Source organism: Rahnella rivi (assembly GCF_019049655.1).
GTDB classification, from domain to species: Bacteria; Pseudomonadota; Gammaproteobacteria; order Enterobacterales; family Enterobacteriaceae; genus Rahnella; species Rahnella rivi.
Map to the genome: position 1 here is coordinate 1 of NZ_JAFMOX010000045.1, position 57,671 is coordinate 57,671.

General features: G+C 52.8%; 50 protein-coding genes and 4 tRNA genes (1 of these 54 running past the window's edge). 34 read left to right on the forward strand and 20 right to left on the reverse strand.

Annotation, left to right across the window (positions count from 1 at the left end):
* Positions 1-118: 118 nt before the first annotated feature.
* From actP to acs, 3 genes are read right to left on the reverse strand one after another with little or no spacing between them, the layout of a single operon-like run.
* Positions 119-1,783: a cation/acetate symporter ActP gene (gene actP, locus J1779_RS03100; RefSeq protein ID WP_217202861.1), complete on the reverse strand. Its 1,665-nt coding sequence runs from the start codon at positions 1,781-1,783 to the stop codon at positions 119-121.
* A complete protein-coding gene (locus tag J1779_RS03105) occupies positions 1,780-2,091 on the reverse strand; it encodes a DUF485 domain-containing protein (protein ID WP_056782518.1) in 312 nt (103 codons plus the stop codon). The genes actP and J1779_RS03105 overlap by 4 nt, the downstream gene beginning before the upstream one ends.
* A 54-nt stretch (positions 2,092-2,145) precedes the next feature.
* The gene (gene acs, locus J1779_RS03110) at positions 2,146-4,107 is read right to left on the reverse strand and encodes an acetate--CoA ligase (RefSeq protein ID WP_136377142.1); all 1,962 of its coding nucleotides are present in this window, start codon (positions 4,105-4,107) and stop codon (positions 2,146-2,148) included.
* 690 nt (positions 4,108-4,797) lie between these two features.
* Between acs and J1779_RS03115 the strand changes: the two genes are divergently transcribed.
* The 5 genes from J1779_RS03115 to J1779_RS03135 all read left to right on the forward strand — a co-directional run bounded on the left by J1779_RS03115 (position 4,798) and on the right by J1779_RS03135 (position 10,101).
* Positions 4,798-5,382 carry a fimbrial protein gene (locus J1779_RS03115; RefSeq protein WP_056782516.1) on the forward strand — a complete coding sequence of 195 codons (585 nt, stop codon included), beginning with the start codon at positions 4,798-4,800 and terminating at the stop codon, positions 5,380-5,382.
* Positions 5,383-5,476: 94 nt separating this feature from the next.
* Positions 5,477-7,990 carry a fimbria/pilus outer membrane usher protein gene (locus tag J1779_RS03120; RefSeq protein ID WP_217202862.1) on the forward strand — a complete coding sequence of 838 codons (2,514 nt, stop codon included), beginning with the start codon at positions 5,477-5,479 and terminating at the stop codon, positions 7,988-7,990.
* Positions 7,991-8,038: 48 nt separating this feature from the next.
* A complete protein-coding gene (locus J1779_RS03125; RefSeq protein WP_217202863.1) occupies positions 8,039-8,776 on the forward strand; it encodes a fimbrial biogenesis chaperone in 738 nt (245 codons plus the stop codon).
* A 55-nt stretch (positions 8,777-8,831) separates the two neighbouring features.
* Positions 8,832-9,803 (forward strand): fimbrial protein, encoded by a 972-nt coding sequence (locus J1779_RS03130; protein ID WP_217202864.1) that lies wholly within the window; start codon positions 8,832-8,834, stop codon positions 9,801-9,803.
* A gap of 25 nt (positions 9,804-9,828) precedes the next feature.
* Complete coding sequence (locus tag J1779_RS03135; protein ID WP_056782512.1) at positions 9,829-10,101, forward strand: helix-turn-helix domain-containing protein; 273 nt, start codon at positions 9,829-9,831, stop codon at positions 10,099-10,101.
* 1 nt (position 10,102) lies between these two features.
* Here J1779_RS03135 and J1779_RS03140 read toward each other — a convergent pair whose 3' ends face one another.
* From J1779_RS03140 to aspA, 7 genes are all read right to left on the reverse strand, one after another.
* On the reverse strand, positions 10,103-10,660 hold the full coding sequence (locus J1779_RS03140; protein WP_217202865.1) for a FidL-like protein: 558 nt from the start codon (positions 10,658-10,660) through the stop codon (positions 10,103-10,105).
* Positions 10,647-11,519, reverse strand: coding sequence for a winged helix-turn-helix domain-containing protein (locus J1779_RS03145; RefSeq protein ID WP_238485046.1), 873 nt, complete (start codon positions 11,517-11,519; stop codon positions 10,647-10,649). Before J1779_RS03145 ends, J1779_RS03140 begins: the two co-directional genes overlap by 14 nt.
* 535 nt (positions 11,520-12,054) lie before the next feature.
* A tRNA-Phe gene (locus tag J1779_RS03150) sits at positions 12,055-12,130 on the reverse strand.
* Positions 12,131-12,259: 129 nt separating this feature from the next.
* The gene (gene dicD, locus J1779_RS03155; RefSeq protein WP_056782509.1) at positions 12,260-12,835 is read right to left on the reverse strand and encodes a division control transcriptional repressor DicD; all 576 of its coding nucleotides are present in this window, start codon (positions 12,833-12,835) and stop codon (positions 12,260-12,262) included.
* A gap of 43 nt (positions 12,836-12,878) precedes the next feature.
* A complete protein-coding gene (locus J1779_RS03160; protein ID WP_217202867.1) occupies positions 12,879-14,609 on the reverse strand; it encodes a protein-disulfide reductase DsbD in 1,731 nt (576 codons plus the stop codon).
* 198 nt (positions 14,610-14,807) lie between these two features.
* Complete coding sequence (locus J1779_RS03165) at positions 14,808-16,109, reverse strand: anaerobic C4-dicarboxylate transporter (RefSeq protein WP_183849990.1); 1,302 nt, start codon at positions 16,107-16,109, stop codon at positions 14,808-14,810.
* Positions 16,110-16,244: 135 nt separating this feature from the next.
* Positions 16,245-17,681 carry an aspartate ammonia-lyase gene (gene aspA, locus J1779_RS03170; protein WP_056782506.1) on the reverse strand — a complete coding sequence of 479 codons (1,437 nt, stop codon included), beginning with the start codon at positions 17,679-17,681 and terminating at the stop codon, positions 16,245-16,247.
* 374 nt (positions 17,682-18,055) lie between these two features.
* Between aspA and J1779_RS03175 the strand changes: the two genes are divergently transcribed.
* The 4 genes from J1779_RS03175 to J1779_RS03190 all read left to right on the forward strand — a co-directional run bounded on the left by J1779_RS03175 (position 18,056) and on the right by J1779_RS03190 (position 21,414).
* A complete protein-coding gene (locus tag J1779_RS03175; protein ID WP_056782505.1) occupies positions 18,056-18,547 on the forward strand; it encodes an FxsA family protein in 492 nt (163 codons plus the stop codon).
* A gap of 233 nt (positions 18,548-18,780) precedes the next feature.
* Entirely contained in the window at positions 18,781-19,074 is a 294-nt protein-coding gene (locus tag J1779_RS03180) for a co-chaperone GroES (protein WP_009636718.1), read from the forward strand.
* 49 nt (positions 19,075-19,123) lie between these two features.
* The gene (gene groL, locus J1779_RS03185; RefSeq protein WP_056782504.1) at positions 19,124-20,770 is read left to right on the forward strand and encodes a chaperonin GroEL; all 1,647 of its coding nucleotides are present in this window, start codon (positions 19,124-19,126) and stop codon (positions 20,768-20,770) included.
* A gap of 299 nt (positions 20,771-21,069) precedes the next feature.
* Positions 21,070-21,414, forward strand: coding sequence for a DUF4156 domain-containing protein (locus tag J1779_RS03190; RefSeq protein ID WP_122096303.1), 345 nt, complete (start codon positions 21,070-21,072; stop codon positions 21,412-21,414).
* Positions 21,415-21,494: 80 nt separating this feature from the next.
* Here the strand turns inward: J1779_RS03190 and epmB are convergent, their stop codons facing one another.
* Positions 21,495-22,523, reverse strand: coding sequence for an EF-P beta-lysylation protein EpmB (epmB, locus tag J1779_RS03195; protein ID WP_217202868.1), 1,029 nt, complete (start codon positions 22,521-22,523; stop codon positions 21,495-21,497).
* Between the two features lie 37 nt (positions 22,524-22,560).
* On the opposite strand from epmB, the gene efp reads away from it, so the two are divergent.
* The 3 genes from efp (at position 22,561) to J1779_RS03210 (ending at position 23,619) form a co-directional block, all read left to right on the forward strand.
* The gene (efp, locus tag J1779_RS03200; protein ID WP_056782502.1) at positions 22,561-23,127 is read left to right on the forward strand and encodes an elongation factor P; all 567 of its coding nucleotides are present in this window, start codon (positions 22,561-22,563) and stop codon (positions 23,125-23,127) included.
* 94 nt (positions 23,128-23,221) lie between these two features.
* Complete coding sequence (locus tag J1779_RS03205; protein ID WP_056782525.1) at positions 23,222-23,350, forward strand: entericidin A/B family lipoprotein; 129 nt, start codon at positions 23,222-23,224, stop codon at positions 23,348-23,350.
* A 134-nt stretch (positions 23,351-23,484) separates the two neighbouring features.
* Positions 23,485-23,619, forward strand: coding sequence for an entericidin A/B family lipoprotein (locus J1779_RS03210; RefSeq protein ID WP_014333643.1), 135 nt, complete (start codon positions 23,485-23,487; stop codon positions 23,617-23,619).
* A 77-nt stretch (positions 23,620-23,696) separates the two neighbouring features.
* Here J1779_RS03210 and blc read toward each other — a convergent pair whose 3' ends face one another.
* From blc to frdA, 5 genes are all read right to left on the reverse strand, one after another.
* Positions 23,697-24,221, reverse strand: coding sequence for an outer membrane lipoprotein Blc (gene blc / locus J1779_RS03215; protein WP_056782501.1), 525 nt, complete (start codon positions 24,219-24,221; stop codon positions 23,697-23,699).
* Between the two features lie 120 nt (positions 24,222-24,341).
* Positions 24,342-24,701: a fumarate reductase subunit FrdD gene (frdD, locus tag J1779_RS03220; RefSeq protein ID WP_056782500.1), complete on the reverse strand. Its 360-nt coding sequence runs from the start codon at positions 24,699-24,701 to the stop codon at positions 24,342-24,344.
* A 9-nt stretch (positions 24,702-24,710) separates the two neighbouring features.
* Positions 24,711-25,121 (reverse strand): fumarate reductase subunit FrdC, encoded by a 411-nt coding sequence (gene frdC, locus J1779_RS03225; RefSeq protein WP_056782499.1) that lies wholly within the window; start codon positions 25,119-25,121, stop codon positions 24,711-24,713.
* 11 nt (positions 25,122-25,132) lie between these two features.
* Entirely contained in the window at positions 25,133-25,867 is a 735-nt protein-coding gene (locus J1779_RS03230) for a succinate dehydrogenase/fumarate reductase iron-sulfur subunit (protein ID WP_056782498.1), read from the reverse strand.
* Positions 25,860-27,659, reverse strand: coding sequence for a fumarate reductase (quinol) flavoprotein subunit (gene frdA / locus J1779_RS03235; protein ID WP_183849998.1), 1,800 nt, complete (start codon positions 27,657-27,659; stop codon positions 25,860-25,862). The genes J1779_RS03230 and frdA overlap by 8 nt, the downstream gene beginning before the upstream one ends.
* A gap of 281 nt (positions 27,660-27,940) precedes the next feature.
* Here frdA and epmA point away from each other — a divergent pair, with 281 nt between their 5' ends.
* The 3 genes from epmA (at position 27,941) to J1779_RS03250 (ending at position 32,003) form a co-directional block, all read left to right on the forward strand.
* Positions 27,941-28,918, forward strand: coding sequence for an elongation factor P--(R)-beta-lysine ligase (gene epmA / locus J1779_RS03240; RefSeq protein WP_217202869.1), 978 nt, complete (start codon positions 27,941-27,943; stop codon positions 28,916-28,918).
* A gap of 267 nt (positions 28,919-29,185) precedes the next feature.
* Positions 29,186-30,550, forward strand: coding sequence for a nucleobase:cation symporter-2 family protein (locus J1779_RS03245; RefSeq protein ID WP_183850000.1), 1,365 nt, complete (start codon positions 29,186-29,188; stop codon positions 30,548-30,550).
* 94 nt (positions 30,551-30,644) lie between these two features.
* A complete protein-coding gene (locus J1779_RS03250) occupies positions 30,645-32,003 on the forward strand; it encodes an 8-oxoguanine deaminase (protein WP_217202870.1) in 1,359 nt (452 codons plus the stop codon).
* Positions 32,004-32,046: 43 nt separating this feature from the next.
* On the opposite strand, the gene mscM is transcribed toward J1779_RS03250, so the two are convergent.
* From mscM to rsgA, 3 genes are all read right to left on the reverse strand, one after another.
* Entirely contained in the window at positions 32,047-35,415 is a 3,369-nt protein-coding gene (gene mscM / locus J1779_RS03255) for a miniconductance mechanosensitive channel MscM (protein ID WP_217202871.1), read from the reverse strand.
* 46 nt (positions 35,416-35,461) lie between these two features.
* The gene (gene asd / locus J1779_RS03260; RefSeq protein ID WP_217202872.1) at positions 35,462-36,442 is read right to left on the reverse strand and encodes an archaetidylserine decarboxylase; all 981 of its coding nucleotides are present in this window, start codon (positions 36,440-36,442) and stop codon (positions 35,462-35,464) included.
* A 201-nt stretch (positions 36,443-36,643) separates the two neighbouring features.
* On the reverse strand, positions 36,644-37,681 hold the full coding sequence (gene rsgA / locus J1779_RS03265) for a small ribosomal subunit biogenesis GTPase RsgA (protein WP_056782492.1): 1,038 nt from the start codon (positions 37,679-37,681) through the stop codon (positions 36,644-36,646).
* 124 nt (positions 37,682-37,805) lie between these two features.
* Between rsgA and orn the strand changes: the two genes are divergently transcribed.
* From orn to J1779_RS03285, 4 genes are all read left to right on the forward strand, one after another.
* Positions 37,806-38,351 (forward strand): oligoribonuclease, encoded by a 546-nt coding sequence (orn, locus tag J1779_RS03270; protein WP_056782491.1) that lies wholly within the window; start codon positions 37,806-37,808, stop codon positions 38,349-38,351.
* Between the two features lie 194 nt (positions 38,352-38,545).
* Positions 38,546-38,621: transfer RNA gene (locus tag J1779_RS03275), tRNA-Gly, on the forward strand.
* 59 nt (positions 38,622-38,680) lie between these two features.
* Positions 38,681-38,756: transfer RNA gene (locus J1779_RS03280), tRNA-Gly, on the forward strand.
* A gap of 50 nt (positions 38,757-38,806) precedes the next feature.
* Positions 38,807-38,882 (forward strand) — tRNA-Gly (locus J1779_RS03285).
* Positions 38,883-39,195: 313 nt separating this feature from the next.
* On the opposite strand, the gene queG is transcribed toward J1779_RS03285, so the two are convergent.
* The gene (gene queG, locus J1779_RS03290; RefSeq protein WP_217202873.1) at positions 39,196-40,353 is read right to left on the reverse strand and encodes a tRNA epoxyqueuosine(34) reductase QueG; all 1,158 of its coding nucleotides are present in this window, start codon (positions 40,351-40,353) and stop codon (positions 39,196-39,198) included.
* On the opposite strand from queG, the gene nnr reads away from it, so the two are divergent.
* From nnr to J1779_RS03365, 15 genes are all read left to right on the forward strand, one after another.
* A complete protein-coding gene (gene nnr, locus J1779_RS03295) occupies positions 40,352-41,866 on the forward strand; it encodes a bifunctional ADP-dependent NAD(P)H-hydrate dehydratase/NAD(P)H-hydrate epimerase (protein ID WP_217202874.1) in 1,515 nt (504 codons plus the stop codon). The two genes, queG and nnr, sit on opposite strands and share 2 nt — an antisense overlap.
* A gap of 10 nt (positions 41,867-41,876) precedes the next feature.
* Positions 41,877-42,344 (forward strand): tRNA (adenosine(37)-N6)-threonylcarbamoyltransferase complex ATPase subunit type 1 TsaE, encoded by a 468-nt coding sequence (gene tsaE / locus J1779_RS03300; RefSeq protein WP_056782488.1) that lies wholly within the window; start codon positions 41,877-41,879, stop codon positions 42,342-42,344.
* A gap of 7 nt (positions 42,345-42,351) precedes the next feature.
* Positions 42,352-44,112, forward strand: a complete 1,761-nt coding sequence (amiB, locus tag J1779_RS03305; protein WP_122096293.1) for an N-acetylmuramoyl-L-alanine amidase AmiB — start codon at positions 42,352-42,354, stop codon at positions 44,110-44,112.
* A 36-nt stretch (positions 44,113-44,148) separates the two neighbouring features.
* On the forward strand, positions 44,149-46,068 hold the full coding sequence (gene mutL, locus J1779_RS03310; RefSeq protein ID WP_217202875.1) for a DNA mismatch repair endonuclease MutL: 1,920 nt from the start codon (positions 44,149-44,151) through the stop codon (positions 46,066-46,068).
* Positions 46,061-47,002, forward strand: a complete 942-nt coding sequence (gene miaA, locus J1779_RS03315; protein ID WP_122096291.1) for a tRNA (adenosine(37)-N6)-dimethylallyltransferase MiaA — start codon at positions 46,061-46,063, stop codon at positions 47,000-47,002. Before mutL ends, miaA begins: the two co-directional genes overlap by 8 nt.
* Positions 47,003-47,116: 114 nt before the next feature.
* A complete protein-coding gene (hfq, locus tag J1779_RS03320) occupies positions 47,117-47,428 on the forward strand; it encodes an RNA chaperone Hfq (protein WP_056782484.1) in 312 nt (103 codons plus the stop codon).
* 98 nt (positions 47,429-47,526) lie between these two features.
* Positions 47,527-48,831 carry a ribosome rescue GTPase HflX gene (gene hflX, locus J1779_RS03325; protein WP_056782483.1) on the forward strand — a complete coding sequence of 435 codons (1,305 nt, stop codon included), beginning with the start codon at positions 47,527-47,529 and terminating at the stop codon, positions 48,829-48,831.
* Between the two features lie 33 nt (positions 48,832-48,864).
* Positions 48,865-50,154: an FtsH protease activity modulator HflK gene (hflK, locus tag J1779_RS03330; protein WP_217202876.1), complete on the forward strand. Its 1,290-nt coding sequence runs from the start codon at positions 48,865-48,867 to the stop codon at positions 50,152-50,154.
* A gap of 2 nt (positions 50,155-50,156) precedes the next feature.
* Positions 50,157-51,155: a protease modulator HflC gene (gene hflC / locus J1779_RS03335; RefSeq protein WP_056782481.1), complete on the forward strand. Its 999-nt coding sequence runs from the start codon at positions 50,157-50,159 to the stop codon at positions 51,153-51,155.
* A 95-nt stretch (positions 51,156-51,250) separates the two neighbouring features.
* Positions 51,251-51,451, forward strand: coding sequence for a DUF2065 domain-containing protein (locus tag J1779_RS03340; RefSeq protein WP_056782480.1), 201 nt, complete (start codon positions 51,251-51,253; stop codon positions 51,449-51,451).
* A 144-nt stretch (positions 51,452-51,595) separates the two neighbouring features.
* Positions 51,596-52,894 (forward strand): adenylosuccinate synthase, encoded by a 1,299-nt coding sequence (locus tag J1779_RS03345; protein ID WP_056782479.1) that lies wholly within the window; start codon positions 51,596-51,598, stop codon positions 52,892-52,894.
* Between the two features lie 228 nt (positions 52,895-53,122).
* A complete protein-coding gene (gene nsrR / locus J1779_RS03350; protein WP_056782478.1) occupies positions 53,123-53,548 on the forward strand; it encodes a nitric oxide-sensing transcriptional repressor NsrR in 426 nt (141 codons plus the stop codon).
* A gap of 41 nt (positions 53,549-53,589) precedes the next feature.
* Positions 53,590-56,088 carry a ribonuclease R gene (gene rnr, locus J1779_RS03355; protein ID WP_056782477.1) on the forward strand — a complete coding sequence of 833 codons (2,499 nt, stop codon included), beginning with the start codon at positions 53,590-53,592 and terminating at the stop codon, positions 56,086-56,088.
* 131 nt (positions 56,089-56,219) lie between these two features.
* A complete protein-coding gene (gene rlmB, locus J1779_RS03360; protein ID WP_056782476.1) occupies positions 56,220-56,963 on the forward strand; it encodes a 23S rRNA (guanosine(2251)-2'-O)-methyltransferase RlmB in 744 nt (247 codons plus the stop codon).
* A gap of 134 nt (positions 56,964-57,097) precedes the next feature.
* Positions 57,098-57,671, forward strand: the 5' portion of a protein-coding gene (locus J1779_RS03365) for an isovaleryl-CoA dehydrogenase (protein WP_122096287.1). The gene runs 1,058 nt beyond the window's last position; only the first 574 of its 1,632 coding nucleotides appear in the window; the start codon lies at positions 57,098-57,100; the stop codon falls past the right edge of the window.

The following is a 57,671-nucleotide window of genomic DNA, read 5'->3' on the forward strand; positions in this document are numbered from 1 at the left end:
ATGAGAAAGCTCTGCCATGACTTGCAGTTTTTAGTGTGTGGAAGTTGAAGATATATCTGTAAATAAAAGGCCACCTTGTCGGTGGCCTTTTGTATTTTTACCGCTTATTAAGCATAAATCAGTGATTAGAGCTTTGTGATATGCCGATCCCGGTCTGTGAACGAACAAATTGAGGATAAAAACGCTCCCTTTCTTTCTGTCCTTCCAGAGAATTATCGGTGATCGAGAAGAACCAGGTGCCGACAAATGCAACGATCATGGAGAACAATGCCGGATACTCATAAGGATAAATTGGTTTCGCATGTCCCAAAATCTGTACCCAAATCGTAGGTCCAAGAATCATCAGGATCACTGCCGTCAGTAATCCGAGCCATCCCCCAACCATTGCTCCACGCGTTGTCAGTTTCGCCCAATACATCGAGAGTATGATGATCGGGAAGTTGCAACTTGCTGCAATCGAGAATGCTAATCCCACCATGAAGGCAATATTTTGTTTTTCAAACAAAATACCCAATCCGATAGCGACAATACCCAGAATAATCACGGTTACTTTCGACACACGTAATTCATCTTTCTCCGTTGCTTTACCGTCTTTGATTACGCTCGCATAGAGGTCATGAGATACCGCTGAAGCACCTGCCAGCGTTAAGCCGGCGACTACCGCCAGGATCGTGGCGAATGCGACAGCAGAGATAAAGCCGAGGAAGAAGCTACCACCGACGGCATCTGCCAGATGCACAGCGGCCATGTTGTTCCCGCCAAGCAAGATGCCGCTTGCATCTTTGAAAGCCGGATTAGACCCCACCAGCACTATCGCACCAAAGCCAATAATGAAGGTCAGAATGTAAAAATACCCAATAAATCCAGTGGCATAGAACACGCTTTTACGGGCTTCTTTGGCGTCGTTAACGGTGAAGAAACGCATTAAAATGTGTGGCAGACCTGCGGTCCCGAACATCAGCGCAAGACCCAGCGACAATGCCGATATGGGATCAGAGACTAGCCCTCCAGGGCTCATGATCGCGATACCTTTCGGATGGGCTGCGACCGCCTGGGTGAAGAGCGTATTGAAGTTAAAGTTGACGGACTTCATGACCATGACGGCCATAAATGTGGCACCGGCTAACAGCAGGATCGCTTTGATGATCTGAACCCATGTGGTTGCCAGCATGCCGCCGAAGAGGACGTAGAGCACCATCAGGATCCCAACCAGCACGACAGCCACGTGATAGTTCAGGCCGAACAGGAGTTGAATTAACTTACCGGCACCCACCATCTGAGCAATCAAATACAGAGCGACGACAACCAGTGAACCGCAGGCAGAAAGTACGCGGATAGGCTTCTGTTTAAGGCGGTAAGATGCCACATCTGCGAAGGTATATTTGCCCAAATTACGCAGACGTTCGGCGATCAGGAACAAAATGATCGGCCAGCCAATCAGGAAACCGATGGAGTAAATTAATCCGTCGTAACCTGAGGTATACACCAGCGCGGAGATCCCGAGGAAAGAAGCCGCAGACATAAAGTCCCCGGCAATTGCCATACCGTTCTGCAACCCGGTGATCTTACCGCCTGCAGTGTAATAATCCTGACGAGAACGGGTTCGTTTGGAGGCCCAATAGGTGATGTACAGCGTGGCGCCAACGAAGAGCAGGAACATCACAATCGCTTCAATATTGAGAGGCTGAGCCTTCACTTCGCCGGAAATACCTTCTGCAGCGAATACGCTAAAAGGAAAGGTCAGAGATAACAACAGAAGCAGGGAACCACGGCGAGCACTCATGGCTGCACCTCGCGGACGATGTCTGCTGTCAGCCGGTCAAATTCACCATTTGCGCGAATAACATAAATACCGGTGAGTATGAAAGAAATCACAATCAATCCGACGCCGACAGGAATGCCCCGCGTAATGGTGGCCCCTTCATACAAGGGCGTTCCCAGCCATTGCGGGTCGAATGCGATCAATAAAATAAAGGCGACGTACATGACCAGGGTAATACCTGAAAGCAGCCAGGCAAAACGGCTGCGCTTTTGCACCAGCTCCCTGAAACGCGGATTACTTACAACTCTCTGATAAATGAGATCATTCATCTCAGTGACTCCTTTGAGGCATTGATAGAGTTCACCGCGCCAGGGCGGTGAAAATTACGACGGCACTTTCATTGATTGTTTTTCTTCCAACAGTTTCTCGACAACGCCCGGATCCGCCAGCGTTGAGGTATCTCCCAGATTGCTTGTGTCACCGGCTGCAATTTTGCGCAGAATACGTCGCATAATTTTGCCGGAACGGGTTTTTGGTAAAGAATCCGTCCAGTGAAGAATGTCCGGGGTGGCAATCGAACCAATCTCCTTTCGCACCCAGTTTCTGACTTCCGTATACAGCTCAGGGGAAGGTTCTTCGCCATGATTCAGCGTGATGTAAGCGTAAATTGCCTGACCTTTAATGCTGTGCGGGATGCCAACAACTGCGGCTTCTGCAATTTTAGGATGAGAAACAAGCGCAGATTCAATCTCTGCCGTGCCCAAACGGTGGCCAGAAATGTTCAGAACATCATCCACGCGGCCGGTTATCCAGTAGTAACCGTCTTCATCACGGCGGGCACCATCTCCGCTGAAATACATGTTTTTGAAAGTGGAAAAGTAGGTTTGCTCGAAGCGTTCATGGTCACCAAACAGAGTGCGTGCCTGACCAGGCCATGAATCGGTGATCACCAGATTGCCTTCGCAAGCGCCTTCCTGAGGCACGCCCTCGTTATCCACCAGCGCAGGTTGTACGCCGAAGAAAGGACGCGTGGCGGAACCGGCTTTCAGTTCAGTCGCACCAGGCAACGGCGTGATCATGAATCCGCCGGTTTCGGTTTGCCACCAGGTATCGACAATCGGGCACTTACTGTTCCCGATAGTTTTGTAATACCACTCCCAGGCCTCCGGATTGATCGGTTCCCCGACGGAGCCCATGATCCTCAGCGATTCGCGGCTGGTGCCTTCAATAGCTTTATCCCCTTCAGCCATCAGTGCACGAATTGCCGTGGGTGCGGTATAAAGAATATTCACTTTATGTTTATCAATAACCTGCGCCATGCGCGCCGGTGTCGGATAATTTGGCACTCCTTCGAACATCAGGCTTATCGCCCCACAGGCCAGCGGGCCATAGAGTAAATAGCTGTGGCCGGTTACCCAGCCGACATCAGCGGTACACCAGTAAATGTCGCCGTCATGGTAGTCAAAGGTGTACCTGAAGGTCAGTGCGGCATAAACAAGGTAACCGCCGGTGGTATGCAGTACGCCTTTCGGTTTGCCGGTGGAACCTGAGGTATAGAGGATGAAGAGCGGGTCTTCGGCATTCATTTCTTCGGCCGGGCAGTCTGCCGGGACGCCTGAGATCGCGTCATGCCACCAGATATCACGTCCTTCCTTCCATTCACCCTGTTTGCCGGTGCGTTTGAAAATAACGGAGTGAGTCACCGTCGTGACGGAAGGATTTTTCAGAGCGTCATCTACGTTTTGTTTCAGCGGAATGGTTCTGCCTGCACGCAGACCTTCATCCGCAGTGATCACGACTTTAGCGCTTGAATCTACAATGCGTCCCGCCACGGCTTCCGGTGAGAAGCCCGCAAAAATCACAGAATGCACGGCACCAATACGGGCACAAGCCAGCATTGCCACCGCCGCTTCCGGCACCATAGGCATATAGATAGCCACGACGTCGCCTTTCTTAACGCCCAGATTTTTCAGCACATTCGCGAACTGACAGACGTCATGATGCAGTTGTTTGTAGGTGACGTGCTTATTTTCAGCGTTGGGGTCATCGCCTTCCCAGATTAATGCGGTCTGATCGCCTTTCTCTGCCAGATGACGATCCAGACAGTTGGCGGCGAGATTCAGAGTACCGTCCTCAAACCAGCGAATATCGATATTTCCCGGCGCGAAAGAGGTGTTCTTCACTTTTGTGAAAGGTTTAATCCAGTCGAGAACTTTCGCCTGTTCTCCCCAGAATGCCTGCGGATCTTCTACAGACTGTTGATAAAACTGCTGATATTTCTCAGGTGTGATCAGGGTACGTTCTGCAACAGAGGCAGGAATAGGATGCTTGTAAACATGGCTCATGGTTTTTCTCCTTTGATTTGTTAATGATATGTCAATCAAAGGTTAAGTGTAGTTTGCGTCAGGCCTTTGTTTGCTTTTTGGGTGTCAGATCACGCAAGTCGCGCTAAACCGGCAAGACATTGGCAAGGCCGCTGCGGTACATGCCACATAAATAGACAATATAAGCGTGATCTTTTAATGGCCTGCGGCAGTAAAAACCGCTGAAAAATATCCTTACTCATGAAGTCGCATTAATAATGAAATAAGAAAGAAGCCGAATATGATCTCTGCCGAAATAGGGAATATTCCTGACAAGAAAGTTTTTTGACCTGCATGAAGGTTTTTCCGACATCTGACCCCAAAAATGTATCAATGCCGGTTAGAAAGTGAAAATGATTTAGATTAAAAGTAAATATTTGGTTAAATAAAGCTTAATCTGACACATTAACCGAAGTGATTTGCCTTCATGGCGTAACATTTAATGTTAATAATTTTTACCTATAAGTTAATTTCCCTTCATAAAGATGAGATTTAAATATTAATGTAAGACTAAAGTTCTTAATATTTGCATTATGCAAATTATTATAACGTTAAAAAGCAAATATCAGTATATTGATCTGGCAAGAGAGGGGTGCTCTCTTCGGTACAGCGAAAAATATCGCTTAATAGCTTATGGCTTAATAACTACCGTTAAAATCTCAAGGACAAATTATGTTTAACGCCAAGAACAAGACACTGATTATTGCTTTATCTGCCTTTATTTCTGCTTCAGCTTTTGCAGAAGATGCGACCGGAACGCCTCCTGTGGGTGCCGACCAGGGCTCAGGCCGTATTCATTTCACCGGAACCGTGATTAATGCGCCATGCTCAATTGCTGCAGGCGATGAAGACATTAATGTCAATATGGGCCAGGTCGCGAATAAAGTATTAGAAAGCGGTAATAAATATTCTCAGAACGTTAACTACACCATCCATCTGCAAGATTGTAACCTGACCGCGCAAACCGCGGGTTCAGTTGAGTATCCGGCTATGTCTAAAGTGGCGGTTTCCTTTGCCGGTACGCCAGACAGCAGTGCCACTGAATTGCTGGCAAACACTGGCAGCGCGAAAGGCGCGGGCATCCGTTTAATTGATGCCAACGGTGACTTGCTGAAAGTGGGTGATACCTCCAAAGACATCAATCTGGTCACCGGTAACAACGAGCTGGTCTTTGCTGCGCGTGTGGAAGCGAATACTCAGCCGGTTTCAACCGGTACGATCGTTTCTCAGGCTACTTACGCGCTGAATTATAAGTAATCGTCTTTTTTATTAAGGGGAGTTTTCTCCCCTTTATTTTCAGGTGCATCGGGGTTCCGTGCTGGATCTATAAAAATAAAAAAGTGGCGTAATTATGTTGTTTGCCTTGGACAGAGCGTCAGCAGTAAAGAGGATCACTTCAGGGTGTATTTTCCTCTTCTCAGGATGCCTTATTTCAATCAAAAGCTTCGCGGTAGAGTTTAACGTTAACTTTATTGATTCTGCTGATCGTAATAATGTCGATCTCTCACGCTTTCAGACTGCAAATTACATCGCCCCCGGAGAATACCTGTTAGATGTGGTATTGAACGGCCGTACCCTGGGCGATCAAAGCCTCATAAAATATATTCCGACAGACGATAGTTCTGTTAACAACCAGAACAGCCGTTTGTGCATACCGCCATCACTGGTCGATAAATTCGATCTGACCCCGGCTGCGCGGGAAAAACTTACACTCTGGCATCAGGGCCAGTGCACTTCTCTGGATCAGCAGAAGGAAGTGACTGCGCGTTACGATCAGGAAAAACAAACGCTGAATATCAGCATTCCGCAGGCCTGGTTAACCTTTCATGATGAAAACTGGGTGCCACCCTCGCAATGGGATGAGGGCGTGAATGGCGCGTTACTCGATTACAACCTGCTGGGCAGTAAATATATGCCACAGCAAGGAGACAGCTCGACCAGCGTCAGCAGTTACGGGACCACCGGTTTCAATCTGGGGCCGTGGCGGGCACGCGCGGATTATCAATATTCAGCCTCACGCACCTCTGGCAGCCCGGCTAACGATAAATTTACCTGGACGCAGACCTACCTGTTTCGCGCGCTGCCTTCCATTGGTGCGCGTCTCACCGCCGGCCAGACTTATTTCAATTCCGATATCTTTGATTCATTTCGTTTTATCGGGGCTTCTGTGAACAGCGATCAGCGAATGCTGCCGCCATCCCTGCGCGGTTATGCACCGCAGGTCACGGGTATTGCAAAAACCAACGCCAAAGTGAGTATCAGTCAGAATGGCCGTGTGATTTATCAGACGAACGTTTCTCCGGGGCCGTTCGTGGTTCAGGATCTGACAGAAGCTGTGCAGGGCGCGCTGGACGTAAAGATTGAAGAGGAAAATGGCAGCGTCACAACCTATCAGGTGACGACCGCGACCATTCCGTTCCTGACCCGTAAGGGCCAGGTGCGCTTCAAGACCGCGATGGGCAAACCGACAACCGGCAACAATAACCGCGTTTTACAGCCAGGCTTTTACAGCGGTGAAATGTCGTGGGGCGCGTTGAATGATTTCTCGTTGTACGGCGGGCTGATTTCGACCACCGGTAATTATCAGGCGCAGGCACTGGGCGTCGGGCAAAATCTGCAAAAACTGGGCGCAGTGTCTTTCGACGTGACGCGTTCATCGGCAACGGTTCCGGTGGCGGGCAGGCAGACGGGTTTCAGTTATCGCGCTAACTATTCGAAGCGTTTTGATTCCACTGGCAGCCAGATCACCTTTGCCGGCTATCGTTTTACTGAAAAAACCTTCATGTCGTTCAGTCAGTATCTCGACAAAGTGAATGGCGACGGCCATTCCCGCGACGATAAACAAACCTACACCGTGACTGCCAACCAGTATCTGCCGTGGCCGGCGATCACCCTGTATCTGTCAGCCACGCACAAGGTTTACTGGAACGAAAATCCAAGCAACAACTACAGCGTGTCGGTGAGCAAAATTTTTGATATCGGACGCTTCACCGGTATTTCAGCCACCTTCTCGGCCAGTAAGCTGAAATACCGGGATACCGATGAAAACCAGATGTTCCTGTCATTCAGCCTGCCGCTCTCTTCCGGGCAACAGGTCAGCTACGACGCACAACAAGATTCGCAGGGCGGTTTCTCGCAAACCGCGTCGTATTACAACAGTCAGGATCCAAATAACACCTGGCGCGTCGGCGCAGGGGGTAGCAGCCCTGATCTGCAAAAAGGCGATGGTGTCTTCCGCGCCAACTATCAGCACATGTCGCCTTACGGCCAGTTTGGTGTGAACGGCAGCGTCAAAAATAACGATTACCGGTCGGTGAACGCCAACTGGTATGGCTCGATGACGGCGACGGCGGCTGGCGCGGCGTTGCACCAGAGCAGCGCGGGCAGTGAACCGCGAATGATGGTGTCCACCGGCGTAAAAGGTATTCCAATCAGCGACGGTGCGTCGGTCACCAATGATTACGGCATCGCCGTGGTGAACGGCGTATCCAGCTATCAGACCTCCGATATCCGCGTCGATGTGAACCATTTACCGGATGACGTAGAGGTGTACAGCTCGGTGGTCAGTAAGACACTGACAGAAGGGGCGATTGGTTTTCGCAAAATTCGTGCGATCAAAGGTGAACGTCTGATGGCGGTGATCCGTCTGGCCGACGGCAGCCACCCGCCCCTGGGGGCTTCTGTCACCGACAACAGTTCCGGGTTTGAAGCGGGGCTTATTGGCGATGGCGGGCTGGCCTACCTGGCCGGGGTTTCCGGGGAGAAATCGCTGACCGTACGCTGGGGAGATGAAAACCAGTGCCGCATTCAGGTGCCATCAGACACCGCAACGCAAAGCGGCCAGGTGTTATTACCGTGCACCTGAGCGCGCAAACAACCATGAAACAGAGCTAATCAGCAAAGGAATGACCGGATGAAGAACCTGATATTACGATTCAGTGGCGCACTACTCATGCTAACCGGAGTGCTCCAGCCGGTGCTGGCCGCCGTGAATCTCGACCGGACACGCATCATTTATAACGCCAGCGATAAGTCTGTCAGCGTAATGCTTGAAAACCAGAGCAAGGATTTACCTTATCTGGCGCAGGTCTGGCTGGAGAATGCACAGGGCGAAAAAATCACGTCGCCCCTGGTGGCGCTGCCGCCGATGCAACGCATTGATGCCGGTCAGAAGAGTCAGATCCGTATCTTGCAGTTACCCGAGGCGGCCGCACTCCCTAAAGACCGTGAGTCGTTGTTTTATTTTAACGTGCGAGAAGTGCCGCCAAAGAGCGAGATGGCCAACGTCATGCAGGTGGCGATTCAAAGCCGGGTGAAATTGTTCTTCCGCCCTGCTGAATTACGCAAGCTGATAAAGGGCAACTGGCAGGAGCAGCTTCAGATAAGCCGTCTCAATGACGGGCTGAAACTGACGAACCCCACGCCGTTCTATATCACCGTCGGGTATTTGGGCAAAGACAACAAAGGCAACGTGCCGGGTTTTGACAGCGTCATGCTGGCGCCGTTTGCCACAGAATCACTCACCGGCAGTCAGTATGTCAGTGCCGCTTACAGCATCGGTTATATGGACGACTACGGCGGCCTGCAGATAAATCAGTACACGTGTACCGCCATGCAATGTCAGCGCATCAGCAAGGATGCCAAAAAATAACCCCAGTGCGAACTCTGTGTGAATGAGCCGGTTTATCTGAAAGGTAGGGAGAGTTATGCCTGAAATTTATGAATTAGTCCGGGTGCGGGTGACGCTATTCCTCCTGCTGTGCCTGTTTTCCGGCAGTGCGCTGGCACTCGATTGCGTGGAAAAAGGCACCGGCATAGTGGATAAACCGGCCATTCCGGTCGGCCAGCTGGCGATCCCCGCTAACGTACCTGTCGGCACTAAAATTTGGGAATCGAACGACATTAATGTGACGGCCTATTGCGACAATGTGCTCGGCTCGATCATTGACGTCGTCCATTTCTACTTCAACCCAAAATCCCAGTCGATTGGTGAAGGGTTGCTGCTGGGTGTGAGTTATAACGGGCAGGATTTGGAGCAAAACGAGCAGCGCCTGAGCACCAACAGCGCGCCCATCAAAAGAGGGCAGAACGTCACGGTGAATGTCACGTTCCGCTTGTACATCAAAGTCAGCGGTAATGCGCCTTCCAGCGGGCATTATCAGGGAGCCGATCAGTTCACGGTATTCCAGCTCGACGGCAGCAGAGGCATCAACAAATCACCGGGGGCTAAAAACCTCAAATACAACCTCTCGGGATTACAGGGGATCCGTTTTCTGGCCTGCGGTTCAGATTTGAAGGTTTACCCGGAATCGCAGATCGTTGATTTTGGCGCGATTCAAAGCACCACGCTTTCGCGTTCCTCCGGGATTTCTCTGCCCTTTGCTATCAAGGCGGTGAAGCAGGGATGTCTGGATAACTTCTCACTTCAGGCCGAATTCTCAACGGCCAGTCCTTTACTTGATAACACCGCCATTGACCTGTCGAACGGCGCGAAGCTGATGCTTTATAACGAGAAAGAACAGGCGATTACCTTCAATCGCTACGACAACTTTGCTGAACTGAACAACGTCAATGAAGTCACCAAAAACTTCACAGCAAAACTCAGCGCGATACCCGGGAAAACACTTTCACTTGGGCAGTTTGACGCGTCAGTGATCGTCAAGATCAACTATTACTGACCTATTTCAGTACAGGGAGAACGACATGTTTAGAACCGCCAAGCTGCGCGCGCAAGCGCTGGAAGAACCGGTTTACTCAGCACAGGCACCGGAACTCATAGCCGAAACTCAGATTCACGCGATGCTGCAAACCCTGCGGGAAGATGCGGGGTTGAGTAAAACCGAGCTCGCCAGGCGTCTCGGCGTGACGCCTCCGGCGATCACGCGCCTTGAAAAGCGTCCGGCGCAGGCCAGCTTTAACACCCTGACACGTTATGCGCAGGCCTGCGGCTTCCATCTTTACCTGTATTACAAATAACTCAGAGATCGTTTTTAAACACGCACATGGTCAGCGGTGACTGGTTGCTCTCGATCAACATGGTGTTGTCATCGTATTTCTTGAGCACCAGCGTGTCAGTCTGGCCCGCCATAAAAAAACTGTTCATCAATAAAAGTGAGGACATCTTCCAGTCCATATTATCAACGCTGTCGGTATTTATTTGGGTACTGGTAAGTGAGTAGGTGTTAGTGTATTTACTCTCATGCACATAACGATAATAAATATTCCTAAGGATCGTTTTTCGCTCAATCACCTTACCGCTGCGATCATACAAATACCCCGTGCCGCTGAGAGAGATCAAGATTTTATTATTGTCGAGAAAACTAAAGTAGAAGGATGTCGTCATCCGTGCCCGTTGATCATCATAAAGGGCGTCAACAATCATATTTCCCCGGCAGGAGGTGTTGACAGGAAAGGCGGCTTTATCATTCTTCAATAAATTGCCGTATATAACTATGCCAGGCAATAACCCAACCAGTAATAATGTAAGCAGAATGTTCTGCAGACCGGGCGATGGCCATTTTTTAAAACTGATCATGCGTTGTCCTGTCATTTGCATAATAGCTGATGCAAATGTTGATGTTATGCGATTCATTAGTGCTGCACTGCGCCATAAAGTCACGAACTGATCCTGTATCAACAGGCGTAATGAATTGCTCACTTTGAAATATGAAAATATTTCCGGGAGAGCAGAGGATTTTTTGTTTCATCATAAAGGTTTGTGCCAGTTGGAGGAACTCCGCCTTTCTGGCGCCGGAAACTGGCGCAGTAGAGTAGAGTTCACAGGCACCGATGTTAGCTACCAAAAGCTTCGCTTTAGGATCAATCATCACGCTGTGTAAAATATACAGCCCCCAGGTTGTCAGAATAATCAACGTAAAAATACTGATAATTAAGTATATTTTACGATGTTCTTTATGCATGGCCGCGAATTTTGGCTCCTGAACTTCTGATGTTTCAGGTACTGAAGGTGCCGTTTCATGCAGGGTGACAGGGGGTTCAGGCGCACTGAACGCTTCCTCCGGCAGTAAAGTGTCTTTTTCCTGTGGCAGCTCCAGCCCCGACTGCAGCGTAATAGTCGTTTCTTTTTTGATGATAAAACCGACCTTAGGCACAGTGACGATGAATTCATCGACATAACCCAGTGTGGAAATCACTTTACGTAATTTGCTGATGCAATGATTGAGGTTATTATTACTGGCTGTCAAACCATAGTCATCCCATACTTTTTTAAAGAATGTTTCACGCTGTACAACGGTACCCTGTTGCTCAATTAACAGGGATAATATTCTCCGCGCAGGATTGGATACCGTGATGTTACTTTCAGCGTCGCTCAGTAATGAAAGTGAGTTATCCTCCGGATTAAAGACTATTTGATTTTCAATCAGATAAATCATATGCATCCCTTTCTCCCTGTCTTGAATATCCTGAATTTTCACTGCATCAGGTAATTAAGTGCCATTATGCTGTTGTCATTTGCCTTTATATACCGTGAGTACGGCCAGCCAGTATAAACCCGTTCTATTAATGAAATAGAATTGCGTCCGAATAGTTTACACGTGACCTGAGATAAGTCTTAACGACATAACATATTTTTTTGGCGGGACGATATTGTGATAAAAGCTATAAATCACGTACGGAATTTTAGTAGTGCGTGATTTATCAGGACCAGGGAGAGGGCATGACGGGGGGATATGGTGTTGTTACGCAGAGCAAATGCCATAAACCTCAGAAAGCAAAAAACCCGCCATAGGCGGGTTTCTTTAAACAGGGTGCCCGGACCCGGACAAAGGCGCGCAGCGTCTTTGAGCAGCGCTTGCGCTGACCCCGCAGGGGTGAGTCTCAGTATGAGACGAATAATCGAACGCAGTTCGATGGAGAGTCCGTATCTCAGAAAGCAAAAAACCCGCCATAGGCGGGTTTCTTTAAATATGGTGCCCGGACTCGGAATCGAACCAAGGACACAGGGATTTTCAATCCCTTGCTCTACCGACTGAGCTATCCGGGCAACGGGGCGCATTAAACCGTATTGGGCATGTGCCGTCAACGGCTTTGTCATCTAAAACACATAAAACGCGTTTGTTTGCTGGCTTTTCATTCAAAAACTATCAAATTCCCTGTTTTGCCGATCAGAAAATCAGGAAAGTGCGCCATGTTCGCGACAACGTGCAATATTCAAAACGTCTTCTGCCAGCCTGCGGGCGACTTCCACGTCGTTAAGCTGACGTTTGACCAGCAGTTTGCTCAGGCAACCTTCGAGGATCAGCTCCATCTGCTGGGCCACCATCTCGGCATCATCGGAGCCCATCTCTTGCAGCAGCGACAGCGTGTACTCATAGGACGCGAGTTTCTGTTGCTGTGCTAACTGATGAATTGGCATATCGCTGTCAGGAAAAAGCGTGCAGGCAGCGATAAACAGGCATCCCGGATAGCGCTGCTGACGAACTTGCTCATCCAGCACTTTATAACGGGCCAGTAACTTCTGCGATGCGCTGAGAGACTCGTCCAGCATCAGCTGGCGGCGCCAGACGTCAATTTGTTCACCGTGATAGCGCAGGCTGTCGTAGAGCAACGCTTCCGCATCTGGCCAGAAACGGCGTAACTCATTGAGCGGAACATCGACCCTTTCGGCGACGTATTCCAGTGACATGGTTGCAAGGCCACGTTGTTCCAGGATATTTAAGGTTTGATCAAGAACTTGTTCGCGTAGCACGTTTGCCTCCTCGCAATTCGCGTCATTCAAAAACCAGTGTCGTTTAATGACGGGCTTTCTGCAAATGCGCGGTGAATTCCGCTGCATTCATAAATCCGGTAACTCTGGATTGCGGCAATTCTCTGCCATCAGGGCCGAAGAATAAAATCGTAGGCAATCCCAGCACTTCCAGGCGTTTGAGCAACGCCTTTTGTTCCGGCGAATTTTTGGTGACATCTGCCTGAAGCAGTAAGGTATTCGCCAGTTCATGCTGCACGTCTGGCGCAGAGAACGTATATTTTTCAAACTCTTTGCAGGCGACACACCAGTCTGCATACAAATCCAGCATCACGCGTTTGCCCTGAGCACCCTGAAGAGCCGCATTGAGTTCATCCACGTTGTGGATCTTCTGAAAACTCAGTGCGTGTTGTGGCGCGGTACTGCTTGCGGCGGGGGCAAAAGCCCAGTCCTGTAACGGACGGCTGACCACCAGCGCGGCCGCGAGGAAGACCAGTTGCAGGACCCGGAACACGCCGCGCTGGCTTTTCAGGCAAAGCACAAAGGCCCAGCCAAAGAACGCGATGCCGAGCAGGCTCCATAAACGCAGCCCCCACACATCACCGACCACACGCTCAAGCAGGAAGACTGGCAGCGCCAGAATCACAAAACCAAAGCCTTCTTTGACGTTATTCATCCAGGGGCCGCTGCGTGGCAGCAGTTTGTTGCCAAACAGGGTCACGATAATCAGCGGGATGCCCATGCCCAGCGCATACAGATACAACGTGCCTGCACCGGCCAGAAGATTACCGCTCTGGGCGATATACAACAAAATGGCGCTCAGCGGCGCGGTGGTGCAGGGTGAACAAATCAGCCCGGCCAGCGCACCCATAATAAAGACGCCGGGCAGCGAGCCGCCTTTTTGTTCATTACTCCACAACGCCAGCCGGGTCTGTAATGAAGAAGGAAGTTGCAGGCTGAAGGTGCCAAACATCGACAGTGCCAGCGCGATGAACATCACCGACAGCACAATCAGCACCCACGGACTTTGTAATGCGGCCTGGAATTGCAGACCGGCAGCGGCCACTGCCATGCCGAGCAACGTGTAGGTCAGCGCCATGCCCTGAACGTAAATCAGCGACAGCATGAAAATTCGCTTCATGCTGTGAGGACGCTGTCGGCCAAGAATAATGCCGGAGATCAGCGGATACATCGGTAATACGCAAGGTGTAAAAGCAATGCCGATGCCAATCAACAACGCCCACAGCGGCGAGAACGGCAGTGGTGTGCTGTGCGGCGCGGGCGTGGCGACGACAGGCGCTGCGTCGATCACCGGCGGGCTGGCGGGTGGCGCATCCGTCACCTCGCTGACCGGCACTTCGCGGGTTTCCGGCGGATAACAAAATCCAGCAGCGGCACAGCCCTGATAGGTCACGCGTACCGTGGCGTCGGCGCTGGCCTGTCGCAAAGGGACGGTGATGTGCAGAGCCTTTTCATAGACTTCGCTGTCACCGAAAAACTCATCGTGATGCTCACGCCCTTTCGGCAGGAAGAACGCAGCGAGATCGGCGTTCTTCGGTTCCAGCTCAATTTTGCTGCGGTATAAATAATACCCGTCACGGATTTGCCAGTTCAGCTTGAGGTCGTGACCCTGCTGCTGGAAGTCAAAGCTGAACGCCTGATCCACGGGCACAAACTGCGGTGCTGCGGGCTGACTGAATAATGATGCCTGAGCCTGCAGCGGCGCGATGCACAGGCTGCAGAGCAGGAAAAAAATACGAAAAATGCGGTGATCCATGCGGAATTCAAGTCTCTTTGTCGCGGCGCAGACACTCAGCCGCTGGGTGATTCGACAGAAGATGCGGACGGCTTCATGCCGTGGCGCGATTAGGAGTAATGAGTATACCCCGCGCCATCGTTGAGCAGAAAGTCTTGCGGATATTTTACAAATATCAGAAGGGGAGCGGATGGCGGGGGCCGGAGCCCCCGCTTAAGGTCAGAGGATAACGCTGCCGAGGCCAAATGCGAACAGCACCGACAGGAAGACGCCCACAGTGCCTGGAATAAAGAACGGATGGTTGAACACGAAGCGCCCGATGCGGGTGGTGCCGGTGTCATCCATCTGCACGGCCGCGACGAGCGTCGGGTAGGTCGGCAGAATAAACAGGCCAGAAACGGCTGCAAACGATCCGACGGCAGTCAGCGGAGACACGCTCAGCGCCAGTGCCATCGGCAGCAGGGCTTTGGTGGTCGCCGCCTGAGAATAGAGCAACGCAGAACTGAAGAAGAAAATCACAGCCAGCAGCCACGGGTGTGCCTGAATAATGCTGCCTGCTGTTTCTTTGATCCAGCCAAGATTCGCCTGCACGAAGGTATCGCCCAACCACGCCACGCCGAGGATACAAATACAGGCGCTCATTCCCGCTTTAAACGTGCCGGAAGTCAGGATCGAATCGGTATCAACCCGGCACAGCAGGGTGATTAATGTTGCCACGCTGAGCATGATGATCAGAATCGCGCTGGTGGTGGTCATCAGCGGTGTGGCGACCAGCCCGAGGCTCGGACTGTTAATCACCGCGTAACCGACCACGGATAAAACACCGAGCAGGAACAACATCACAGAGAGTTTTGCCCGTGGTTTGATTTCGACAATGCTGTCGCCACGCAGCGTCACCAGCCCTTCTTCGTAACGCTTCAGATAGACCGGATCGTTAGACAGTTTGGAGTCAAAGCACCAGGTGACCATCAGAGACATCACGATAACGGCCGCCAGTGTCGAAGGGATCATCACCATCAGAAGGTGCAGATAGCTGACGCCATGGTCTTCCATCACCGATGACATATACACCACCGCCGCTGAAATAGGAGACGCCGTGATCGCAATTTGCGCTGCCACCACCGCGGTGGATAAAGGACGTGAAGGTTTGATGCCTTGCTCTTTGGCGACTTCAGAAATTACCGGTAACGCCGAGAGGGAAATGTTGCCTGTTCCTGCGAGGATGGTCAGGAAGTAGGTGACGATGGGGGCGAGCAGAGTGATGTGTTTCGGGTTGCGGCGCAGCAGTTTCTCGGTTTGCTGAACCAGATAATCCATGCCGCCTGCGACCTGCATGGTCGAGATGGCGGCGATAACAGCCATAATGATGGAGATGACGTCGAAGGGGATGGAGCCCGGTTTTACGCCGATCATGGCGAGCACCAGTACGCCGAGTCCACCCGCGAAACCAATCCCGATGCCGCCTAATCGCGCCCCGAGAAAGATCGCCAACAGTACAATAATGAGTTCGATGATTAACATGGTTGTCCGTCCATTTTTCCCGTATTCCTTAAGGAATTGATAATTATTTGTTATGTAATTGTTGTGTCGTGCAAAGTAAAAAGGCCCGCTGTTCCGCAGAACAACGAGCCTTTAAAAGGTCAGTGATGGAGCCTGTTACTGTTCATTTTCATCCGTGTAGCGTTTCGCTTTATAAGCCGGGTGTTTAAGATTCTCTATAGAGAAAATATCGTCCAGCTCTGCTTCTGTCAGCAGGCCACGCTCAAGCACCACTTCCCTGACACTCTTGCCGGTTTCTGCACAAATCTTCCCGACAATATCGCCATTGTGGTGGCCGATGAACGGGTTGAGATAGGTGACGATGCCGATAGAGTTGAATACGTAAAATTCACACACTTCTTTATTTGCGGTAATGCCGTTGATGCATTTTTCCAACAGATTGTAACAGGCGTTAGTCAGAATATGAACTGACTCAAACATCGCCTGGCCGATCACCGGTTCCATCACGTTCAGCTGAAGCTGACCGGCTTCTGCCGCCATAGTGACGCAGACGTCGTTACCGATGACTTTAAAGCACACCTGATTAACGACTTCCGGGATCACCGGGTTGACCTTGGCGGGCATGATTGAAGAACCGGCCTGAAGTTCTGGCAGGTTGATTTCGTTCAGGCCAGCGCGCGGGCCGGAAGAGAGCAGGCGCAGGTCGTTACAGATTTTGGAAAGCTTTACTGCCAGGCGTTTCAGGGAGCTGTGAACCATGACGTAGGCGCCACAGTCAGACGTCGCTTCGATCAGGTCTTCGGCCGGAACGCACGGCAGATTGCTGACTTCCGCCAGTTTCTCCACGGCAAGTTGCTGATACCCTTCCGGCGTATTCAGGCGTGTGCCGATGGCCGTCGCACCGAGGTTCACTTCCAGCAGTAACTCGCCGGTGCGGATCAGGTTGCGGGTTTCTTCTTTCAGCAGCACGTTGAATGCGTGGAATTCCTGACCGAGCGTCATCGGTACCGCATCCTGTAACTGGGTACGGCCCATTTTGATGACGTTCTCGAACTCTTTCGCTTTACGCTCGAAGCCGTCGCCGAGTTGGGAAATGGCATCGACCAGTTTCAGCAATGAGGCATACACGGCGATACGAAAACCGGTCGGATAAGCATCGTTAGTGGACTGGCATTTGTTGAGATGATCGTTGGGATTGAGGAACTGATAATCGCCTTTCTGGTGTCCCATCAGTTCCAGACCGATGTTCGCCAGCACTTCATTCGTGTTCATATTTACCGAGGTTCCCGCGCCGCCCTGATAGACGTCGATAGGGAACTGGTCCATGCATTTACCTTTATCAAGCACTTCGTCACACGCCTGAATAATGATGTCGGCAATGTGACGTGGAATTGTGCGCAGCTCTTTGTTTGCCAGAGCGGCCGCTTTTTTCACCATTACCATGCCACGGACAAATTCAGGTACATCGCTGATCTTGGTGTTGCTGATATAGAAGTTTTCAATCGCCCGCAGGGTATGAATGCCGTAATAAGCGTCTGCAGGGACTTCGCGCGTGCCCAGCAGGTCTTCCTCGATACGAATGGTGTTTGACATGAGAACCTTCTCTTCGGTACTAAACGCGTTATGCGATGTTTAAAATTATGTTACTTACCGTGGTAAATTTAAAACGATCAACCGTTGTTTTGGCAACGAAGGCGATCATATGCTGCTTCAAACGAATTGCACGTACTAAGATCACTATCCTGCCCTATTGTTGTGCATGTATTTTTGTATCTGTGAGAATTCTCACAAATCATTTAGTTGCTCAATTAAATCAGGTCTGGCGCTTGAAATCATTGGGATGGAGCACCATCTCAGTGTAGTCAGCCTGTATGCCTTTGATGGCAAAGTTCGTGAGCGGGCCCTCATTCATGGTTGCGGAATGTTCTCTCTGAGAATTTCCGCAACCTTATTACAAGGAGAACGCGGTGCGCTGGTTACCGTTAATCGTATTATTTCTGCTGGCTTACATTGAGATCACCTTATTTATCAAGGTGGCCGCAATCGTCGGCGTTGCTACCACGCTGCTGCTGGTGGTGTTCACCTCTTGCGTGGGTGTCTCTCTGGTGAAAAACCAGGGTATGAAAACGTTTATGCAGTTACAGCAAAAACTGGCCGTGGGCGAAAGTCCGGCGGCGGAAATGGTGAAAAGCGTGTCACTGGTGATTGCAGGTTTTCTGCTGCTGGTGCCCGGGTTCTTTACGGATTTCCTCGGTTTGCTGCTTTTACTGCCTCCGATCCAGAAACGCCTGACGCTGAAACTGATGCCTCATCTGAATATCGTCCGCTCTGGCGGCAACTGGGGTAACAGCGCGCCAACGGGGAATACCTTTGACGGCGAATTCAAGCGCACTGATGAAACGCCGGAGCGTCTGGTTTCTTTAAAAAAAGATGACGACACAGAGCACCGCGATCGCTAATCTCTGTGGCCTTGATTGTTAAAAAATTGTTTTTGACTAGGAAAAACAGGGGGGAAGGGCATTTTTTGCCGGTCTTAATGGCAGGAATGTGAAAGAAAAAGGGAAATTTTTTTCTCTTCTTCCCCTTGAAGGGCGATGTATCGCCCCCATTAAACAAACCACGAGGCCGGGCAGTGTTCTGCCGGGCATTCAACCCTAAAATTGAGTTAGACCCGCTCACAGGAGAGTTATCAATGAAAATTCGTCCATTGCATGACCGCGTTATCGTCAAGCGTAAAGAAGTAGAATCTAAATCCGCTGGCGGCATCGTGTTGACTGGCTCCGCTGCAGGTAAATCTACCCGCGGTGAAATCCTGGCTGTCGGCCATGGTCGCATTCTGGAAAACGGTGAAGTGAAAGCGCTGGACGTGAAAGTTGGCGATATCGTCATTTTCAACGACGGCTACGGCGTGAAAGCTGAGAAAATCGACAATGAAGAAGTGTTGATTATGTCTGAGAGCGACATCCTGGCAATCGTAGAAGCCTGATCCTCGACCCACTTTTTTCTGAACTGAACGAATTGAAGGGAAATTAACAATGGCAGCTAAAGAAGTTAAATTCGGTAATGACGCACGCGTAAAAATGTTGCGTGGCGTAAACATCCTTGCTGATGCAGTAAAAGTGACCCTGGGCCCTAAAGGCCGCAACGTGGTTTTGGACAAATCTTTCGGCGCACCAACCATCACTAAAGACGGCGTGTCCGTTGCACGTGAAATCGAACTGGAAGACAAGTTCGAGAACATGGGTGCACAGATGGTGAAAGAAGTGGCGTCCAAAGCGAACGATGCAGCAGGTGACGGTACCACTACCGCAACTGTTCTGGCACAAGCCATCATCACCGAAGGCCTGAAAGCTGTGGCTGCGGGCATGAACCCGATGGACCTGAAGCGCGGTATCGACAAAGCTGTGATTCACGCCGTTGAAGAACTGAAAAAACTGTCTGTACCTTGCTCTGACTCTAAAGCCATTGCACAGGTGGGTACCATCTCTGCTAACTCCGATGAAACCGTCGGTAAACTGATCGCTGAAGCGATGGAAAAAGTCGGCAAAGAAGGCGTCATCACTGTTGAAGAAGGCACCGGTCTGCAAGACGAGCTGGACGTTGTTGAAGGTATGCAGTTCGACCGCGGTTACCTGTCTCCGTACTTCATCAACAAACCAGAAACCGGTTCAATCGAACTGGAAAGCCCGTTCATTCTGCTGGCTGACAAAAAGATTTCTAACATCCGCGAAATGCTGCCAGTTCTGGAAGCCGTTGCGAAAGCCGGTAAACCACTGCTGATCATTGCTGAAGACGTTGAAGGCGAAGCCCTGGCGACTCTGGTAGTGAACACCATGCGTGGCATCGTGAAAGTTGCTGCGGTTAAAGCACCAGGCTTCGGCGACCGCCGTAAAGCTATGCTGCAGGACATCGCAACCCTGACTGGCGGTACCGTTATCTCTGAAGAGATCGGTCTGGAGCTGGAAAAAGCGACGCTGGAAGACATGGGTCAGGCTAAGCGTGTTGTGATCAACAAAGACACCACCATCATTATCGACGGTGTTGGCGAAGAAGCGACCATTCAGGGCCGTGTTTCTCAGATCCGTCAGCAGATCGAAGAAGCGACCTCTGATTACGATCGCGAAAAACTGCAAGAGCGTGTGGCTAAACTGGCAGGCGGCGTAGCTGTTCTGAAAGTTGGCGCAGCGACTGAAGTTGAAATGAAAGAGAAGAAAGCCCGCGTTGAAGATGCGCTGCACGCAACCCGTGCTGCTGTTGAAGAAGGCGTGGTTGCCGGTGGTGGTGTTGCGCTGATCCGCGTTGCTCACACCCTGGCTGGCCTGAAAGGCGATAACGAAGACCAGAACGTGGGTATCCGCGTTGCTCTGCGCGCGATGGAATCTCCACTGCGTCAGATCGTTGTCAACGCAGGCGAAGAAGCTTCTGTCATCGCTAACAAAGTGAAAGCAGGCGAAGGCAGCTTCGGCTACAACGCTTATACCGAAGAATACGGCGACATGATCGCAATGGGTATCCTGGATCCAACTAAAGTGACCCGTTCTGCTCTGCAGTACGCGTCTTCTGTAGCTGGCCTGATGATCACCACTGAGTGCATGATCACCGACCTGCCTAAAGACGATAAAGTCGATATGGGTGGCGCTGGCGGTATGGGTGGAATGGGCGGCATGGGCGGCATGATGTAATCATCATCCCCCTGCGCTCATCCGCAGGCAGGCGAAATCAGCAGACATTTTTGTTTACTGATTAACCTGCTGAAGAAACCCGGTCTGAAAAGGCCGGGTTTTTTTATTTGACCCTTTTTTGTCAGGTTCAGTAAGATAACTCTCATTGTCGCCGGCCTTTAACGTGTAGACTCGTTTCTGCGTGGTTTTCGGATTTTTACCGATAGCGCGAACTTGGGTATGCGTGGCAACGGATGCCTAAGAGAGCCAGGTGTTTTCTGATAGGCTTTATGTGATTACAAAAACAAATGGGGAAAGTGATGCGGATTAAAATGTTACTGGGCCTGTCAGCTATCGCGCTGCTTGCCGGGTGCAGTACCACTCATCAACTGGATGCTGCAGGCCAGCAGGTGAAATTCACCGACGATAAGCCAGGCGCTGAATGTCAGCTGATCGGCCAGGTAACCGGTGCCCAAAGCAACTGGTTCTCAGGTACCGGTGGTGACGGCAGCTCCATGCGTGGTGCAGCCAACGACCTGCGTAACAAAGCAGCAGCCATGGGCGGCAACACCATTTATGGTGCTAACAGCCCGTCTCAGAACTTCCTGTCCAGCTTTGCACCCGTTGACAGCAAAATGGTCGGCCAGGTTTATAAGTGCCCATAATCGCGCCTTGCGCGTTATGATCGCCTAGAAATAATAAAGGGATGCCATCGGGCATCCCTTTTTGCATTCTCTGGTCGTCGTCAGGACTGCTTCAGACGTAAATCCAGAATCGTTTTGCTTGGCTCGCCGCCAATTTCACGCGTCAGTTTCGGCACCATATAACCCGACACCTGACTCATCAGCCCTTTCATAATGATGCGCGCTTCATCGTCGCTCACCATGAAATGTGCTGCGCCCTGGACTTTATCCAGCACGTGGATGTAGTAAGGCAAAATACCGGCGTCGAACAGCGCATTGCTCAGCGCGGCCAGCACCTCTGCTGAATCATTCACACCACGCAGTAATACGCTTTGATTGAGCAGGGTCACGCCGTGCTTTTTCAGCTTAGCCATACTGGCGCGCAGTGCATCATCAATCTCGTTGGCGTGATTGATGTGCGTCACCATCAGCACCTGCAAACGCGATTGTTCAAGACGCTGACAGAAAGCATCGGTAATGCGGGCTGGGATCACGACCGGTAAACGGGTATGAATGCGCAGACGTTTAATGTGCGCGATCCCTTCCAGTTCGCCGATCAACCAGTCGAGTTCGTGATCCTTTGCCATCAGCGGATCGCCGCCAGAGAAAATAATTTCATCGAGTTCGGGGCATGTACGGATATAATCCAGCGCCTGAACCCAGTTGGCTTTATTCCCCTGGTTATCCTGATACGGAAAATGACGGCGGAAACAGTAGCGGCAGTTCACCGCGCAGCCGCCTTTCACCAGTAGCAGGGCCCGATTGCTATATTTGTGCAACAGACCCGGAACAACGCTGCGTTGTTCATCAAGCGGGTCAGTGGTAAACCCCGGCGCGGCGATAAACTCTTCGCGGGCGGTTAATACCTGAAGCAATAAAGGATCCTGCGGATCGCCCGGTTTCATTCGTGCCAAAAAGGCGCGGGGCACTCGTAGCGGGAACAAACGACGGGCTTCACGCCCTTTTTGCAGCTCTGCATTATCGTTAAGTGCCAGAAGAGTAAGCAGTTCATCCGGGTCTGTAATAACATCGCCGAGTTGATACAACCAATCTTCTCTAAATGGCGTATTTAGGGTTACAATGTTTGCCATTTTTTGGCTAATACCAGTTTAAAATTAGAGGGCCATCATGGCGACTTATTCTAGCAACGATTTCCGTCCGGGTCTTAAAATCATGTTCGAAAGCGAGCCTTACGCTATCGAAGACAGTGTGTTCGTAAAACCGGGCAAAGGTCAGGCTTTCGCACGCGTGAAAATGCGTCGTCTGCTGACCGGTTCACGTGTAGAAAAAACCTTCAAATCTACTGACTCCTGCGAAGGCGCGGACGTGGTAGATACCAACATGACTTACCTCTACAACGACGGTGAGTTCTACCATTTCATGCACCCAGAGACTTTCGAACAACACGGCGTTGAAGCAAAAACCGTGTCTGACGCGTCTAAATGGCTGCAAGACAATGCGGAATGTATCGTCACTCTGTGGGATGGTCGTCCTATCGCGGTACAGCCACCAAACTTCATCGAAGCAGAAGTGGTGGATACTGATCCAGGCCTGAAAGGTGATACAGCGGGTACCGGCGGCAAGCCTGCGACCCTGAGCACCGGTGCCGTGGTTAAAGTGCCATTGTTCGTGCAGATCGGTGAAATTGTTCGTTGTGACACCCGTTCTGGCGAATACGTTTCCCGCGTTAAATAAGGTTCCCTGCTTATTTTGCCGGATGAGAGCTGCCACAGGTAAACGCCTGTTGCAGCTTTCCTGCCTCAACGAATTGAATCGGATATTATTGATCATGTTGAAAAAGATGATGCTTATCGTGGTTTCAGTGATGGCGCTGGCTTCGTTATCCGGCTGCAACACGGTTCATGGTTTTGGTGAAGACATCCAGCATCTGGGTGGGGCGATTTCACGCGCAGGCTGATCCCTTCAGCCTTGTTAACCTTCCATTTCTTTTTTCCAATTTTCTTAAAAGCCTTCCTGATTTCCTGCATTTCCTAAAAGTTAACTACACTTAAAGGGTTGTACTTTACATACTCCTATAGGAAGGAAATTTATATGCTGAAGAAAAGTATCCTCGCTATCTTATCTGTTCTTGTTCTGTCTTCTGCGTTAACCGCCTGCAATACCACGCGTGGCGTGGGTGAAGATGTGTCCGCCGGCGGGCAAGCGATTCAGAAAAGCGCGCAATAGCGGCTGAACGACCTGAAGTAAACTGAAGTCTGCCTGCACATTGATGCAGGCAGTGTTGTTTCTGAAGGGCGGAAAACTTACGGTTGTTTGACCCACACCAGCTTGCTGGTGTCGAAGCCGTATTGTTGCGCGGTTTTCAGCAACTGCTGTTTCACGCTGTCATCCAGCGTTGGGGTGCGTGAAAGGATCCACAGATAACTCTTGTCCGGGCCGCAGACCAGCGCGTAGCGGTAGTCTTTATCCAGCTCGATGACGTTATAACCGCCATAAAACGGACCGAAGAAAGAAACCTTGAGCGCGGCACGCGCTGTCGATCCGGTGAAGTATCCTTTCCCTTCACTTTCCTGCCATTTGTTTTTCTTTGGATTAAATCCACGGTTAATGACTTTAACGCCGCCATCATCGCGCAGGCTGTAGTTCGCGGTAACGCGTTCAAGCCCGCTCTCAAAACTGTGATCCAGTCTGGCAACTTCATACCAGGTGCCGAGATAACGGTTGAGTTCGAAATTATTGACGACTTTGACATCTTTCGGTGGGGTAACGCTGCAGGCGACAGAGAGCAGTGCCGTGACGATGACACCCAGTTTTGACCAGATACGCATAAATATTCCTTCCTTAGGTAAGCATCTAAGTGTAGGTAACATTTGAGAAAAAAGGAAAAGAACAGAGAGGAAAAATCAGCGGCCAGAGAGCAGGCCGCTGTGAGGTCAGATCGTCAGGGATCAGAGACGGATCAATACGATAAGGGTGACGATGGTTAAGATCGACGCCAGACCGTAGAACACCCATTTCCCGGCGGGAACGTGGATCTTCAGGTCATGCATGGCGTGATGGATCCTGTGCAGACCGCACCACAAAGGCAGCACGATCATCAGCAGCAGGAACAGACGGCCGATCCAGCTTTGTGCGAAAGCCAGTACGCGCGGGTAGCTCAGTGCTTCACCGGGAAAGAAACCCAGCGGCAGCAGGAAACACACCAGCAAAATCATCACCGGCGCGAAGATTGCGCTCCACATACCCCCGGCGCCAAACAGCCCCCAGAATACCGGTTCATCTGAACGTTTAGGCAGAGTATTTTTCATTTCGCCTCCTCAAAGAAACAGCGCGATGGCAAGGATCACCAGCGTCACAACCACGGTCACGCCCCAAAAACCAGCAATCACCGGCTCCGGCCCCATCTTCCTGTCTTTGATAATCACGATGGAGGCTTTAGGCGCCAGCTCGAACCAGGTTTTGGTGTGCAGCAGCGCCGCCAGCAGGGCGATCAGGTTGATCAACATGACCACCGGATTTTGCAGAAAATCCACAAAACCCGCCCAGCTTTCAGGCCCGTTACGTAGCGAGAAAACGCCAGCCAGCAGCAAAAGGCTGAACCAGACGGCCGGAACCGACGTGCCTTCGCGCAGCATATAAAAACGGTAGAAAGGCAGGCTTTTCCACCAGCTGGCTTTCATCTCACGCACGTAGGGTTTGCGCTTGCTGCCCGTACTTTGAGTCGTCATATTTTCCTCCCTCATTGCGGTCTGAGCCTCGCGATCATGAAGTCTTTAGCGCTTTCGACTTTGCCTTGCTGAATGGCGGCGGCAGGGTCAACGTGCTTCGGACAGACTTCGGAGCAATACCCGACAAACGTACAGCTCCAGACACCGTTCTGACTGTTAAGCTGTGGCATTCGCTGCGCTTTACCCTGGTCGCGGTTATCGAGGTTGTAACGATGTGCCAGCGTGATGGCGGCCGGGCCGATGAACTCCGGATTTAACCCGAACTGCGGGCAGGCGGCATAACACAAACCGCAGTTGATACAGCCGGAGAACTGATGATATTTCTCCATCTGCGCCGGTGTCTGATTACCCGGCCCCTGATCGACGGTACGTGAATTACCGATGATGTAAGGCTTAATGGCTTCGAGGCTTTCGATAAAGTGAGTCATATCGACCACCAAATCGCGTTCCACCGGGAAGTTGCCCAGCGCTTCAATCTGCATCCCTTGCGGGTATTCACGCAGGAAGGTTTTACAGGCCAGTTTGGGCACGCGATTGATCATCATGCCGCAGGAGCCACAAATTGCCATGCGGCATGACCAGCGGTACGAAAGGTCTGGCGCAAGATGATCTTTGATATAACCGAGGGCATCGAGAACGGAGGTTGTCTCATCGAAAGGGACGTCATACACCACCGGATGCGGCGCGCTGTCCGTCTCCGGGTTATAGCGCATGATTTCAACCTTCAGGCTGTGCATTTTAGCCACGGGATTGCTCCTTATCTTTTTTATCCTGAGTTTCGCCTGCACTGCCGTAAACGCGTTTGGCTGGCGGCAGCGTGGTGATTTTCACGTCCCCGTATTCCAGACGCGGCGAGGAATCAGGCTGATAAAATGCCAGGGTGTGCTTAAGGAAATTGACGTCATCGCGCTCGGTGCAGCCTTCATCCAGACGCTGATGTGCCCCGCGAGATTCACGACGGTTGATGGCGGAGTGCGCCATACATTCGGCCACTTCCAGGCCGTGGCCAAGCTCAATGGTGTACAGCAGATCGGTGTTGAAGACGCTGGAAGTGTCGTGGATTTTGACCCGTTTAAAGCGCTCTTTCAGCTCCGCCAGCTTGTCGATGGTTTTCTGCATAAGCTCGGTGGTACGGTAAATCCCGCAACCTTCTTCCATCGCCAGACCCATTTCATCGCGGAGAGTCGCCCAGTTTTCATCCCCTTCCTGCTGCATCAGCGCTGACAGGCGATTTTCAATATCACGCACCTGAGCATCCAGCGCGGCGGTATTGCCAAAGTCTGTGGCCTGTGCAGCGCGCAACGCGGCCTGTTCACCGGCCATGCGTCCGAAGACCACCAGTTCTGCCAGAGAGTTGGAACCTAAACGGTTAGCGCCATGCAAACCGACGGAAGAACATTCGCCGACGGCAAACAGCCCTTTAATCCGGGTTTCGCACTGTGCGTCAGTTTCGATGCCGCCCATGGTGTAGTGGGCGGTAGGGCGTACCGGGATCGGATCCGTGATCGGGTCAACGCCGACGTAGGCTTTTGCCAGCTCGCAGATAAACGGCAGACGTTCGCGTAATTTTTTCTCGCCAAGATGGCGCAAATCCAGATAAACCACGTCGCCGCGCGGGGTTTCGATGGTGCGTCCGGCGCGCCATTCGTGCCAGAACGCCTGCGACACTTTGTCGCGAGGGCCGAGTTCCATGTATTTATTTTTCGGCTCACCCAGCGGTGTTTCCGGCCCCATGCCGTAATCCTGCAGATAACGGTAGCCGTCTTTGTTCACCAGAATACCGCCTTCACCACGACAGCCTTCAGTCATCAGGATGCCGGAGCCCGGCAGACCGGTAGGGTGATATTGCACGAATTCCATATCACGCAGCGGCACGCCGTGACGGAATGCCATGCCCATACCATCGCCGGTCACGATACCGCCGTTGGTGTTGTAACGGTAAACACGGCCTGCGCCACCGGTCGCCATGACAACCGCGTTAGCGCGGATCTGCACGCGGGTACCTTCCATCATATTGATGGCGACCACGCCGCGCACCTGACCGTCATCGACCAAAATATCAAGGACGAAATGCTCGTCGAAACGTTTGATTTGTGGGTATTTCAGGGAGGTCTGGAACAGGGTGTGAAGCATGTGGAAGCCGGTTTTATCGGCGGCAAACCAGGTGCGTTCGATCTTCATGCCGCCAAAACGACGGACGTTGACCGAGCCATCTTCTTTGCGGCTCCACGGGCAGCCCCAGATTTCCAGCTGAGCCATTTCTGTCGGACATTGATGAACGAAATGATCCACCACATCTTGTTCACACAGCCAGTCGCCGCCGGAAACGGTATCCTGGAAGTGCAAATCAAAACTGTCATGATCCTGCGTCACCGCGGCAGAACCGCCTTCGGCGGCGACAGTATGGCTGCGCATTGGGTACACTTTCGAAATCAATGCGATGTTCAGGTCAGGATTGGCTTCCGCTGCGGCTATTGCTGCGCGTAAACCCGCCCCACCTGCACCTATAATTGCAATATCGGCGTTAAAGGTTTGCACTGCATTCCTCCACTATCATCAAAAAGATCGGGTTTGAAACACCCGCGAAACGCCTTCGGAATCGAAGGCTTAGTGAACCCTGATGACATACAGGCGCTGTCCCAGAGGGTAATATTCTTATTGTTTGTAAGGGAATTAGTATACCTAAGGGGTAGAAGGGGTAATTTGATGTGAACGCGGATTTAGGCTTTCTCTGCGTTGTGCTTCGCAAAATGAGATATTTGTTTGCCCACAGGATGCAGGTAGACTGCATGACTTTTCTGCATTCGGAGTAAATCACCATGAGCGAAACAGCCAGCTGGCAACCCAGCGCCTCCATCGCCAATCTGTTGAAGCGTGCGACTATCCTCACTGAGATCCGCCGTTTCTTTGCCGATCGCGGCGTGCTGGAAGTCGAAACGCCAGCCATGAGCCAGGCCACGGTGACCGATATTCATCTGGTGCCTTTCGAGACGCGTTTCGTCGGGCCCGGAGCCGCAGAGGGCAAAACGCTGTATCTGATGACCAGCCCGGAATACCACATGAAACGCTTACTGGCGGCGGGCAGCGGTCCTATTTATCAGATGGGGCGCAGTTTTCGCAACGAAGAAGCCGGCATTCATCACAATCCTGAGTTCACGATGCTGGAGTGGTACCGTCCGCGTTATGACATGTACCGGCTGATGAATGAAGTGGATGATTTACTGCAACAGGTACTCGACTGCAACAGTGCAGAAACGCTCTCTTACCAGCAGGCGTTCACCCGTCATCTGAATGTTGATCCGTTGTCTGCCGACAAAGCGGAACTGCGCGAAGCGGCAGCGAAGCTGGATTTGTCGAATATTGCTGACACCGAAGAAGACCGCGACACATTATTACAACTGTTGTTCACCATGGGCGTGGAACCTCACATAGGCCGCGACAAGCCCGCGTTCGTGTATCACTTCCCGGCGACGCAGGCCTCTCTGGCGGAAATCAGCACGGAAGATCATCGCGTGGCCGAGCGTTTCGAGGTGTATTACAAAGGCATTGAACTGGCGAACGGTTTCCGCGAACTGACAGATGGTCGTGAACAGCGTCAGCGTTTCGAACAGGACAACCGCAAGCGAGCGGCACGCGGCCTGCCCCAGCATCCTATCGATAACAACCTGCTGGATGCGTTAGAACACGGTATGCCGGAGTGTTCCGGTGTGGCGCTGGGCGTTGACCGCCTGATTATGATTGCGCTCGGCGCTACCAGCCTGAGCGATGTGCTGGCGTTCCCGGTGATGCGCGCCTGATCAGCGTTTGAGTCCTGACCGCCCGGTCAGGACTTTTTACCTTCCCTTCCTTTTTCCCTTGCCCTTTTTTTGTGCATAAACCCGTTAACCGCGCATTTCATGAAACAAAAGTACCCAAATGGCGCGACACTGATTTGAAAGTTTCAGTGCGCCTGTTTTTCGGCTGGCCGCAGAAACCGGGCGTTGCAGGACGTTAAGGCAAATTTTTTCGTCACTGGCCTGCTTTATGCATAACAGGGTTATCACTCATTATCCCGGAAACCCGTTATGTCTGAATCCAATGAAAAAGAACTGCTTTATGGACTGGAAGAGCGTATCGCACCGGCGCCGGCATTCCTCACGGCAGTTCAGCACGTGCTTGCCAGTGTGGTGGGGATCATCACCCCGCCGCTGATTATCGGCTCGGTTCTCGGGCTGAACGCCTATTTACCTTATCTGATCAGCATGTCGCTGCTGGCTTCAGGCATCGGAACCTTTCTTCAGGCGCGCCGGTTTATGTCGGTTGGCGCGGGCATGATTTGCCTGCAGGGCACCAGCTTTGCTTTTCTGGGGGTGATCTTGTCCGGAGGGCTGCTGGTCAAAAGCCGTGGCGGATCCCCCGAAGACATTATGGCGATGATATTTGGTGTGAACTTCGTGGCAGCCTTCATTCCGCTGCTGGTCAGCCGTTTTATTGGTCAGATGCGCCGGGTTTTCACCCCGCTGGTGAGCGGTACCGTTATCGCGCTGATTGGCATCAGCCTGATTAAAGTCAGCATTACTGACTGGGCTGGCGGACACGGCGCGGCGAATTTCGGCGCACCGGTCAATATTGGCCTTGGGGCACTGACGCTGCTGGTTATCGTCGCCTGTAACCGAATCAACGTGCGCTGGGTGCGTCTGTCTTCCATCGTTTCAGGCATCGTGGTGGGCTGCGTTGCGGCGTACCTGAGCGGGCATCTGCCACTGAAACCGCTGCAGGGGGACTGGTTTGCGCTGCCGCAGTTATTCCGCTTCGGCTTCAGGTTTGACTGGATCATCTTCGTTCCCATCGCGCTGGTTTCCTTTATCAGTATTCTGGAAGCGGTTGGGGATCTGACCGCAAACTGCATGCTGTCGCAGCAGCCGATTGAAGGGGAAAGCTTCCGTAAACGCCTCAAGGGTGGAATTCTGGCGGACGGCGTCAGTTGTATGATTGCGGCGATGTTTTCGTCATTCCCGAACACCACGTTTGCGCAGAATAACGGCGTGATCCAGATGACCGGCGTCGCCAGCCGCTATGTCGGCATGTACATCGGCGGCGTTTTAGTTGTGCTGGGGTTGTTCCCGTTTATCGGCGGCATTCTGCAGCAAATACCCGCGCCGGTGCTGGGCGGGGCGACGCTGGTGATGTTTGGCAGCGTGGTGGCCGCCGGCATCCGCATCATGACCCAATCGCCGGTAGGACGCCGTGAAATGCTGATTATCGCCATTTCATTCGGTATCGGCCTGGGCATTGAAGCGGTACCCGAAGCGCTGGGGCAATTCCCGCCGATCGTCGGCAATATCTTTGGGCATGCGGTCACCAGCGGCGGTGTTGTCGCCATCCTGCTCAATTTACTGATGCCCGCTGAACGCGTCAGCGTGCTCGCAGAGGAAATGAAAGTTCACTGATACATCGCGACTGCGCCCCTGGATCAGCAGACAGGGCATAACTGAGCTGACTCACTTTTTGAAGTTACCTTCGGACCAAAAAAGGACGTCAGATATGTCAGAGCTACGCACGTGGATCAAAAATCCGCTGGCTGTTTTTACCTCAAACACCCTGGAGGCACGCGGGGGCATTGTCATCGAAGGCGCGAAAATCGTCGAATTGCTGCCCCCCGGCCAGCCACCTTCGCAACCGGTGGATCATATTTTTGATGCCTCAGAGAGTGTTTTGCTACCGGGCCTGATTAACACCCACCATCATTTTTATCAGACACTGACCCGGGCCTGGGCGCCCGTGGTCAATGTGCCGTTATTCCCGTGGCTGAAAAAATTGTATCCGGTCTGGGCGCGTTTGCAGCCTGAAGCGCTCGGGCTGGCAAGCCGCGTGGCGATGGCCGAACTGTTGCTGTCTGGCTGCACCACCACCACAGATCACCATTACTTGTTTCCGCAAGGGATGGAAGAAGCCATCGATGTGCAGGTGGACGTGGTCCGGGAACTGGGCATGCGTGCTTTACTGACGCGGGGCTCAATGAGCCTCGGTGAAGCGCAGGGCGGGCTGCCACCGGAACAGACGGTTCAGTCGGGCGAAACCATTTTGCGCGACAGTCAGCGGTTGATTGACCGCTATCACCAGCGCGGTGAAGGGGCATGGATGCAGATTGCGCTGGCGCCGTGCTCGCCTTTTTCCGTCACGACAGAAATCATGCGCGAAAGCGCCCGGCTGGCCCGGCGGGAAGATGTCCGTTTACACACGCATCTTGCGGAAACGCTGGATGAAGAGGCGTTCTGCCTGAAGATGTTTGGCCTGCGCACGGTGGATTATCTGGAAAGCGTCGGCTGGCTGAGTGACCGGACGTGGCTGGCGCACGGCATTCACTTTAACGACGATGAAATCCGCCGTCTCGGCGCGGCGGGCACCGGCATCTGTCATTGCCCGGTGTCGAATATGCGGCTGGCGTCCGGCATGTGTCCGACGCGTGACCTGGAGGCCGCAGGCGTGCCGATTGGACTGGGCGTTGATGGTTCGGCATCAAATGACGCCTCGAATCTGATGTACGAAGCGCGGCAGGCACTGTATCTGCAACGGCTGAAATACGGTGCGGAATATGTGACGCCGGAAAGAGTGCTGGGCTGGGCGACGCGGGGTTCGGCGACGCTTATCGGGCGTGATGATATCGGACAGATCGCGGTAGGCAAGCAGGCCGACCTGGCGCTGTTTAAACTCGACGAGTTACGTTTCAGCGGCAGCCATGATCCCATTGCCGCCTTGTTACTGTGCGGCGCGGAGAAAGCCGATCGCGTGATGGTCGGCGGAAAATGGCGCGTCATTGACGGCCAGATTGTAGATATGGATGTGGCATCGCTGATATCACGACACCGTAAAGCCGCGGCGGCGCTGATCGCGGATCTGTAAACTCAGGGCGTAAAAAAGGGCAGAGAAATCTGCCCTTTTAGGTTTATAAATCGCCCGGCGAACGCGAGCTTGTACCGCTGCGGCCACTGCCGCTGCTGCTGGTAAAGGTCGCGTTGTTGCCATTTTGCGCGCGGTGCAATGTTTCCATTCGCACCTGGAATGGCGGGAAGGGCAGCGTAATGCCGTGCTCGCGGAATCCGGCCAGAATTAGCTGATGAATTTCGTGGCGCAGGGGCATACGGTGCGCCATTTCGGCGGCATGCATACGCAATTCGAAAATCTGGATCCCCTGCTGCAAATCCACCAGATAGGCTTCCGGCACCGGCGTGTCGAGCACCAAAGAGCAGCGGTGCGCGGCGTTGAGCAGGATTTCAGTCACTTCTTCACTGTTTGCTTCGGAAGGAGCCGGTACGGTCAGTACCACACGCGTCACGGAATCCGACAGCGACCAGTTGATGAACTGCTCAGTGATAAAGGCCTTGTTCGGCACGATAATCTCTTTACGGTCCCAGTCGGCAATGGTCGTGGCACGGGTGTTGATCTTAGTGATGCTGCCCGTCAGGTTGCGGATCGTCACGGTATCGCCGATACGGATCGGTTTCTCGAACAAAATGATCAGGCCGGAAATAAAGTTGGCGAAAATCTCCTGCAAACCAAATCCAAGCCCCACACCCAGCGCGGCGACTAACCATTGCAGTTTTGCCCACTCGATGCCAATGAGCGAGAAGCCCACCAGCCCGCCGATCAGCAGTAACACATATTTGGTGATGGTCAGTACGGCGTAACCGGTGCCCGGCGTCAGATCCAGATGTTGCAACAGCGCCAGTTCCAGCAGCGCCGGTAAATTACGCACCAGCTGCGTGGTGATGATCAGCACTAAAATCGCGATCAACACCGATCCCAGCGTGATTGGCTGCATGCTCTCAACGCCCTGAACGGTGGACGCCACCTGCCAGAGATGAATATTTTCCAGGAATGAGAAGGCCGAATGGATCTCCGACCACAGGAAGATCACCGAGATCAGCGCGATAAGCGTCAGCAGCGATCGCACCAGACGAAGTGACTGCGCGGAGATGGCATCCAGATCGACGACCGGCTCTTCAATTTCAACCGTACCTTCGTTACTGCTGTTGGCGTGATTCGCGTCTTCTTCGCCACGGGCGCGCTGATTGAGCATTTCGGCCCGACGCTGTTTGGCGCGTTCAAAGGCAATGCGGCGTCGCTGAATCAGCATCCAGCGGCGGATGATGTGATAAATCACCAGCAGCACAAACCATATGGCGACCGAGGTTTCCAGACGTGCCAGTAATGCCTGTGAGGTGGCGAGAAAGCCCATCAGTGAGGCGAGTGCCGCGACTATCGGCGCGCCAAGCAGCATCCACCACAGCGTATTGTTAAGCATGTTCTCGCTGTTGCCTTTTTTATCAAGGTACAGCGGGATCCCCGCACGTTTCAGGCTGTGAGTGACCAGCGCCACCACCAGACACAGAATGACGAAGCACAGACGGCCCAGGGTGTTGGAGAATTCGCGGTCATTGAGATTATCGAATGTAATCAGCGCCATGATCAGCGGCACTATCACCCAGATAGACAACGCGTAGTAGCGCAGCGCGCGGGAAACGGCGCGCTGCGGCCAGCCGAAGTGGGTGACAAACAACCCCTGCGGATGCGCCAGCGCGGCGCTCACCATGAACGCCCACAGAATCGGCAGTGTTGCGGTCACCCCATCGCCAATCGCCACGGCAATCGGATATGGCCAGGCGCTTTGTAGCCCGAAGCCCAGAGCCGCCCACAGCACCGGCAGCGGCATCGCCACCAGAATCGACCAGAATACCGTGCGCATTGTCAGCGAGAAGTGATCCTGCGTGACTTTGCCGACTTTGCTGCTGGCACGCGCCAGAAAGGCGTAATAGTGCTTACGGGAACTGATGCTGATAATGACCAGAATCAGTGCGCCAAACAGCGGCAGCAGGGTTTCTTTGCTGGTGACCATCATCATCGATGCGCCGCCGAGCTGGCTCAGGGAGTCTAGCGACACCAGGCGTTTCACGTCATGCGCCAGCATGACAGGGTAGGAAAGCCCGACCGGGCTGACGTCGGCCACCCAGAACAGATAACGGTGCGCGGCCTCATGGACGTCATTCAGCGCTTCCACCAGCTGGCTGTTGGCGACTTTCAGCTTGGTCAGTTCGAGAATCTGCGTATCACAGCCTGAGAGCAGTGAATTGAGCAAATCGCGCTGGGTGCGAAGCTGCGCGTCGAGAATTTTTTGCTGCGCAGCCGTCAGCGGTTTGCCGTCGTCCTGACGCCCCTGACGGTAAACCGCTTGCTTATCGAGTAAATCTTCATAGTGCAGACGCTGAACGCGCAACTGACCCATGTCGCGGTCGAGCTGTTGCGGTTTTGGCATGTCCGGCAGACGGGAAACCTGCGCCCGCAGCGTTTCACCTAACAGATTGGATGCGCCCAGCCACTGTGCCTGTTCGCGAATGGTATTGATCGCCTGACGCACCTGCTGCGTTTGCGCGGCGGCCTGACGCTGCTGGGAGGAGATCAAATCCATCCGCTGCGCCTGCTGATTTAACGCCAGCGACAGTTCACGGTTGGATTGCAACTGCTGGCTGATGGAGTGGGGCAGTTCGCCGCTCTGTTCCGCCAGCAGCTCGGTTTTTTCAAGCGCCTGTTCCGCTTCACGCTGGCGCTGATTGTTCAGCGTATTGCGCAGAGCCTGCAATTGCTGATCGAGATAATCGGCGCGCTTCTTGTAGAGATCGGCGCGCATCCGCGACAGTTCCTGCCGGTTATTGGAAGAAAGCTGTGCCAGTTCAAGCTCATCCACTTTCGCCTTGCGTGCGGCAGATTCGGCCTGCAGTGCACTCAGCTGGGCTTGCGCGAGGATGGACGATGTGGCCGCCGCAGTGGCTGACTGGATCCGCTGATCGATGTCGCCGAGCGCGTTACGCGCTTCCGACTGTTGCTGCGGGATTTGGCTGAGCGAGTCGCTGATATCGCGGGAGCGATCCTGCTCCTGGCGGAGCTGGCGGGTTTCTTCCAGTTGCTGGCTGCTGATTTGCAGAATTTGCTGGTCGAGCTCGGCGCTGGATAAATCTGAGCTGATCGCGGGCGGCTTTTCGGGCTGATTTTGCAGTTCCTGACGCAAAGACTGCGTCAGTTTAGGAAAGTCATCGATGACTTTTTGATATTCCGCCGTGCGCCCGGCAGAGACTTTCGCCTCATTCAGCCAGTTGAGGGCACTTTGCAGCGCCTCAACAACCTGCGCCTGGTTGGCCATTTCTTTATTGGCTTCCGCCTGTTTCAGTTCCTGTTTGAGCTGATCTTCAGTCGGTGCGGCACCTGCCATGAGCGGCAGAGACAGCAGTAAACTCATCAGCAAGGCGGGGATCAGGCGCACTCGGTCACATCCTTTTTTCAGTTCTTTTCGTCAGTTCAGGGCGAAATCAGAAGTCTTTAGGGACTTGCGGTTCAGCCGTTGCCACACCTGCAGGTACTTCAGGGACTTCAGTAACTTCAGGTATTTCAGTTACTTCAGGCGCTTCAGGCACTACTGCGGATGCACGCAGCGCTTCGGCGAAAGGTTCGCCCATGCGGGTTACGGTACCGTTGCTCAGGTTCGGCATGAAGCGAATCTGACTGGCGGTAAACAGGTTAATCACGGTGGAGCCCAGTTTGAAGCGGCCCATTTCCTGGCCTTTTTCAAGCGCGATGGCGCCTTCTTCACCGGCAGCAGGGTAGGTCCAGCGCTTGATGATGCCTTCGCGCGGTGGCGTAACGCAGCCCGCCCACACGGTTTCGATGCTGCCGACAATGGTCGCACCGACCAAAATCTGCACCATCGGACCAAATTCAGTATCGAACACGCTGATGACGCGTTCATTACGGGCGAACAGGTTAGGGACGTTGGCGGCGGTCAGCGGGTTCACTGAGAACAAATCGCCCGGCACATAAATCATTTCGCGCAGAACGCCGTTGCACGGCATATGCACGCGGTGGTAATCGCGGGGTGCAAGATAGATTGTGGCGAACTGACCCCCCTGGAACTTCTCGGCCAGCTGATAATTTCCCGCCAGCAACGCTTCGAGACTGTAAAAATGGCCTTTTGCCTGGAACAGCTTGCCATCAGTGATCGCACCCAACTGGCTGACTGCCCCGTCGGCAGGCAGGCAGAGCATGTCCAGACCACTGACAACAGGGCGCGCGCCGTCACGCAGTGGGCGAACAAAGAATTCATTGAACGTCGCGTAAGATTTGATATCCGGATTTTGTGCTTCTTTCATGTCCACGCTGTAAAAGCGCGCAAAGGCTTTAATGACCCAATGGGTCAGCGTGGCTGCACGTTTTTCCGCGCCCCAGCCCGCCAGACGGGTCAGACCTTGTTTAGGAAGTAAGTATTGAAGTTTGATTTTGATACTGTCCAGCACGGGAAAAACCTCTTGGATGGTATGAATGGCCGGCATGACCGGCCATTTTGCAGGGGACCGTCCATCAGCGGGACGGTCACACATTGTATGATTGCGCAGGAGCCTGTTAATCGACGCCGATTGTAACGATGAGAAATCAACGGTTCAACTTCCGTTAATCTCACTCGTTTCTGATTTGCTCATGAACTCAACGGGTTAACGTTAAAGTGCGTCGAAGTTTTTACGCGTTTTTACGTCTTCCATACTTTCCAGAATACGATGGTAGTTGTCGAAACGCTCTTCAGCGATGTCGCCACGGTCTACGGCATCACGGATGGCACAGCCCGGATCGCTGCCATGTTTGCAGTCGCGGAATTTGCAGTAGCCGAGGAAAGGACGGAATTCGACGAACCCCTGAGTGATCTGCTCTGGCGCAAGGTGCCACAAGCCGAATTCACGTACGCCGGGGGAGTCGATGACGTCGCCGCCGCGCTGGAAGTGGTACAGGCGCGCCGCGGTGGTGGTGTGCTGGCCCAGACCGGAGTTGTCTGACACTTCATTCACCACGATCTGTTTCTCTTCCGGCGGCAGTAAGGCGTTCAGCAGGCTGGATTTCCCCACACCTGACTGACCGGCGAAAATGCTGATGCGGTCGGTCAGTGCGGTTTCAAATGCAGGCATGCCTTCACCGGTCTGGCTGGAGACTTCGAGTACGCGGTAGTTAATTCTGCGGTAGATATCCATCATACCTTCGACGAACTTACGGCCTTCGTCGTCAAGCAGATCGATTTTATTGAGCACAATCAGCGGCTCAACTTCAACGGTTTCGCACGCCACCAGATAGCGGTCGATGATGTTCAGCGACAGCTCTGGCAAGATGGCGGAGACAATGACGATCTGGTCAATGTTGGCGGCGATTGGTTTCACGCCGTCGTAGAAATCTGGGCGGGTCAGCACGGATGTGCGTTCATGCACTGCTTCAACGATACCTTTTACGCTGGTGTTCTCGCCGGCGCGCCATACAACGCGGTCACCGGTGACCAGAGAACGAATGGTACGGCGGATATTGCAACGGTGCTGGCTGCCGTCGGCCGCTTCAACGTCCGCATGCATCCCGAAACGGCTGATGACAATGCCGTCCTGCGGTTCGCCGTGCAGAGAATCGTCCAGCTCTTTGCGTTTGTCGGTCTGAGTCAGACGACGCTGGTGGTTAGTCTGAACGCGACGTTGTTGCCCTTTAGACAGTTTTGATTTAGTCACTGCGCCTCACTTAACTGGCTTTAATCGCTCGGTGCGACCAAAACGACTATGATACCAGCTATTTTATATTAATTGCCCGAATGACGGAGATCTCCGTCAACTCTCTACTTTAACAGGACACATCATGGCTGCTAATGACTCGAACTTAATCTGGATCGACCTCGAAATGACCGGTCTGGATCCTGAACGTGACCGTATTATTGAAATCGCCACGCTGGTGACCGACGCTCATTTAAACATTTTGGCCGAAGGCCCGGTGATGGCTGTGCATCAGTCTGATGCGCAACTGGCGCTGATGGATGACTGGAACGTGCGTACGCACACCGGCAGCGGTCTGGTTGACCGCGTGAAAGCCAGCCCGTTTGATGACAATGCAGCACAGCTGAAAACCATTGAGTTCCTGCGCGAGTGGGTGCCGGAAGGCAAATCGCCTATTTGTGGCAACAGCGTCGGGCAGGATCGCCGTTTCCTGTTTAAGTACATGCCGGAGCTGGAATCCTATTTCCATTACCGTTATCTGGATGTCAGCACGCTGAAAGAGTTGGCGCGTCGCTGGAAACCGGAAATACTGGGCGGCTTTAAAAAGCAAAATACCCACCAGGCTCTGGATGATATTCGTGAATCCGTGGCTGAACTGGCGTATTACCGCGAACATTTTATTAATCTCTAAAAATACCTGAAATCTTTTTTATTGCGCCGCGGAACACAAAATCGCCGGGTTTCGCCGCTTAAATCGCCGCTTTGATGGTTTAATCGGCACTTGAACGAAAAATTCATTTTTTTGCTTTCAGGGGGTTGCGGCTAAAAGGATTTCTCGTATAATGCGCACCCCGTACCGATGAAGAATTTCGTTGAGTGCGCAGAGCGGGAATAGCTCAGTTGGTAGAGCACGACCTTGCCAAGGTCGGGGTCGCGAGTTCGAGTCTCGTTTCCCGCTCCAAATTTTTAAGTTGTGAAGATTTAAAGAGTTAAGACGTAAAAAATGCAGTGCCATGCGACGCGGGAATAGCTCAGTTGGTAGAGCACGACCTTGCCAAGGTCGGGGTCGCGAGTTCGAGTCTCGTTTCCCGCTCCAAAAAATTTCAAATGCTGTAAGTTTACAGCCGATGCACCTAGCATCTCAAAGCGGGAATAGCTCAGTTGGTAGAGCACGACCTTGCCAAGGTCGGGGTCGCGAGTTCGAGTCTCGTTTCCCGCTCCAATTTTCTTCTTCAGTACACAATCATTTCCTGTCAGTTCCCCCATGCATAATTCGTGCGTGATTAATACGATCCTTACACGATTTGTAGTAATGTTTTAAACAGACTTATCCACAGGTTTAGCTGTTTTTTTAAACTGTCTGTTTTTTGCACCCTCCATATTGCCAATTTGTAATCACTTGTTTTAAAACAAAATAAATTTATGACGAAACGTTATGGTGATCACTTGCTCTTTTTTTTGCACTTGATTGGCAAAGCATTTTTATTTTTATGCACAGAAAATCTGGCTTTTTAATCTGAGCGCTTCACGACGCGTTATGCATCTCGCGGCAAACCTTTTTCCACCGCGCGGATCAGTCGTTTCTGCTGGGATGTTTGCACTTCGACCCCATGTTCACTTCTTCTTTCCACTTGTTGCCGGATGGCCCACTCGATATGTTCATCGAGCAACACATTTTCGCCTGCCCGTGACTGCAACGCATTCAACACCTCTTCCGAGTACGGCGCATTGCCCAGCGCCACAGAAATATTACGCAGCCAGCGCAGGTGGCCAATGCGGCGGATGGGTGAGCCTTCGGTAATGCGCAAAAATTTCTCTTCCGTCCAGGCGAACAGCGCTATCAGTTCCGGCGCATGCAGCGCGGCGCGCGGGCTGAAATCCTCTTCATCCGTCAGCTGCGAATAACGGTTCCACGGACAAATCAGCTGGCAGTCGTCACAGCCATAGATGCGGTTGCCCATCATTGGCCGGAATTCCTCCGGTATCGCGCCTTCCAGCTCGATGGTCAGATAGGAAATACAGCGACGGGCGTCAATGGTATAAGGCGCGACAATGGCGCCGGTCGGGCAGGTGGTGATGCAGGCGACGCACTTTCCACACTTCTCTTCCTGCGGCTGATCAACGGGCAGGGGCAAATCAATCAGCAGTTCGCCGAGGAAAAACCAGGAACCGGATTCCCGGTTTAAAATAAGTGAGTGTTTACCAACCCAGCCCAGTCCGGCTTTCGCAGCCAGAGGGCGTTCCATCACCGGAGCAGAATCGACAAATGGCCGGAATACCACCTGATGATCAGATTGTTGTTCCGTGCAGTAGGTCTGAATCATGTCGCCAAGCTTTTTCAGGCGCTGACGAAGCACTTTGTGATAGTCACGGCCCAGCGCATAACGGCTGACGTAGCCGAGTTGCGGGTTATTAAGGGTTTTGGCAAAGGCAGCGTTGGCAGGCAAATAGTTCATGCGCACGCTGATCACCCGCAACGTACCGGGCAGCAGTTCATGTGGACGGGCGCGCAACATGCCGTGGCGCGCCATCCAGTCCATCTCGCCATGATATTGTTTATCAAGCCAGTCCTGCAGTCTGGGCTCTTCTGCAGATAAGTCTGTATCGCAGATGCCAACCTGCTGGAAGCCTAGCGATTGGCCCCATTGCTTGATATGTTGAGCCAGTTGAACGAGATCGAGAGGGAGTGTCATGACGAACCAACGTGAAAAACGAAACGAGGCGAGTTTACCACATTCCGTCTTTTCTGCTGACTGGCTGCGTCAGAATGAAGGTCACGCCGCGCAGGAAACGGGGATTTCTCTGTTTTCGCTGATGCAGCGTGCTGCACGCGCGGCTTTTTCGCTTGCTCAGCGTGAGTTTCCGCAATCGCGACACTGGCTGATTTTATGCGGCCACGGAAATAACGGTGGCGACGGTTTTGAAATGGCGAGTCTGGCGAAAAACGCGGGTATACACGTGACGCTGCTGGCCGTCGAAGGCGGTAAGCCCTTGCCTGACGAAGCGGAAACCGCGCGTCAGGGCTGGCTGAAAAGTGGCGGCATGGTTCACCCGGCGGACTCTGCCTGGCCGCACGACGCCGATCTGATTATTGATGGCCTGCTCGGTACCGGTTTATCCTCCGCGCCGCGCGCCCCTTATGACACGTTGATTGATGCTATCAACGCGTCGTCATTGCCTGTCATCTCTCTGGATATTCCTTCGGGTCTGAATGCGCAAACCGGCCAGGCCGCGGGCAAAGCAGCAGTGGCCACGCACACGATCAGTTTCATTGCCCTGAAGCCGGGTTTACTGACCGGGCAGGCGCGCGATTACACCGGCAAATTACACTGCGATGCCCTGGGGCTGGAAAGCTGGCTGGCCGGACATCGTCCAGTGTTACAACGGCTTGATGCGTTGCAATTAAGCACCTGGTTGCACCCGCGACGCCCGTGTTCTCATAAAGGCGATCACGGGCGTTTGGTGGTGATTGGCGGGGATACCAGCTTTGCGGGCGCGATCCGCATGGCGTCGGAAGCCGCGCTGCGTGCCGGAGCCGGATTGGTGCGAGTGCTTACTCACAAAGAACACGCAGGCCCCTTACTGACCGCCAGACCTGAACTGATGGTGCAGGAACTTAGCGCGAAGTCGCTCGATGAAGCGCTTGAATGGGCCGACGTGGTGGTGATTGGGCCGGGGCTCGGACAGAAAGCCTGGGGTAAACAGGCGCTGGAGCGGGTGGCAAAATGTCAGAAACCGGCCTTATGGGACGCCGATGCGCTGAACCTGCTGGCAATCACACCGGAGAAACGGCAAAATCGGGTGTTGACGCCTCATCCTGGTGAAGCCAGCCGTCTGCTCGGTTGTACCGTGAAGGAAATTGAGAGTGACCGCTTACTTTCTGCCAGGAAACTGGTTGAGCAATACGGTGGCGTGGTGGTGCTTAAAGGCGCCGGCACACTGATTGCCACGGCGCAGGGTGAGATGGCCATTGCCGATGTAGGAAATGCCGGTATGGCATCAGGCGGTATGGGCGACGTGCTTTCTGGTATTATCGGCGGCCTGCTCGCTCAAAAACTGAATATATTTGATGCGGCCTGCGCAGGAACGGTGGTTCACGGCGCTGCCGCAGACGAAATCGCCCGGCAGCAGGGAACGCGCGGTATGCTGGCGACTGATCTTTTAGCGGTGATTGCCCCGTTAGTTAATCCAGACCTGAAGAAATAGATATCACTGAATGAATCAACTTAATATCTCATTACCCGACGAAGCGGCGACGCTGCAACTAGGTGCTTCACTGGCGAAAGCTTGCGAGGGCTCAACGGTTATCCATCTCTATGGCGATCTGGGTGCCGGTAAAACCACCTTTAGCCGGGGTTTTCTTCAGGCATTAGGGCATCAGGGTAATGTGAAAAGCCCGACTTACACCTTGGTCGAGCCCTATCAGCTGGAAAATATCGCGGTGTATCACTTTGATTTATACCGTCTTGCCGACCCGGAAGAGCTCGAGTTTATGGGCATTCGCGATTATTTCGCGCAAGACGCCATCTGTCTGGTCGAGTGGCCGCAAAAAGGTGAGGGCGTGTTGCCTGAACCTGATATCGAACTGACGCTGGACTATCAGCCTCAGGGGCGTACGGCGACGCTGGTGGCCGTTTCTGAATCTGGCATAAATTTGCTGCATCGTGTTCAACAGCAAGGATGATCACGCGATGAATTCACGTATCACTTCTCTCTTTTCTACAGCGACGATGTTTTTATCGGCGCTGATGCTTTTTGCCGGACTGACGTCGTCCGCCGTTTTTGCGGCCGGCATGAAAAACATCAATGTTTCAAACGGCCCATCGCAATCTACCGTCACCATTACCTTTGACGGTTCACCTGATTATTCCTTTTTCCCGCTGCATAATCCTGAACGCGTGGTGATGGATATCCGTCAGGATGGCGTGATGAAAGGTTTACCGCTGACCTTTAACGGACAGAATCTGGTGACGCGCGTGCGCGCCAGTACCCCGCCGAACGCGCAAAGTCAGCGTCTGGTGTTTGAACTGAATCAAAAGGTCAGAACCAACGCCACTAAACAGAAAGATGGCAGCCAGTACACGGTGGTGCTGACCATGAATGCGTCGGCTCCGGCACGCCAGAGTGCGCCGGTTACCGTGGCAACGAACACGCCTTCGCCAAACGCAGGCAGAATAGTCACGCCTTCCGCGAAATCAAATCCGTTTACCAATGATAAAACCACGGTTGCTTCGACGGCCGTGGCGTCAGACAACTCGCGTTCTTCCACGATTTCCACCAGCGACAGCAAAATCATTGTCGCCATAGATGCCGGACACGGCGGGCAGGATCCGGGCGCTATCGGCGCGGGTGGCCTGAAAGAGAAAAACGTGACCATCGCGATTGCCCGTAAATTACAGGCGATTTTGAATGCTGACCCGATGTTCCAGCCGGTATTAACCCGCGACGGGGATTACTTTATTTCCGTGATGGGGCGTTCTGATGTGGCGCGTAAGAAAAATGCCAACGTGCTGGTGTCTATTCACGCCGATGCTGCGCCAAGCCGCAGTGCGCGCGGGGCATCCGTCTGGGTGCTGTCTAACCGTCGCGCCAACAGTGAAATGGGTAACTGGCTCGAGCAGCACGAGAAACAATCCGAACTGCTGGGCGGTGCGGGGGATGTGCTGGCGAATACCGCCTCTGACCCGTATCTGAGTCAGGCCGTGCTGGATTTGCAATTCGGCCATTCACAACGCGTCGGCTATGACGTCGCCACCCGCGTATTGCGCGAACTGCGCAGCGTCGGTTCGTTGCATAAAGCGAAACCGGAGCACGCCAGTTTAGGGGTGTTGCGTTCGCCGGATATTCCTTCCCTGCTGGTGGAAACCGGCTTTATCAGTAACTCAACTGAGGAGCGGCTGCTGGGCAGCAGCGCGTACCAGGATAAAATTGCGAGGGCCATTCACGTCGGTCTGCGTAATTATTTCCAGTCGCATCCGATACAAAACGGCCCAAAGGTCGAAAACCGTCCGCTGCTGGCCTCATCAGCAGCGGCGGTAGACAGTAGCGCAAAGACCAGTAATCAGCCGGGCCCGATTGAAGTGACGGCCGGTGCAGCCGGTGCCACGCAGATCCACAAAGTGACCCGTGGCGAAACCCTGACGGGGATTGCGAACAGTTACGGTACGACCAATGCGGCGCTGCGCGATCTCAACAAACTGAAAAAAGACGGTGTCTGGGTCGGCCAGCGATTGAAAGTTCCCGCAGGTACCCGCACATCCTCTGTCACCGGCGCGTCGGCCTCGACGGCGAAAGCCACGAAAAAACCGTCGAAACATACCGTCAAACGCGGCGATACGCTGTCGGCGATTGCCAGCAAATACGGTGTCAGCATGACGGAAATTAAAACGGCGAACCACATGAAGTCTGGCGAGGTACAGCTCGGCCAAACCTTAACTATTCCACAGTCTTAACGGCGGTCTGACAGACCGCTTTCCATAGGAGCCGCTATGCCGATCAAGGTACTGCCCCCGCAACTGGCTAATCAGATAGCCGCGGGTGAAGTTGTCGAAAGGCCGGCTTCTGTGGTGAAAGAGCTGGTGGAAAATAGCCTTGATGCCGGAGCCACGCGCATTGATATCGATATTGATCGCGGTGGCGCCAAGCTCATCCGTATTCGCGATAACGGCTGCGGAATCGGTAAAGATGATTTAGCGCTGGCGCTGGCGCGTCACGCCACCAGCAAAATTACCTGTCTCGACGATCTGGAAGCGATTCTCAGCCTCGGATTTCGTGGCGAAGCGCTGGCGAGTATCAGCTCTGTTTCACGTCTGATTCTGACCTCACGCACCGCAGATCAAAGTGAAGCCTGGCAGGCTTACGCGGAAGGGCGCGATATGGCGGTGACGGTGAAACCGGCGGCGCATCCGCAGGGCTCGACCGTCGAAGTGCTGGATCTGTTTTATAACACGCCCGCCCGACGCAAGTTTATGCGCACCGAGAAAACCGAATTTACCCATATTGATGAAGTCGTCCGCCGGATCGCACTGGCGCGTTTTGACGTTTCCGTCAATCTGAGTCACAACGGCAAACTCATCCGGCAGTACCGCGCAGTGAAAGATCCCTCCCAGTCATCGCGGCGTCTGGCCAGCATTTGCAGCCCGACGTTTGTTGAACATGCACTGGAAGTCGAATGGACTCACGGTGATTTGGGGATCCGTGGCTGGGTTGCCGATCCAGCCGGATCGCGCAGTCTCACCGATATGCAATATTGTTATGTGAACAACCGCATGATGAAAGATCGCCTGATTAATCATGCGATCCGTCAGGCATACCAGGATCAGTTAAAAGACGATCAGCAGCCTGCGTATGTGCTGTATCTGGATGTCGATCCGCATCAGGTCGATGTGAATGTGCATCCGGCCAAACACGAAGTGCGGTTCCATCAGTCCCGGCTGGTGCACGATTTTATCTATCAGGCTGTGATGTCGGTTTTACAACAGGCCGGTAATCCTGTTCTGGCACAACAGCAGACCCAGGAAGACGCACCGCGCTGGCAACCGGAGAATCGTCAGGCCGCCGGCGGTAATCATTTCTCACAACCCGCAGAAAAACCGGCGAACTCGCAGCGTGAAAAGCCAGCAGCGCGTGAGAACGTATTTCCTGAAACGTCCCGTGCCAGCCATCCCCGCGAACCCATTAGCCACAGCAATGAACCGGCATATAACCGCTCAGAAGGTAAAGCCTATCAACGGTTGTTGCAGCCTTCATCCGACGTATTCTCCTTGCAGGAGCCTGCGCCCGACGCGGCACAGGCCGCTAAGCCGGTAGCGCCCGCGGCTCGTACACTCGCTGAACCGGCTCTGGAATCCCATAGCCAAAGTTTCGGGCGTGTCCTGACGGTGTGTGCGGCAGAATATGCGTTGCTCGAAAGAGGCAAACAACTGGTGATGCTGGCGTTACCTGTCGCCGATCGCTGGCTTAAATGGGCACAGATGACGCCACCTGATGAAGGGTTGCGTCCGCAACCCCTTTTGATTCCGCTGAAGCTGACAGTCAGCAAAGATGAAATTGCCGTGCTTGCAAAAAATCAGCCGCTTTTACAGCATTTTGGTTTAGAAATGTTCAGTGAGTCGCAGCGTGTGACGGTACGCGCAGTACCTTTACCATTACGCCAACAAAATTTACAAAAGTTGATACCCGACCTGTTAGATTACCTTGCTGTTCAGCAGGAGGTGACTTCTGATGCGGTAGCTATGTGGTTTGCCCGCCACTGTGGCTGCGAGCACGAGGTCTGGACCATTTCCCAAGCCATACAATTACTCACGGATGTTGAGCGTCTTTGCCCGCAGTTGGTGAAATCACCTCCGTCCGGACTTCTGCAACCTCTTGATTTACAGCCCGCGCTGGCGGCTTTTAAGCATGACTGATTCTGAAAAACACTCCGCTCCCCCGGCGATCTTTATTATGGGGCCGACCGCATCCGGTAAAACCGCACTGGCGATGTCGCTGATGAAACATCTTCCGGTTGAACTGATCAGTGTCGATTCCGCACTTATCTATCGCGGAATGGACATCGGTACTGCCAAACCCACAGCGGAAGAGCTGGCGGATGCTCCCCATCGTCTGATTGATATCCTTGATCCTACCCAGGCCTATTCGGCGGCAGATTTTCGAGCTGACGCTTTGCGCGAAATGGCAGAAATAACTGCACGCAATAAGATCCCGTTATTGGTGGGTGGGACTATGCTTTATTTCAAGGCGTTGCTCGAAGGGTTGTCACCTTTACCGCAGGCCGATGCCGCGGTGCGTGAGCGCATTGAAAAGCAGGCGGAAGAGCAGGGCTGGAACGCGTTACACGATCAATTAAGCGAGATTGATCCGGTTGCCGCTATGCGAATTCATCCGAATGATCCGCAGAGACTGTCCAGAGCACTGGAAGTTTTTTATATTTCGGGTAAAACTTTAACGGAACTGACTAAAATTTCGGGTGAAACGTTGCCCTACCGCGTTCACCAGTTTGCGATTGCTCCAACGCGCCGTGAATTATTACATTCGCGGATTGAGGAACGTTTTAGTCAGATGTTGTCCAATGGTTTTGAAGACGAAGTCAGAACGCTGTTAGCTCGGGGCGATTTGCATACGGATTTGCCTTCCATTCGCTGTGTCGGCTATCGCCAGATGTGGTCCTATTTATCTGGTGAATTCGATTACGATGAAATGGTTTATCGTGGTGTTTGCGCGACACGACAGCTGGCCAAACGTCAGATGACCTGGTTACGAGGGTGGGATAACGTCGAATGGCTGGATTCCGAAAAGCCGGACGATGCCTTAAGCCGTGTAATTCAGGTTGTTAGTGCATAGGTTGGGTGATTGTGTACAATTGATCAGTACTCAGCGCGCAAATTTTTTATGTGATTTATTTTCGAGCCGATAGGCTCAAAGTTACAAACAACAAACTAATAAGGAAAAGATAGAATGGCTAAGGGGCAATCTTTGCAAGATCCGTTCCTGAACGCATTGCGTCGTGAACGTGTTCCGGTTTCTATTTACTTGGTGAATGGTATTAAGCTGCAAGGCCAGATTGAGTCTTTTGACCAGTTTGTCATTCTGTTAAAAAATACGGTAAGCCAGATGGTGTATAAACACGCTATCTCCACCGTAGTGCCTTCCCGCCCGGTGTCACATCATAGCAATAATCCAGGTACGGGCAGCACCAACAACTATCATCAAGGCAGTACTCCGTCTGCGCAGCAACAGCCGCAGCAGGAAAACGATGACGCTGAATAAAGCGCAACGTTGGTCAACCACGAAGGGGTTCATAAGTATTCCGATTATGCTTATGCACCCCCGGCTGTCGAATTTAATCCAAATGAGAGGTCGCAAGCTTGTTTGACCGTTATGAAGGCGGCGAACAGGCCGTTCTGGTTCATATCTATTTCTCGCAAGACAAAGACACGGAAGACCTGAGCGAATTCGAATCGCTGGTTTCTTCTGCCGGTGTAGAGGCGCTGCAAGTCGTCACCGGGAGCCGTAAGGCACCGCACCCAAAATACTTTGTCGGTGAAGGAAAAGCCCAGGAAATTGCAGACGCAGTCAAAGCAACGGGCGCTTCTGTTATTCTCTTTGATCACTCGTTATCTCCTGCCCAGGAACGTAACCTGGAAGCATTATGCGAATGTCGCGTTGTCGACCGCACAGGATTGATTTTAGATATCTTTGCCCAGCGGGCACGAACACACGAAGGTAAGTTACAAGTAGAACTGGCGCAATTACGCCACATTGCTACCCGACTGGTTCGTGGCTGGACACACCTTGAGCGTCAGGGGGGAGGCATCGGGGCACGTGGCCCGGGTGAAACCCAGCTCGAAACTGACCGCCGTTTACTGCGTGACAGAATTACCCTGATCCTCAGCCGTCTTGAGAAAGTGGCTAAGCAGCGTGAAACAGGTCGTCGTTCGCGCGTCCGTGCGGATATTCCAACGGTGTCTTTGGTGGGGTATACCAACGCCGGAAAATCCACACTCTTTAACCGTATCACTCAGGCCGATGTTTACGTGGCCAATCAGTTGTTTGCTACGCTGGATCCTACGCTGCGACGCATTATGGTTGCAGATGTCGGGGAAACAGTTTTGGCGGACACCGTAGGGTTTATTCGTCACCTGCCCCATGATTTAGTTGCCGCCTTTAAAGCAACATTGCAGGAAACCCAACAGGCATCTCTGTTATTACATGTCATCGATGCAGCGGACATCCGCGTTCAGGAAAATATTGACGCGGTGAATACGGTGCTGGCAGAGATCGAAGCAGATGAAATTCCTGCGCTGTTAGTGATGAACAAAATAGATATGCTGGATGATTTTGTTCCGCGTATCGATCGCAACGAGGAGAATTTGCCGATCAGGGTGTGGCTATCAGCCGTGACCGGGGAAGGTATTCCGTTGCTCTTTCAGGCATTAACGGAGCGACTCTCTGGCGAAATCGCGCAGCATGAATTGTGCCTGCCGCCGGAAGCAGGACGCCTTCGTAGCCGTTTTTACCAGCTTCAGGCGATAGAAAAAGAATGGATTGAAGAGGATGGTAGTTTTGGTCTTATGGTGCGAATGCCCATTGTTGACTGGCACCGCCTCTGCAAACAAGAGCAGGAACTGGCCAGCTATATCCGCAACCAGAGTCTGTCTGATTTGTCCTGAAGAACACCAATCATAGAATAATGGAGCTATAACATGGCGTGGAATCAGCCCGGTAATAACGGACAGGACCGCGACCCCTGGGGCAGCAGCAATAATAATAGCGGCAACTCTGGTGGAAATTCTGGTGGTAATAATGACAACAAAGGCGGCCGAAATCAGGGGCCACCTGACCTGGATGATATCTTCCGTAAACTCAGCAAAAAGCTGGGCGGTTTCGGTGGAAAAGGTTCAGGCAACAACAATAACAACGGCACGCCATCGGGTTCCGGTCACGGAATGAGTGGTAGCCGGATAGCTGGCATCGCGGTCGCCGCGGTAGTGGTTATCTGGGCTGCAACTGGCTTCTATACCATTAAAGAAGCCGAGCGTGGCGTGGTCACCCGTTTTGGTAAGTTCAGCCATCTGGTTGAACCGGGCCTGAACTGGAAGCCAACCTTCATCGATCAGGTCCGCGCAGTGAACGTAGAATCGGTACGTGAACTGGCCGCGTCTGGCGTGATGCTGACGTCTGATGAAAACGTGGTGCGTGTCGAGATGAACGTACAGTACCGCGTGACCGACCCTGAAGCCTATCTGTTCAGCGTCGCCAACCCTGACGACAGCCTGAGCCAGGCAACGGACAGCGCATTGCGTGGTGTTATCGGTAAATACACGATGGATAAAATCCTGACTGAAGGCCGTACCACCGTGCGTAGTGACACCCAACGCGTACTGGAAGAAACCATTCGTCCTTACAAAATGGGTATTACCATTCAGGACGTCAACTTCCAGACGGCGCGTCCGCCTGAAGAAGTCAAAGCCTCCTTCGATAACGCGATTGCTGCCCGTGAAAGGGAACAACAGTCTATTCGTGAAGCAGAAGCTTACGCTAACCAAATCCAGCCTCTGGCAAACGGTGAAGCACAGCGCCTGCTTGAAGACGCGAAAGCTTATAAAGACCGTACCGTGCTTGAAGCGCAGGGTGAAGTTGCCCGCTTTGCAAAACTGTTGCCTGAATATAAAGCCGCGCCGGAAATTACCCGCGAGCGTCTGTATATCGAGACAATGGAAAAAGTTCTCAGTCACACCCGTAAAGTTCTGGTGAGTGACAAAGGGAACAACCTGATGGTGTTACCTCTTGATCAAATGCTGCGTGGCACTAATCCAGCCGCCAATGATACCAAGAGTGACGAAACAGGTTTGTTGCCTTCCGTTCCGGGTTTAACTGGCAATAATGGCAAAAGCAGTGCCGATAACAGCAGTTCCCGTTCGTCTGGCAGTGTCATGGATCAGCGTCGTGTGAATGCACAACGTGACGATACACTTCGCGTAGGGAGAGAATAACAATGCGTAAGTCCATTTTACTTATCGTCGTTGTGGTGCTGGTGGCGCTTTATGCTTCACTGTTCGTCGTTCAGGAAGGCCAGCGTGGCATCGTGCTGCGTTTCGGCAAAGTCCTGCGTGACAACGATAACAAACCTCTGGTGTATGCGCCGGGCCTGCATTTTAAAGTTCCTTTCGTGGAATCCATTAAAATGCTCGACGCACGTATTCAGACCATGGATAACCAGGCTGACCGTTTCGTTACCAGCGAGAAGAAAGACTTAATCGTCGATTCTTACCTGAAATGGCGTATCAGCGATTTCAGCCGTTACTATCTGGCTACGGGCGGCGGTGACGTCTCTCAGGCTGAAATTCTGCTGAAACGTAAATTCAGTGACCGTCTGCGTTCAGAAATCGGTCGTCTTGATGTGAAAGACATCGTGACCGATTCCCGTGGTCGTCTGACGATGGATGTGCGTGATGCCCTGAACACCGGTAGCGTCGGCGATGAGCCTGAAGCGACCACAGAAGCCGATGATGCTATCGCGTCTGCAGCAAAACGTGTTGAGCAGGAAACCAAAGGCAAACAGCCTGCGGTGAACCCGAACAGCATGGCCGCGCTGGGTATTGAAGTGGTCGATGTGCGTCTGAAACAGATCAACTTGCCGGAAGAAGTGTCCAGCGCGATTTACGATCGTATGCGTGCTGAGCGTAATGCGGTTGCATTGCGTCACATCTCTCAGGGTAAAGAAGAAGCCACCAAGATTCAGGCTGCGGCGGATTACGAAAGAACCCGTACTGTTGCAGAAGCGGAACGTACTGCACGTATTACCCGCGGTGAAGGCGATGCTGAAGCGGCGAAACTGTTTGCTGATGCATTCAGCCAGGATCCTGACTTCTATGCATTCATTCGTAGCCTGCGTGCTTACGAGGCCAGCTTCAAGAGCGGTAATGATGTCATGGTGTTAAGCCCTGACAGCGATTTCTTCCGTTTCATGAAGTCACCTGAAAAAAATAAATAATTGCTGATGCAATTTCCAAAAGGCCCTGCGGGGCCTTTTGTCTTTTCTAAAACCCTGCTGTTTTTAATCAGGGGAAGCACAGAGAAACACTGACCATGAATTCCACTATTTTGCTGGCGCTGGCATTAGTTTTAGTTCTTGAAGGCCTGGGGCCGATGATTTATCCAAAATCATGGAGAAAAATGATCCTGGCTCTGGCAAATCTTCCGGACCCGGTTTTACGCCGTTTTGGAGGGGCACTTGTGGTTGCCGGCTTCGTAATTTACTACATGTTGCGTGGTCGTCTGGGTGGCTGAGCTTTTGTTACATCCCGCGTGTCACGTCTGGCAGAGACGAGTAGCACGCAATTGAAATTTTTCCCGCAAACGTGTGCTAAAAGTACTGGAAAGCACAGAATGAGATGTTAGAATCCTTTTTTAAGCAACCTGGTGATTCTTGAGATGGGTAAGAACGTCGTCGTACTCGGCACTCAATGGGGTGATGAAGGGAAAGGCAAGGTCGTAGACCTGCTTACTGAACGGGCTAAATATGTTGTGCGCTATCAGGGCGGTCACAACGCCGGTCACACTCTGGTTATCAACGGTGAAAAAACCGTTCTTCATTTAATTCCTTCTGGCATTCTGCGTGAAAATGTCACCAGCATCATCGGTAACGGTGTTGTTCTGGCGCCTGACGCCTTAATGAAAGAAATGGGCGAACTTGAAGCTCGTGGCATCCCTGTACGCGAACGTCTGTTACTCTCTGAAGCCTGCCCGCTGATCTTGCCTTACCATGTCGCATTAGACATGGCGCGCGAAAAAGCGCGTGGCGATAAAGCTATCGGTACCACCGGTCGCGGCATCGGTCCTGCTTATGAAGATAAAGTTGCCCGTCGCGGTCTGCGCGTAGGTGATCTCTTCAACAAAGAAACTTTCGCTATCAAGCTGAAAGAAATCATCGATTATCATAACTTCCAGCTGGTCAACTACTACAAAGTAGAAGCCGTTGATTTCCAGAAAACGTTAGACGATGTCATGGCTATCGCCGACATCCTGACCGCAATGGTCGTTGACGTGTCTGAGCTGCTGGATGGCGCGCGTAAGCGTGGCGATCTGATCATGTTTGAAGGCGCGCAAGGCACGCTTCTGGACATCGACCACGGGACTTATCCGTACGTAACCTCTTCCAACACCACCGCAGGCGGCGTCGCTACCGGTTCTGGTATTGGTCCACGTTATGTCGATTATGTACTGGGTATCGTAAAAGCCTATTCCACCCGCGTGGGTGCAGGTCCGTTCCCGACTGAACTGTTCGATGAAACGGGCGAGTTCCTGCGTAAGCAAGGTAACGAGTTTGGCGCGACCACGGGTCGTAGCCGTCGTTGCGGCTGGCTGGACATCGTGGCTGTGCGTCGTTCTGTGCAGATTAACTCCCTGTCTGGTTTCTGTCTGACCAAACTGGACGTGCTGGACGGTCTGAAAGAAGTGAAGCTGTGTATCGGTTACCGTATGCCTGATGGCCGCGAAATGACCACCACTCCGCTGGCAGCAGAAGGCTGGGAAGGTATCGAGCCAATTTACGAAATCATGCCAGGCTGGACCGAAACGACCTTTGGTGTGAAACAAGTAGATAAACTGCCACAAGCGGCACTTAACTACATCAAACGCATCGAAGAGCTGACCGAAGTGCCAGTTGATATCATTTCAACAGGCCCTGACCGTAGCGAAACCATGATTCTGCGTGACCCGTTTGATGCATAACAGCGCGAGCTGAGTATGTAAAAACGTCATAACCGGGCAAATTTGCCCGGTTTATTTTTTTCTGCCTGTCTGCGCTTGTTTACTTCCCATAAAGCATCCACTATTTAAATGATTAGCCGCAAACTTGCAGGCTGGTTTATCATCATTGTGCTTTCTTAAAAAAATCAATTTTTCCCTTCGTCTCGGTCGACGCGGGAAGAGCGGGTAAAAAACTACCCAGAGGTATGTGTGCAGTTAACGAGTTTTACTGATTATGGTTTGAGAGCGTTGATTTATATGGCGTCGTTGCCTGACGATCAGATGACCAATATCTCGCAGGTTACCGATGTTTACGGTGTGTCGCGAAACCACATGGTGAAAATCATTAATCAGTTAAGCCGCGCAGGCCTGGTCACCGCCGTTCGCGGCAAGAACGGTGGCATAAAGCTGGGTAAACCGGCACAAACAATCCGCATTGGCGATGTGGTTCGCGAACTCGAGCCGCTTTCACTGGTCAACTGTGACAGTGACTTTTGCCACATCACGCCCGCATGCCGGCTAAAACAAGTCCTGCACACTGCTGTAGAACATTTTCTTGATGAGCTGAATCAGTACACTCTGGCCGATATGGTCAAAGATAACTCGCCGCTCTATAAATTATTGCTTGTTGAATGAAAGACTCTCAACAAACTGCTGATGGCAACGGAGGAACCGCTATGTCACAAGATCCATTCCTGGAACGAGAAGCAGAAAAATACGACTCACCTATTCCCAGCCGTGAATTTATTCTGGAACACCTCGCGAAACGTGAAACACCAGCCAGCCGGGAAGAAATCGGTAACGAACTGAATCTGTCTGGTGAAGAGGCGCTGGAAGCCTTGCGCCGTCGACTGCGCGCCATGGAGCGTGATGGTCAGCTGGTCTTTACGCGCCGCCAGTGTTACGCACTGCCTGAACGCCTGGATTTGCTGAAAGGCACGGTCATCGGTCATCGCGACGGCTACGGATTCCTGCGTCTTGAAGGCGTGAAGAAAGATGACGTCTACCTGTCTGCTGAACAAATGAAAATGTGCATCCACGGCGACGTGGTACTGGCACAGCCGGTCGGCACCGACCGTAAAGGCCGCCGCGAAGCGCGCATCGTGCGTGTGCTGGTGCCGAAAATGAGCCAGATCGTTGGCCGTTACTTTACTGATGCCGGCGCCGGTTTTGTCGTCCCCGACGACAGCCGTCTGAGCTTCGATATTTTGATCCCGTCCGACGCCATCAATGGTGCGCGCATGGGATATATGGTCGTGGTCGAGCTGACTCAGCGTCCGACCCGCCGTACCAAAGCGGTCGGTAAAATCGTCGAAGTGCTGGGCGATAAAATGGGTACCAGCATGGCGGTGGATATCGCACTGCGCACCCATGAAATTCCGCACGTCTGGCCGCCGCAGGTTCTGAAACAGGTCGAAGATCTGAGTGAACAGGTGCCGGAAGAAGCGAAAAAAGGCCGCGTGGATTTACGCAGTCTGCCGCTGGTCACCATCGATGGTGAAGATGCCCGCGATTTCGATGACGCCGTGTACTGTGAGAAAAAACGTGGTGGCGGCTGGCGTCTCTGGGTAGCGATTGCTGACGTCAGTTATTACGTCCGCCACGGCACTGCGCTGGACGATGAAGCACGCAGCCGCGCAACGTCTGTGTATTTCCCGTCGCAGGTTGTCCCGATGCTGCCGGAAGTGCTGTCTAACGGCCTGTGTTCCCTGAACCCGCAAGTGGACCGTCTGTGTATGGTCTGTGAGATGACTATCTCCGCGCAGGGCAAGCTGACCAGTTCTAAATTCTATGAAGCGGTGATGAGTTCTCACGCCCGTCTGACGTACAACAAAGTCTGGCGCATCATTGATGGTGACCAAGAGCTGCGTGAGCAATATTCGCCGCTGGTCAAACATCTGCAAGAACTGCATACCATGTACAAAATGCTCGATCAGGCGCGTGCCGAGCGTGGCGGTATCGCCTTCGAAACCGAAGAGGCGAAGTTCATTTTCAACGCCGAACGCCGTATCGAACGTGTTGAGCCCACCGTGCGTAACGACGCACACAAACTGATCGAAGAGTGCATGATCCTCGCTAACATCGCGGCGGCGCGTTTTGTTGAAAAACATAACGAACCCGCGCTGTTCCGTGTTCATGACCGTCCAAGCGATGATCACATCTCCGCGCTGCGAAGCGTGCTGGGTGAACTGGGTCTGGTGATGGGTGGCGGCCTCAAGCCTGAGCCGAAAGATTATGCCCAGATTATGGATGAACTGGCGGATCGTCCTGACCGCGAAATGCTGCAAACTATGCTGCTGCGTTCCATGAAACAGGCGATTTACGATCCGGAAAACCGGGGTCACTTCGGTCTGGCGCTGGCGTCATACGGCCACTTTACGTCGCCAATCCGACGTTATCCGGATCTGGCATTGCATCGCGCAATCAAATATCTGCTGGCGAAAGAGCACGGCACGCTGAAAGAACGCTGGACGCCAACCGGCGGCTGGCACAGTGATTATGAAGACATGTTGCAGCTGGGCGAGCATTGTTCGATGGCAGAACGCCGCGCCGACGAAGCCACCCGCAACGTGGCTGACTGGCTGAAATGCGACTTTATGCAGGATCACGTCGGTGAAGTCTTTACCGGCACCATCGCCAGCGTGACCGGTTTTGGTTTCTTCGTGCGTCTGAACGATCTGTTCATCGACGGTCTGGTACACGTCTCCTCACTGGACAACGATTATTACCGTTACGACAACATCGGACAGCGTCTGGTGGGCGAATCTTCCGGCGCGGTTTACCGCCTGGGTGATACGGTTGAAATTCGTGTTGAAGCCGTGCATATGGACGAGCGTAAAATCGACTTCGCTCTGGTTTCCAGCACCCGCAAAGCGCGTGGTGAAGGCAAAACCGCACGCGATCGCGCGAAAAACGGAGGGGAGCGCTCCATGCGTTCCACGGCGCCCGCCAATGCAGGACGTCGTCGCACAGGCAAGAAAGGCGCTAACTTCGAGCCGGACAGCGCGTTCCGTAAAGACGATGCGAAGCCTGCTAAGCCGAAGAAAGAAAAAGCGGTGAGCGCAGTCGGTAAAGACGGCAAGCCGAAGAAAGCTAAAAAGCCGTCTGACCAGACGCAGAAAATCGCTTCCGCGACCAAAGCCAAGCGCGCGAAGAAAAAACCGGCGCAAAGCTGACGGTCACGCGTCTGCACTAACGGGCGGTCATTTATTCACTGATGCTTTTTTCAGTCGATGATAGAATCGCCCGCAATCCTTCGTTAAATTGCGGACAGCATGCTGTCCGCAAGTCTATTTTAAAGAGCATCATGAGCGAAATTATCTACGGTATTCATTCCGTTAAAGCTTTACTCGACAACGATCCGCAACGCTTTCTGGAAGTTTTCATTCTGAAAGGCCGCGATGATAAACGTCTGAAACCGCTGATCGACGAACTGGAAGCCAGCGGGATTGTTATTCAGGTCGCGAACCGTCAGTGGCTGGATGAAAAATCCGAGGGTGCCGTACACCAGGGGATTATCGCCCGCGTCCGTGAAGGCCGTCAGTATCAGGAAAACGACCTGCCAGCGCTGCTGGAAAGCCTCGAATCCCCGTTCCTGCTGGTCCTGGACGGCGTGACTGATCCGCATAACCTCGGTGCATGTCTGCGTACCGCAGATGCGGCCGGTGTTCACGCGGTGATCGTTCCCCGTGACCGTTCTGCCAAACTGAACGCGACCGCCAAAAAAGTCGCCAGCGGTGCGGCTGAAAACGTGCCGTTGATCAACGTGACCAACCTGGCGCGCACGCTGCGCGTTTTACAGGAGCACAATGTCTGGATCGTCGGTACCGCCGGTGAAGCCGATCACGACCTGTATCAGAGCAAAATGACCGGCCCGATGGCGCTGGTGATGGGTGCAGAAGGCGAAGGTATGCGCCGTCTGACCCGTGAACATTGCGATGAGCTGATCAGTATTCCGATGGCGGGCAGCGTGTCTTCACTGAACGTCTCTGTGGCGACCGGCGTATGTCTGTTCGAAGCCGTGCGCCAGCGCGGTCTGAAGAAGAGCTGATTTCAGTTTCTTTAGCTGTGTCTTCAACGGGAGCCTTCGGGCTCCCGTTTGCATTCCTGTCTTTGTGATCTGCCCGCCTGTTAATTCCCCGATTTTTACCATACTGATGCCATGTCCTTTAAAAGGAGCAGGCGATGAACTGGGAAACACACCGGGTTTTCAATCAGCCCAAACCGTTGAGCAACAGCAATTTATTTCTGTCCGATACTCCGCTTCGTGAGGCTGTTATGCGGCATCAGGCCGGATGGGATGCCGATGTGTTGGCCTCTCTGGGGCAGCAGTTAGGTTCCGCGGAGTCGCTCGAGCTTGGCCGGCTGGCCAATGCCAATCCGCCCGATCTTCTGCGATATGACACCACCGGCGAGCGGATCGATGATGTGCGTTTTCATCCGGCATGGCATTTGCTGATGCAGGGGTTAATCGCTAACCGCGTACACAATCTGCCGTGGCAGGAAGATGCGCGAATCGGTTCGACGGTGTCGCGCGCTGCGCGGTTTATTCTCCATGCGCAGGTTGAGGCCGGGACGCTGTGCCCGGTGACCATGACTTACGGCGCTGTCCCGCTGCTACAAGAATATTTACCCGCAGAATTTCGTGGCTGGATGAAACCGTTGTTATCCGACCGCTACGATCCGCATCTGCAACCCGGCGATCAGAAAAAAGGCGTGCTGATCGGCATGGGCATGACGGAAAAACAGGGCGGGTCGG

What these genes read in the sequence shown, in the direction of transcription:
- J1779_RS03125 (WP_217202863.1), top strand. Translation starts at nt 8,039, where the DNA reads ATGAAGAACCTGATATTACGATTCAGTGGCGCACTACTCATGCTAACC.
- J1779_RS03135 (WP_056782512.1), top strand. Translation starts at nt 9,829, where the DNA reads ATGTTTAGAACCGCCAAGCTGCGCGCGCAAGCGCTGGAAGAACCGGTT.
- J1779_RS03165 (WP_183849990.1), bottom strand. Translation starts at nt 16,109, where the DNA reads ATGTTAATCATCGAACTCATTATTGTACTGTTGGCGATCTTTCTCGGG.
- J1779_RS03115 (WP_056782516.1), top strand. Translation starts at nt 4,798, where the DNA reads ATGTTTAACGCCAAGAACAAGACACTGATTATTGCTTTATCTGCCTTT.
- frdD (WP_056782500.1), bottom strand. Translation starts at nt 24,701, where the DNA reads ATGAAAAATACTCTGCCTAAACGTTCAGATGAACCGGTATTCTGGGGG.
- epmA (WP_217202869.1), top strand. Translation starts at nt 27,941, where the DNA reads ATGAGCGAAACAGCCAGCTGGCAACCCAGCGCCTCCATCGCCAATCTG.
- orn (WP_056782491.1), top strand. Translation starts at nt 37,806, where the DNA reads ATGGCTGCTAATGACTCGAACTTAATCTGGATCGACCTCGAAATGACC.
- J1779_RS03250 (WP_217202870.1), top strand. Translation starts at nt 30,645, where the DNA reads ATGTCAGAGCTACGCACGTGGATCAAAAATCCGCTGGCTGTTTTTACC.
- J1779_RS03180 (WP_009636718.1), top strand. Translation starts at nt 18,781, where the DNA reads ATGAAAATTCGTCCATTGCATGACCGCGTTATCGTCAAGCGTAAAGAA.
- rnr (WP_056782477.1), top strand. Translation starts at nt 53,590, where the DNA reads ATGTCACAAGATCCATTCCTGGAACGAGAAGCAGAAAAATACGACTCA.
- J1779_RS03245 (WP_183850000.1), top strand. Translation starts at nt 29,186, where the DNA reads ATGTCTGAATCCAATGAAAAAGAACTGCTTTATGGACTGGAAGAGCGT.
- hflC (WP_056782481.1), top strand. Translation starts at nt 50,157, where the DNA reads ATGCGTAAGTCCATTTTACTTATCGTCGTTGTGGTGCTGGTGGCGCTT.
- acs (WP_136377142.1), bottom strand. Translation starts at nt 4,107, where the DNA reads ATGAGCCATGTTTACAAGCATCCTATTCCTGCCTCTGTTGCAGAACGT.
- J1779_RS03210 (WP_014333643.1), top strand. Translation starts at nt 23,485, where the DNA reads ATGCTGAAGAAAAGTATCCTCGCTATCTTATCTGTTCTTGTTCTGTCT.
- J1779_RS03145 (WP_238485046.1), bottom strand. Translation starts at nt 11,519, where the DNA reads ATGATTTATCTGATTGAAAATCAAATAGTCTTTAATCCGGAGGATAAC.
- rlmB (WP_056782476.1), top strand. Translation starts at nt 56,220, where the DNA reads ATGAGCGAAATTATCTACGGTATTCATTCCGTTAAAGCTTTACTCGAC.
- miaA (WP_122096291.1), top strand. Translation starts at nt 46,061, where the DNA reads ATGACTGATTCTGAAAAACACTCCGCTCCCCCGGCGATCTTTATTATG.
- tsaE (WP_056782488.1), top strand. Translation starts at nt 41,877, where the DNA reads ATGAATCAACTTAATATCTCATTACCCGACGAAGCGGCGACGCTGCAA.
- J1779_RS03160 (WP_217202867.1), bottom strand. Translation starts at nt 14,609, where the DNA reads ATGGATCACCGCATTTTTCGTATTTTTTTCCTGCTCTGCAGCCTGTGC.
- epmB (WP_217202868.1), bottom strand. Translation starts at nt 22,523, where the DNA reads ATGGCAAACATTGTAACCCTAAATACGCCATTTAGAGAAGATTGGTTG.
- J1779_RS03120 (WP_217202862.1), top strand. Translation starts at nt 5,477, where the DNA reads ATGTTGTTTGCCTTGGACAGAGCGTCAGCAGTAAAGAGGATCACTTCA.
- groL (WP_056782504.1), top strand. Translation starts at nt 19,124, where the DNA reads ATGGCAGCTAAAGAAGTTAAATTCGGTAATGACGCACGCGTAAAAATG.
- J1779_RS03345 (WP_056782479.1), top strand. Translation starts at nt 51,596, where the DNA reads ATGGGTAAGAACGTCGTCGTACTCGGCACTCAATGGGGTGATGAAGGG.
- J1779_RS03190 (WP_122096303.1), top strand. Translation starts at nt 21,070, where the DNA reads ATGCGGATTAAAATGTTACTGGGCCTGTCAGCTATCGCGCTGCTTGCC.
- J1779_RS03340 (WP_056782480.1), top strand. Translation starts at nt 51,251, where the DNA reads ATGAATTCCACTATTTTGCTGGCGCTGGCATTAGTTTTAGTTCTTGAA.
- actP (WP_217202861.1), bottom strand. Translation starts at nt 1,783, where the DNA reads ATGAGTGCTCGCCGTGGTTCCCTGCTTCTGTTGTTATCTCTGACCTTT.
- blc (WP_056782501.1), bottom strand. Translation starts at nt 24,221, where the DNA reads ATGCGTATCTGGTCAAAACTGGGTGTCATCGTCACGGCACTGCTCTCT.
- aspA (WP_056782506.1), bottom strand. Translation starts at nt 17,681, where the DNA reads ATGTCAAACACCATTCGTATCGAGGAAGACCTGCTGGGCACGCGCGAA.
- hflK (WP_217202876.1), top strand. Translation starts at nt 48,865, where the DNA reads ATGGCGTGGAATCAGCCCGGTAATAACGGACAGGACCGCGACCCCTGG.
- J1779_RS03105 (WP_056782518.1), bottom strand. Translation starts at nt 2,091, where the DNA reads ATGAATGATCTCATTTATCAGAGAGTTGTAAGTAATCCGCGTTTCAGG.
- mutL (WP_217202875.1), top strand. Translation starts at nt 44,149, where the DNA reads ATGCCGATCAAGGTACTGCCCCCGCAACTGGCTAATCAGATAGCCGCG.
- J1779_RS03130 (WP_217202864.1), top strand. Translation starts at nt 8,832, where the DNA reads ATGCCTGAAATTTATGAATTAGTCCGGGTGCGGGTGACGCTATTCCTC.
- frdC (WP_056782499.1), bottom strand. Translation starts at nt 25,121, where the DNA reads ATGACGACTCAAAGTACGGGCAGCAAGCGCAAACCCTACGTGCGTGAG.
- hfq (WP_056782484.1), top strand. Translation starts at nt 47,117, where the DNA reads ATGGCTAAGGGGCAATCTTTGCAAGATCCGTTCCTGAACGCATTGCGT.
- amiB (WP_122096293.1), top strand. Translation starts at nt 42,352, where the DNA reads ATGAATTCACGTATCACTTCTCTCTTTTCTACAGCGACGATGTTTTTA.
- queG (WP_217202873.1), bottom strand. Translation starts at nt 40,353, where the DNA reads ATGACACTCCCTCTCGATCTCGTTCAACTGGCTCAACATATCAAGCAA.
- J1779_RS03205 (WP_056782525.1), top strand. Translation starts at nt 23,222, where the DNA reads ATGTTGAAAAAGATGATGCTTATCGTGGTTTCAGTGATGGCGCTGGCT.
- nnr (WP_217202874.1), top strand. Translation starts at nt 40,352, where the DNA reads ATGACGAACCAACGTGAAAAACGAAACGAGGCGAGTTTACCACATTCC.
- efp (WP_056782502.1), top strand. Translation starts at nt 22,561, where the DNA reads ATGGCGACTTATTCTAGCAACGATTTCCGTCCGGGTCTTAAAATCATG.
- J1779_RS03140 (WP_217202865.1), bottom strand. Translation starts at nt 10,660, where the DNA reads ATGATCAGTTTTAAAAAATGGCCATCGCCCGGTCTGCAGAACATTCTG.